The organism is Kitasatospora sp. NPDC005751, from assembly GCF_040630835.1.
Taxonomy (GTDB): Bacteria; Actinomycetota; Actinomycetes; order Streptomycetales; family Streptomycetaceae; genus Kitasatospora.
Window position 1 is genome coordinate 457,666 of sequence record NZ_JBEXYC010000001.1, and the last position, 55,213, is coordinate 512,878.

The window sequence follows — 55,213 nt, forward strand, 5'->3', positions numbered from 1 at the left end:
GCTGCTGGCCGGACGGTACGCCGTCACCGGGGCGATCCGGCACAGCGCCAAGGGCGGCGTCTTCCTGGGCCGGGACACCGACGGCGGCGCCGAGGTGGTGGTCAAGCAGGCCCGCGCGCACATCGAGGTGGACCGGGCCGGCACCGACGCCCGGGCGGCGCTGCGGCACGAGGCCGCGCTGCTGACGCGGCTGGAGGGGCAGGGCCTGGCGCCGCGACCGGTCGAGCTGATCGAGCAGGACGACTCGCTGTTCCTGGTGCAGGAACGCATCACCGGGCAGCCGCTCGGCAGCTGGGTGGCGGCCCGGCTGCGCCGGGACGGCAGCCCCGACGTGGACTGGGCCGAGGCCGGACCGCTGGCGCACGCCCTGCTCGACCTGGTCGAGCGGGTGCACGGGCTGGGGCTGGTCCTGCGCGACCTCTCCCCCGGCAACGTGCTGGTACGGCCGGACGGGTCGCTGCGGCTGGTCGGCCTGGAGCTCGCCGCCGAGGCGGGCCGGGCGGCGGGCTCGGCCGGCACCCCCGGCTACCGGGCCCCCGAACAGGGGCCGGGGCGCCTCGCCCTGGTCCCGGACTCCTTCGACCCGGCGGGCGCGGGCCGGTCGCGGCGGGACTCGCTCGGCAGGGATTCGCTCGGCAGGGACGCCCTGGGCGCCGGCCGCACCGTCCGGGAGGGCACCTGCGTGGCCGAGCCGGCGGTCGACCTGTACGCGCTCGGCGGGCTGTTCTTCCTGCTCGCCACCGGTCACGACCCGCTGCTGCCCGAGGACCTGCCGCGGGCCCGGCCGGTCGCCGACCGTCTCGGCCGCTGGCTGGCCCTCGCCGCCCGCTCGGGCGCCACCGCGCGGCGGCTCGCGCCGGTGGTGCTCGGGCTGCGGGCGCAGGAGCCGGAGCGGCGCTGGAGCCTCTCCCGGGTGCGGTACGCCCTGACGGGCGCCCCGGACGACCCGGGCGCGGGGAGCACGGCCGCTGCGGGACCGGCGGGCGCGGGCGACGTGACGGGTGCGGGCGACGTGACGGGCGCGGCCGACGTGACGGGCGCGGCCGACGTGACGGGCGCGGCCGACGTGACGGGCGCGGCCGACGTGACGGCGGACCGGGGCGCCGCAGCCTCGGCGGACGACGCGGCGGACGGCCCGGCGGACGGCCGCACCGGCCCCACCGCCCTGGTCGACCGGGTGCTGCACGACGGGCTGCGCCACCTCGCCCTCACCGCCACCCCGCTGCGGCGGGACCGGCTCTGGCCCGCCGTACCCGCCGGGCAGTGGTCCGACCCGTGCAACGTGCAGCACGGCGCCGCCGGCGTCCTCGCCCTGCTCGCCCGGGCCGCCGTGGCGGACGGCCTGCCCGCGGAGGTCCGCGAGGAGTCCCGCCGGACGGCGCGGACGGCCGTCGAGTGGATCGAGCGCCGGTGCGCCGCCGAGCCGGTCGTGCTGCCGGGTCTGCACTTCGGGCGCTCGGGCGCCGCCTGGGCCCTGCTGGACGCCGCCGAGGCGCTGGCCGACGACGCCCTCGCCGGACGCGCCGCCGGGCTCGCCCGCCGGATAGCCGTCGAGTGGCCGAACCCGGACGTGTGCCACGGCGCGGCCGGTGCGGGCTTCCTCCAGCTGCGCTTCGCCGCCGACCCCCGGACGGCCGCACCCGGGGTGGCCGGGGAGTTCCTCGCCCGGGCCGCCCGCTGCGGGCACGGCCTGCTGGCCGCCGCCCGGCCCACGCCGGAGGGGGTGGTCTGGCCGGTGCCGAAGGAGTTCGACTCGGCGCTCGCCGGGATCACCCACCTCGGGTTCGCCCACGGGGTCGCGGGCGTCGGCGCCTTCCTGCTGGCCGCCGCCGGGGCCACCGGCGACCGGGCCCTGCTCGACGGCGCGGCCGAGGCCGGGCGCACGCTCGCCGCCACTGTCCGCCGGGAGCACGGCGGACAGTACGGCGGACAGCACCGCGGGCCGTTCGACGGACCGAACGACGGGTGGTACGGCGAGGCGGCGGTGGCCGGGAACGGTGACCGGGCCGACCTCCGCCCGACGGCCTGGTGGCCACAGGGCGCGGGCGACCCGGAGCACGTCCGGCTGGCGCACTGGTGCAGCGGATCCTCCGGCGCGGGGACGTTCCTGCTCCGGCTCTGGCAGGCCACCGGTGACGAGACCGCGCACGAACTCGCGCTCGCCGCCGGCCGGGCCGTGCTGGCCGGGCGCTGGCACTGCGGCGTCAGCGCCTGCCACGGCCTGGCCGGCAACGGCGAGTACCTGCTGGACCTGGCCGCCGCCACCGACGAGCCGGAATTCCGCACCGGAGCCGAGGAGTTGGCCCAGCTGATCGCCGCCAGATCGGCGCTCCGCGACGGGCTGCTGGTGCTGCCCGACGAGACCGGCACCGGCTGCGCGGCCGCGTACGGCACCGGGACGGCGGGCGCGCTGGCCTTCCTGCTGCGCCTGCGGCACGGCGGCCCCCGGCTCTGGGTGGACCCGGTGCCGCCCACCCGGGCCGGCGGACCGCCCCCCGGATCCGACGGGGTGAGCACCTCGTGAACGTGGCCGTCCGCTCCGCGACGCAGGCCCTGCGCCGCCTCAGCTTCACCTTCGCCACCGACGGCAGCCACGCCGCCTGCCTGGCCGCCGCGGCCGACGGCGGCTGGTACGTCGAGAGCTGGTCCCTGCCGGCCTCCGGTCCGGCCGCACCGACCGCCCTGACCCTGCCCGGCAACCGCGCCGAGAGCCTGCGCTGCCAGCTGGTCGCCCTGCCGGACGGTTCGGTGCTGGTCTGCCGGCACGACGGCGAGCGGCACGACCTGGTGACGCTCTCCGCCGCCGCGCCGGGCAGCGAACCGGTCACCGTGGAAAGGCCGTTGGCCACCCTCAGGCGGCCCGGGATGCGGCTGCTGCCGCTCCCCGCGGCCACACCGCCCGACGGCACCCGCACCCCGGTCGCGCTGGCGCTCGGCACCGACACCCGGCCCGGCACCACCGTCTGGCTGGTGTACGCCGACGGCGGCGAGCCCCGGCAGGTCGCCGAGATCCCCGGCCTGCACGGCGGCGGCGTCTGGCTGGACCGCACCGGAACCCTGCTGGCGCTCGACCGGGTCGACGCGGGCGTCGTGCGCACCGTCGTACTGGACCTGCGCACCGGCACGGTCACCCCGCTGCTGGAGATCGGCGAGCGCAGCAACGACCGGCTGGTCCTGTACGACCCGGAGACCCGCTTCGCGATGGTGCGCAGCGACGCCCCCGGCACCGACCGGCTGGGCTGGGGCCTGCTCGGCGGCGGCGAGCCGCTGCGGTTCCCCGAATGCCTGTACGTGGCGGGCATGTTCCTGCGGCCGGTGGCACTGCGCACCACCCCGGACGGGGCCCGGGTGGTCGTCCAGATCGACCACGGCGCCGGCTCCGCGCTGGCCGTGTGGCGGCCGGCCGCCGGGCGGCTGGACCCGCTGCCGGTGCCGCCCGGGCGGCTCGGCGCGGTCGGGCACTGGTCGGACGCGGGGCTGCGCATGCCGTACTCCTCGCCCGAACACCCGGCCGCCCTGGCCACCCTGGACGTGGACACGCTGCTGGCGCACGGTCCGATCGCGGCGGCGCCCGGACCGGTGCCGCTGCCCCTGCAGTTGGCGCCACTCGGCTCCGGTCCGCCCGGCCCCTGGCGGGACGCCGCCCTGCCGTGGCAACCCGGCGGATCGCGGGCCTCCCGCGGCTCACCCGCCGGCTGGCAGCTGGACGGCAGCACCCCGCCGGGCGACGGCGGGCGCTGGCACTCCGCGCAGAGCATCGAACTGGCCGGACCGGCCGGTCCGCTGGAGGCCGTGGTGTACGGCGGGGACGCCTGGCTGAGCAGCCCGCACCTGGTCCTCGCCCTGCACGGCGGCCCGGCCGACGCCTGGCGGCTGGAGTTCGACCCCGCCCTGCAGCGGATGGCGGCCGGCGGCCTGGCGGTGATCGCGCCGAACCAGCGCGGCTCCACCGGCTACGGGGTGGCGCACGCGCTGGCCATCCGCGGCGCCTGGGGCGGGCCGGACCTCGACGACGTCCTGTACCTGCTGGACGGCATCGCGGGCCAGCGCGCCGCCCTCGGCCTGGAACCACCGGCCCTGTTCGGCGTCAGCTACGGCGCGTTCCTCGCCCTGCTGGCGGCCGCGCACGCGCCCGCCGAGCAGGTCTCGCGCTGCGCGGTGGTCGCACCGTTCCTGTCCGGCGCCCGACTGCTGGCCGAAGCGGCCGCCCCGGTCAGGGCGTTGACCACCCGGCTGGGCGGCGGCGAGTCGATCGCCGACGCCCGCGGCCCGCGCGACGTCCTCCAGCTCGCGCACCGGCTCCGCGCACCCCTGCTGATGGTGCACGGCGACCGGGACGAGGTCGTCCCGGTCAGCCAGTCCCGCGCGCTGCGCCACGAGTTGCTGCGGATCGGACGTACCGAGGGCGCCGACTTCCGGTACGTCGAGGCGGCCGGGGCCGGACACGAGGTGCTGGCCGAGGAGGGCGCGGCCGTGCTGCACGAGCTGCTGGCCGGCTTCCTGCGCACCGGTCGGCCGGGCTAGCCGCCCGATCTCACAGACTCCCGGGCCGATGGCCCGGGGCGGTGCCCGGGACGGCGGATGGGAGGCCGTTCCGGGAACACACCGAGCGCCCGCGCCGCTCCCCGGGTGCCCCTCGTGATCTCGATAGGATCCCGCCCGTTCCGGCCGTTAGGGTGGCCGGGGCGCGGGCCGTGATCACCGGCCCTGGCGCGGTCCAGGCGCCCGGTCACGCGCCCGACCGCGTCCGCGGTGCCAGCCGGCGCCGAACCACCCGCCCCTCGCACGGAAGACGATTCTGATGTCCGACACCCTCACCGACACCACCGGACCCGCGATCACCGGGACCGACGCCGACGGGACCACGGCCGAGGACAGCGCGTCGCACGGTCGCCACCGGGGCCCCTCCGCCCCCGACGACAGGCCCGAGGCCGATCCGCACGGCCGCCACCGCCTCGGCCTGGGCGCCGCGCGGGGCTGACGCAGTCCCGCAGTCCTTCGTGACAGGGCCCGCCGCGTGCGCCGGCGGGCCCTGCCGCGTCACGGCGGCCTCCCGGGCGCCCCGGCTCCACCGCCGACGCCGCGCCGCTCAGTCCAGCGTGACGACCGTGCGCAGCGCCTCGCCGCCCCGCATCTGCGCGACGGCCTCGTTGACGTCCGCCAGCGGGACCCGGTGCGTGACCATGCCCGCGAGGTCGATCCGCCCGGCCCGCCACAGCTCCACCACCAGCGCCATGGTGCGCGGCACGGAGGCACCGCCGTACAGCGAGGGCAGCAGCCGCTTCTCGTTGAAGAAGAGCTCGCCCATGGTGAACTGCGCGCGGTCGTCCTGCGCGCCGGCGCCGATCACCACGACCGCGCCCCCGCGCCGCGCCGCGTCGTACCCGGCCCGGACGGTGGCCGAGCGGCCGACCGCCTCGAAGACGTAGTCGAACCCGCCGCCCGGCAGGGCCTTCGCGGCGGCCTTCAGCTCGTCGGGTGCCAGCGCCTCCGTGGCGCCGAAGGCCAGTGCCCGCTCCCGGCGCGAGGCGACCGGGTCCACCACGGCGATCCGGCCGGCGCCGCAGACCCGGGCGCCCTGCACGGTGGCGATCCCGACGCCGCCCGCGCCGATCACCGCGACGCAGGCCCCCGGCTCGACCCGGGCGGTGTGCACGGCGGCGCCGATGCCGGTGGTCACCCCGCAGCCGATCAGCGCGGCCAGCTCGTAGGGCAGGTCGGCGGGAACGGTGATGACGGCGTCGCGGTCGACCACCACCTCCTCGGCGAACGCGCCGGTGCCGTAGAAGCCGGAGGCCTCCACCGGCGCCCCCGAGACGTCGTCGCCGCCGAACCGGAAGCCCGGCGCGCCGAGCCGGCGCAGGCTCGCGACGCAGAGGTGGCCCCGCCCGCGCTCGCAGTGGGCGCAGCGGCCGCAGGGCGCCATCCAGCAGAGCACGACGCGGTCGCCGACCCGGACGTCGGCCACGCCCTCGCCGACCTCCACCACGTCGCCGGCGCCCTCGTGGCCGGGAACGAACGGCGCGGGCTGCGGCAGGACGCCGCTCATCGCCGACAGGTCCGAGTGGCAGAGGCTGGCGGCCCGCAGGCGGACCCTCACCTTGCCGGGGCCGAAGCCGGTCGCGACCACGTCGTCGCGGACGTCGAGCGTGTCCTGGCCGGTCTTGTGCAGGATGGCTGCGCGCATGGAGCTTGCTCCCGGTTCGCCTCGGTCGGTGGTCGGGGCCGATTCTGGCACGACGCGCCCGGGCGGAGTAGAACACGTTCCATTCGCCCCTGGGCTACCGGCCCGTGACACGGTTGGCCTCCGGCGCCGCGCCCCTGGCATGATCACCCGCCGTGTCCACACCCGTCAGACCCACGCCCACCGGGGCCGCGCCCACCGCCACCGCCCCGGACGCACCCGCCGCCACCGGCGCCGCACCGCAGGACTGCCCGCGCTGCGGCGCCCCCGTCGACGCCGACCCCCGGTTCGCCGTCTGGTGCCCGCAGTGCGAATGGAACCTGTCCCCCGAGCCGGCGGACGCGCCCGCCGCCACCCGCCGGGCCGTCGCGGCCGCCCGGCACGCGGCGGCCGCGACGGCCCGGACCGACCGGCTCTACGAGGACATCGCGGCCGGTCGGCCGGCCACCGTCGGGCAGCGGGCCTGGCTGGCCGCCTCGGTCATCGCCGGCGTGGTCCACCTGACCACCGCGGCCCTGTGCGGCTGGGGCCTGTGGCTGCTCGTCACCGGCAACACCCCGCTCCGCTGTCTGGGCGCGGCCGTGCTCGGCCTGGTGGTCCTGCTCCGGCCCCGGCTCGGCCGGACCCCGCGCGGCGAGGGCGTGCTGGACCGCGCCGAGGCGCCCGCCCTCTACGGCCTGGCGGACCGCGTCGCCGCCGAGGTGGGCGCCGGGCCGGTCGGCGTGATCCGGGTCGACGGCGCGTTCAACGCGAGCATGGGGGCGGTCGGGCTGCGCCGACGGTCGGTGCTCACCCTGGGTCTGCCGCTCTGGGAGGTACTCGGCGAGCAGGAGCGGATCGCCCTGCTGGGGCACGAGTTCGGCCACCGGGTCAACGGCGACCACCGGCAGGGCCTCTGGCTCGGTTCGGCGATCCACGCGCTCGCCCACTGGTACGACCTCACCCGTCCGCGCGGCCACTACCGGGACGCGGTGGGGCTGCAGTTGCTGTTCCAGCTCACCGACCTGCTCCTCGTCGTCCTGCTCGGCGGCGTCGCCCGGCTGCTGCTGGCGTTGCTCCGGCTACTCGACCGGCTGACCTCGCGCGCCGGGCAGCAGGCCGAGTACCACGCGGACACGCTGGCCGCCCGCACCGCGTCCACCGGGGCGGCCCGGCGCCTGCTGCGGACCCTGCTGCTCGGCCAGGCGGTGGAGACGGCGGCGGCCCGGGCACGCGCGGAGCTGCAGAGCCGGCCCCGTGCGTCGCGCCGCGGTCCGCAGCACGCCCCGGCGGCGCCGTCCACGCGGACGGCGGCCACCCCCGAGGCGTTCTGGGAGCGGCTGCGCGACCAGGCCGCCGACGTCCCTGCGCTGGAGCACGAGCGCCTGCTGCGCCGCTCCGCCCTGGAGCGGGGCGCGGTGGACCCCACCCACCCGCCGACCCACCTGCGGCTCGCCCTCCTCGACCGGGGCCCCGAGCTGTCGGCCGCCGTCACGACGACGCCCGCCGAGACCGCCGCCATCGCCGCCGAGCTGGCGCCGCACCGCGTCCGCATCGCGCGCACCCTGCTGGCCGGCTGAGGATCCGCCCGGGACGGGCGCCGCGGCCTACCGTCCAGTAGGGTCCGACGGCGAGCACGAGCACCGAATCACCCGGCAAGGGAGCTGCACCATGTCCGACCTCCTGGAGAACCCGCGCCCCGCACCCGAGGTGCTGGCGGCCTTCGAGGGCGCGACCGGGTTCATGCCGGTGGACGAGGGCCTCGCCCTGTACGCGGCGGCGCTGACGGCGGCCCGGCAGACCGGGCTGCCGGTGCTGGAGATCGGCACCTACTGCGGGCGGTCGGCGATCCTGCTGGCCGCCGCCGCCCGGGAGGCGGGCACGGTGGCGCTGACCGTCGACCACCACCGGGGCTCCGAGGAGCAGCAGCCGGGCTGGGAGTACCACGACCCGACGCTGGTGGACCAGGAGGTGGGCCGGATGGACACGCTCCCCCGGTTCCGCCGCACCCTGCACGCGGCCGGGCTGGAGGACCACGTGGTCGCCCTGGTCGGCCGGTCGCCGCAGATCGCGGCGCTCTGGGGCGGTCGGCTCGGCCTGGTCTTCATCGACGGCGGCCACACCGACGAGCACGCCACCGGCGACTACGAGGGCTGGGCCCGCCACCTGGCCCCCGAGGGCCTGCTGGTGGTGCACGACGTCTTCCCCGACCCGACGGACGGCGGCCAGGCGCCGTACCGGGTCTACCTGCGGGCGCTCGCCGAGGGCTTCGAGGAGGTCTCGGTGACCGGCTCGCTGCGGGTCCTGCGCCGCTCCCGCGGCTGAGCGACCGGGCCGCGGAGCCCGCCCGGCCCGGCCCTTCGAGCGCCGCCGTCGAACGCCGCGCTCGAACACCGGGGCGGCCCGACGAGATCGCCGGACCGGCCCCCAGCCGATCACGGATGCTCTAACGTCGTGCCGGGGCTGTCGGGCGGGGGTTCGAACGGTACGGTGTCCGCGCGGCGCACGCGCGCCGACGACAGCGGCACAGCACCAGGCAGAGCGACCCGGCGGACGGTGGGGGCCAGCAATGACGGACCAGCAGAACACCGCTCCGGCGGTCTGGGATCCGACCGCGCGCGGCGGCGCCGGCGGCTGGGTGCGCGGACCGCAGCAGCCCGCCCCCGGCGCGGCCCAGCCCCCGGCCGCTCCGCCCGCCGCCGCCCGGCCGGTTCCTCCCGCGCCCGGCCGCCCCGGCGAGGCGCCGCAGCCGCCCGGCCCGTCGCCCTTCCCGCCGCAGCCGCCCACGGCGGGCGGCGTCGGCGACCAGGGCCCGCCGCTGGCCGCCCGCCCGTACCTGGCCGGTGGCCAGGGCCACCCCGCCCCGCCCACCGGACCGCAGCCGCCCGCGTCCGGCTTCCCGGGCCACGCGGCCCCCCAGGGTCCCGCCGGCGGCGGCTACGGCTACCCGCCGCCGCCCCCGTCCCAGCCGCAGGCCCAGCCCCCGTACGACGCCGGCCCGTACCCCCAGCAGTACCCCGGGTACCCGGCCCAGCAGTACCCGCCGTACCAGCAGCCGGACTACGCCACGGACTACGAGGACCTCGACGCCGAGGACCGCCCGGCCAACCGGCGCGCCCCGCTGCTGATCGCCTTCGCGCTGCTGTTCGTCCTGGCCCTCGGCGGCGGCATCCTGTGGGCCGCGAAGGGCAAGGACGACCCGGCCGACCGGAGCGCCGCCCCGGCTCCCTCCGCGAGCGCCGGCCAGAGCACGGCCGGGAACCCGCCGCCCGCGCCGGGCCCCGACGGATCGTCCGGCCCTCCGAGCCCCGCCGCCAGCGACACCGCGTCCGCCTCCGCGAGCCCGACCGCCGGCACGGCCGGGCCGGGCGCGCCGGAGCAGGCCAAGGCCCTGGACGAGCTGCTGACCCAGGGCGAGAGCGCGAAGGCGCCGATCGGCAGCGCGGTCGCCAAGGTGAGCAGCTGCCCCGCCAAGGCCGACATCGACAGCGCCGCGCAGGTCTTCGACAGCGGCGCCAAGCAGCGCGACCAGCTGCTCGCCAAGCTCGCCACGCTGACCGTCACCGACCTGCCCGGCGGCGCGGACGCGGTGCAGTCGTTGAAGTCCGCCTGGCAGCTGTCCGCCGACATCGACCGGGCGTACGCCAGCTGGGCCCGCGCCGTCTCCGCCCAGGGCTGCTCGGGCTCGGCCCCGAACACCGCCGACAAGAAGCACGCGGACGAGCTCAACCCGCAGGCCACCCAGGCGAAGCGGGACTTCGTGACGAAGTGGAAGGCGATCGCCGACCCGTACGGCCTGACCGCGCGCACCCAGGACAGGATCTGAACCACCCGTGACCCGCACCACCGCCGCTCCGCACGACGAACCGCCGCGCCGCTCCCGGCTGCTGCGCACCACCACCGTGGCCGCCGTCCTGGTGCCGCTCTGCCTGGCCGGCTGGCTGGGCTGGCAGGCCGTCGCCGACCGCGGCCGGGACGACACCGGGGCCGCCCACGCCGCCGGGGCCGCCGCCGCCCCGCCGTCGGGGCCGTTCTCCGCGGCGCCGTTCTCCGCACCGGCGGGCACCGCCCCGCCGGGGGCCCCCGGCGGGGCGGCCGACCCGCCGGCGGCCGCCCAGGCCGCTCCGACAGCCGACCCGACGGCCGCTCCGACGGCCTCGGAGAGCGCCGGGTCCGCCACCGCGCTGGCCGGGCGGACCGTCCTGATCGATCCCGGTCACAACCCCGGCAACGCCGCGCACACCACCGAGATCAACCGTCAGGTCGACATCGGCAACGCCCGCAAGGAGTGCGACACCACCGGCACCTCCACCAACGCCGGGTACAGCGAGGCCGAGTACACCCTGGACGTCTCCCGCCGGGCCCGCGCGATCCTCACCGCCCGGGGGGCGACGGTCGTCCTGGTGCAGGACGGCGACCAGTCCTGGGGCCCGTGCATCGACGCGCGCGCGAAGGCGGGCGCCACCGCGCACGCCGACGCGGCGGTCTCGGTGCACGGGGACGGCGGCCCGCCCGGCGGCAGCGGGTTCCACGTGATCATGCCCGCCAAGGTGGTCGCGGGCACGGCGGACAACTCCGCGATCGTCGCGCCCTCGCACCGGCTCGGCCTGCTGCTGCGCGACAGCTTCCACGCGGCGACGGGCGAGCCGTACGCCGACTACATCGCGAGCCAGGGACTGGACACCCGCTCCGACCTCGGCGGGCTGAACCTCTCGACCGTGCCCAAGGTGTTCATCGAGTGCGGTAACATGCGCAATTCGACCGACGCCAAAAGGATGACGGACCCTCAGTGGCGCCAGCAGGCCGCCCAGGGGATCGCCGACGCACTGACGGCCTTTCTGACCACGCGGTAGCCGGCCCGGGCGGCCCGGCCCGCGCCGCCGGAAGGTGGACAGCAAGGGACCGGGCGCGCGCAGTTTGCAACGACTTCGCCCCATTCCCGAGCCCGCTGTGCACCCGCGAGGCGGTTGGCCCTAGGCTTCTGGTCCGTTCAGAGTTTTCCGGACCGGTCAGCCGACCGCGAGATAACCGCCGTCCACGACACACCAACGAGGGGAACGTTAGTGAATCTGCGCGCTCTCACCAGGGGAGACGCCGCCGTCGCAGGTGCGGCCGTCCTGCTCTTCATCGCCTCCTTCCTGCCGTACTGGACCGTGGACTGCAGTGGCAGGTACTGCGGCGACACGTCGCAGAACGCCTGGGACAGCGTCCTGTTCCCCGTGCTGCCCTCGGTCTTCCTGCTCGGCATCCTCTCCGCCGTGCTGATCCTGGTGCAGCGCTTCCAGGGCGCCGCCGCCGCCACCCGCCAGGTGCTCGGCCTGCGGCTGGACCAGTGGGGCATCGCGTTCGCCGTCGCCGCGCTCTGGACCTCGATCTGGGCCCTGGGCGGTGGCCCGAAGGGTCTGGACCACGGTTTCGGCGCCTGGCTGGCCGTCATCTCGCTCCTGGTCCTCGCCGGTGCCGCCGCGGCCGGTCCGCTGGTGCCCGCGCTGAAGGCCCCGCTGGTCACCGACAAGCCGGCCGTCCCGCAGGGCTACCCCGGCGGCTACCCGGCCCCGCAGCCGGGCCAGCCCGGCCAGTACGGCTACCCGGCCCCGGGCCAGGACCCGCAGCAGGTGCAGTCGCCCGCGTTCGGCGGCCAGCCCGGCGGCTACGGCTACCCGGCCCCGCAGGCCGGCCAGCCGCAGGACGCCGCCCAGCAGCAGGCCGCGCAGCACGCCGCCCAGCAGGCCGCGCACCAGGCCCCGGCGCCCACCCAGGCGCAGCCGGCCCAGGCCCAGCAGGCTCCGGCGCCCGACTTCGCACCGTTCTGGTTCGCCGTCCCGGCGCCGCGCCAGCTGTCCCCGAAGGACAACCCGGCCGGCGCCCCGGTCGGTGAACTCGTTCCGGGCACCTGGTACCTGGCGGTCGAGCAGCGCGGCGCCGCGCTGGTCGCCCAGCTCCAGGACGGCTCCCAGGGCTTGCTGGCCGACACCACCGGCATCCAGCGCGGCTGACACACCGCCACGCACGACGAAGGGGCGGGACCGGATCAACTCCGGTCCCGCCCCTTCGTCGTGCGTGTTCGTCGTGCGTGTTCGTCGTGCGTCGCCGCGGCGTGCGGGCGGGTCAGCGGCGGTCGTTCAGCAGCAGTCCTGGACCACCAGCCCGGTGGGCAGCTGGTCACCGCCGAAGACCGTCACCGTGGCCGGGTCGCCGCCGAGCGCCGCGACGGCCAGCAGCAGCGCCCCCGCCGTCCAGGTGGTGCGCTCCTCGGGCCAGATGGCGTCGTCCTCGAAGACGTAGCCGGTCCAGTACGAGCCGTCGCTGTGCCGCAGGTGCTTCTGGATCCAGCGCAGGATCTCGACCGCGCGGTCGGACTCGCCGACCGCCCAGAGCGCCATGGCCAGTTCCGCGCTCTCCCCGCCGGTCACCCAGGGGCGGTCGCTGACGCAGCGCACGCCGAGGCCGGGGACGACGAAGCGGTCCCAGTCCCGTTCGATCCGCTCCAGCGCGGCCCGGCCGCGCAGCGCGGTGCCGAGCACGGGGTAGTACCAGTCCATCGAGAAGCGGTCCTTGTCCAGGAACCGCTCGGGGTGGTGCGCGATGGCGTGCCGCAGCCGGCCGGCCGCCAGCTCCCAGTCGGGCTGCGGCTCCTCCAGGTAGTCGGCGACGGCCAGACCGCAGCGCAGGGCGTGCAGGATGCTGGAGGAGCCGGTCAGCAGCGCCTCGTCGGGCGCCTCGCCGTGCTCGTCCACCCGCCAGGAGATCGGACCGCCCGGCAGCCGCAGGCCGACGATGAAGTCGAGGGCGCGCCGCACGACCGGCCAGATCCAGTCCAGGAACGCGTCGTCCCCGGTGCTCAGGTGGTGGTGCCAGACGCCGACCGCCACGTAGGCGCAGAAGTTCGTCTCCTTGGCCGGGTCCGAGACCGTGCCGTCCGGGACGTCCTGCCCGTACGCGTAGGCGGCGTACCAGGAGCCGTCGGGGTTCTGGTGGGCCGCCAGCCAGCGGTAGGCGGCCTCGGCGGCGGCGTGCTCGCCGGCGGTGTCCAGGGCCATCGCGGCCTCGGTGTGGTCCCACGGGTCCAGGTGGTGGCCGGTGAACCACGGTATCGCGCCGTCGTCCTGCTGCTCGGCGAGGATGCTGCGGACGGTCCGGGCGGCCTGCTCGGCATCGAGCACCCCGTCCAGCAGCAGCGCCTCGGGGACGGCGGCGGTCACTCGCCCGCCCGCCCGGCGTCGGCGCGGTCCGCCGCCTCGTCGGCGCGGCCGGTGGCGGGCCCGACGAGGTCCGCCACGGGCTCGGCGCGGTTCGGCTTGGAGGCGTAGGCGACGAAGCTCTTGCCGATCACCGGGTTGAGGGCCTTCTCGGCGGCCTTGGTGAGCTTGCTGATCACCGGGGTGCCGACGATGTCCCAGACCAGCAGCTGGTGGTAGGCCTTGACCGGCAGCGCCTTGTCGTTGTCCACCCCCACCGCGCACTTGATCCACCAGTAGGGCGAGTGCAGCGCGTGCGCGTGGTGGGTGCCGTACGGCTCCAGACCGGCGTCCTTGAGCTTGTCGAGCAGCTCGTCGCCCCGGTAGATCCGGATGTGGCCGCCCTCCACCTCGTGGTACTCGTCGGAGAGCGCCCAGCAGATCTTCTCGGGCAGCCAGCGCGGCACGGTGACGGCCAGCAGCCCACCGGGCTTGAGCACCCGGAACATCTCGTTGAGCACGCCCTTGTCGTCGGGGATGTGCTCCATCACCTCAGAGATGATGATCTTGTCGAAGTACTCGTCCTCGAACGGCAGGGCCAGCGCGTTGCCCTCCATCGCGACCGCCGACGCGCCCTCCGGAGCCTCGCCGGCCTCCGCCATGGCGGCGAACCACTTCTTGACCTCGGCGATCTCCTCGGCGCTCTGGTCGAGGGCGGTCACCCGGGCCCCGCGCCGGTAGCACTCGAACGCGTGCCGCCCCCCGCCGCAGCCCAGGTCGAGCACCCGGTCGCCGGGGGCGAGCGGGAAGCGCGAGAAATCAACGGTCAGCACTGCGGGCTCCCATTCCTCTGGTACCAAACGTTTGTGACGCCGGGCCGGTCCCGGCCGGGCCGGCCGAGTCCGGCGGAGCGCAGGATCCGCCCGGGGCGGGTCCGACGCGGACGGGTCCGGCGACCCGTCAGGCCACGTACCGCCAGCCCGGACCGGACCGGGCCCGCCGCCCGGCACCGGTGGCGATCGCCGCCCGGTAGCTGTCGGCGGTCAGCGCGGCGGCCCGCTCCCAGGTGAACCGGGCGAGCACCCGCTCGCGCCCGGCCTCACCGAGCGTGCGACGCAGCGCCGGATCGTCCAGCAGCCGGCCGAGCGCCGCCGCCAGCGCGCCCGCGTCGCCCGGCGGCACCGCGAGACAGGTCTCGCCGTCCGGCCCGGCCACCTCGGGGATCGCCCCGCCGGTGGTGGCGACCAGCGGCGTACCGGTGGCCATCGCCTCGGCGGCGGGCAGCGAGAAACCCTCGTACAGCGACGGCACGCAGGCCACCTCGGCCGAGCGGTACAGGTCGACCAGCTCCCCGTCGGTCAGGCCGTGCCGGAACTCGATGAACCGCTCCAGCCCGAAGCGGCGCACCGCCTCGGCGACCGGCCCCCGCTCCTTCTGCGGCTTGCCGACCACGACCAGGTGCGCGTCCCGCTCGGTGCGGACCTTGGCCAGCGCCTCGACCAGGTGGACCAGGCCCTTGAGCGGGACGTCGGCGCTGGAGGTGGTGACGATCCGGCCGGGCACCCGGGCGACCCGCTCGGACGGCGACCAGAGCCGGGTGTCGGCGCCGATCGGCACCACCGAGACGGCGCCCGGCGAGGCGCCCAGGTGCTCGGCGATCTCGCGCTTCGAGGTGCCGGAGACGGTGATGATGCTGTCCAGCCGGGCGGCCACCCGGCGCTGCATCCGGGTGAACGCGTACCAGCGGCGCAGCGACAGCCGGCGGGCCAGGCTCGGCGCCGCGTCCAGCTCCAGCTGCCGGTCCACGGTGATCGGGTGATGGATCGTGGTCACCAGAGGGAAGCCGTGCCGCGCGAGGCCGAGCAGCCCGTACCCGAGGGTCTGGTTGTCGTGCACCACGTCGTAGCGGCCCTTGTGCAGCGCGAGGTACTGACGGGCGCGCAGCGAGAAGGTCAGCGGCTCGGGGAAGCCGCCGGTGCGCATGGTGGCGAACTCCAGCAGGTCCACCGGGCCCCGGTACTCGGCGAGCCCCGGGGTGCGGAACGGGTCGTCGGCGCGGTAGAGGTCCAGGCTGGGCAGCTCGACCAGGCGGACCGAGCCGGGGCCCTCGACCTCGTCCAGGACGGGGTAGGGCTGGGAGCCGATCACGTCCACGTGGTGGCCGAGGCGCGCCAGCTCGCGGGAGAGGTGCCGTACGTAGACGCCCTGGCCGCCGCAGAACGGGTCGCCGCGGTACGACAGCAGGGCAATCCGCAGCGGCTGCGCGGTCATCGTCGGCTCCCGTCCTTGCTGAAGTCTGTGCTGCCGGTCGCTAAAGTAGATCAGGTTTCAGTGCGGTGTGGAGTTCGCCCGTGACCATGTGAACAATGAGAGACCTCGAAGATACCGGCCCGTAGCTTCTCCTCAGATGCCAGGGCTGGTGATTCACGCCACGCCGGAGCACTGCCGGAGCGTCCGCCGGACCGGCCGGAGCACCCCCCGTCACTCTCGCGCCCCGGGAGCACCCTTGCCACCGCCCGTCACCTCCGTGCCCGCCGCCGCCCCCGGCCCCGCCGGGCCCGCCGGGCAGTCCGCCGACCCGCCGCTGACCGCCCGCCAGGCCGAACGGCGGCGGCGGATCCTGCGGGCCGCGACCGGGCTGGCCGCCCGCGGCGGGTACGAGGCGGTGCAGATGCGGGAGGTCGCGGAGGGCGCGCAGGTGGCGCTCGGCACCCTGTACCGGTACTTCCCGTCCAAGGTCCATCTGCTGGTCGCGGTCATGCTGGAGCAGTTGCAGGGCCTCCAGGAGCAGGTCCGACGGCACCCGCCGGCCGAGCAGGACGCGGCCTCGCGGGTCGCCGAGACGCTCACCCGGGCGTTCCACGCGCTCCAGCGCGAACCGCTGCTGGCCGAGGCGATGGTGCGAGCGCTGTCGTTCGCCGACCGCTCGGTGAGCGCCGAGGTGGACCAGGTGAGCTCGGCCACCGGGCAGCTGATCCTGGACGCGATCGGCCAGTCCGGGCCGCCGACCGGGAGCCAGCGTGCGGCCGTCCGGGTGATCGAGCACACCTGGCACTCGGCCCTGGTCTCCTGGCTCTCCGGGCGGGCCTCGATCGCCGAGGTCCGCGCCGATCTGCACACCGCCGCGCGGCTGCTCACACTGCCCTGAGCGCGCGCCCGCGGGCGGGGCGGGGAAGGGGCAGGGAAGTGGAACCTGTTCTCGGGGCGCGGGCGGGATCGGTCGGGGTGGGTCGGGGTGGGTGGTTCCGGGGCTCGGGTGGGTTCGGGGCTGGGGTGGCTCCGGAGTCCGGGCGCGGTCGGCGCCCCGACTCCTCCGCGCGGCGACCGGAGGCACGGCGGTCACGGTCGCGGCGGCTAAAGTCGACGGGCAGGACAACTCCATCCCGCTTCTCCTCCGGGGAAAGCCGGTGCGAATCCGGCACTGACCCGCAACCGTGAGCCCGGCGCTGGACGGCCGGGGCAGTCGGAGTGCCCGGAGAGAGGCGAGCGGCCATGCCGGGCACCCCGTGCCCGGCACCGTCGAGGTCTACGGAACGGCCCACCCGGGCCACCCCCACCGCTCATCGAAAGGCTCAACCCCACCATGCTCACCGCCGCCCGCCTGGGCGCCGCAGCCCTGTCCGCCGCCCTGCTGGCCGGCGCCGCCGCCGCACCGGCCCTCGCCGACAGCCCCTCGGCCGGCGCCACCGCGCCCGTCCCCGAGGGCCTCTACGGCAAGGGCGACCCGACGTACGACGGCGTGTGGCGCCAGTCCCTCGCCCTCACCGCGCTGGCGGGCGCCAAGGTGACCCCGGCCGACTCCGCCGTCTCCTGGCTCACCGGCCAGCAGTGCGCGGACGGCGGCTGGCCGTCCTACCGCGCGGACGCCTCCGCCGCGTGCGACCCCAAGACCGAGGACAGCAACGCCACCGCCGTCGCCGTCCAGGCCCTGGTCGCGCTCGGCGGCCACCAGGACTCCGTCGACAAGGGCGTCCAGTGGTTCAAGGCCAACCAGAACGCGGACGGCAGCTGGCCCTACAACCCCGGCAGCCCCGGTGACGCCAACTCCACCGGCCTGGCCGTGAACGCCCTGCTCGCCGCCAAGCTGGACCCGGCGGCCGTCGCCAAGGCGGGCCGGAGCGCCTACGACGGGCTGGCGCTCTTCCAGCTCGGCTGCGCCGCCCCCGCCGACCAGCGCGGGGCCTTCGCCTACCAGCCCGACCCGGCCGGCGCGCTCGCCCCGAACGCCCTGGCCAGTGCCCAGGCCACGCTCGCCGCGGCGGGCGGGAAGCTTCCGGTCACCAACACCAACCGGACGGACGCCGCGCCCAAGGCCCTGCCCTGCGCGAACGGCTCCACAGAACCGCTCGTGGCGCGCGCGGACTCCGCCGAGGCGGCCGGCGCCTACCTCACCGCCCAGCTCGCGGCCGGTGACCAGCACCTGGCGCTGACCCTTCCCGGGGCCGCCCCGACCCCCGACTACACCGCCACCGCCTGGGCCGCGCTCGGCCTGATCCAGAGCGGGCACCCGCAGCAGGCGACCGGCGCGGTGGACTGGCTGGCCAAGGAGGGCGGCACCTGGACCAAGGGCGGCACCGACGCCTCGGCCACCGCCACCCTGCTGCTGGTCGCCCAGGCCGCCCAGCGGGACCCCGCCGCGTTCGGCGGCGACCTGGTCGGGCAGCTGACGGCGCTGGGCCCGGCGCCCGAGGCGACCGGCGCGGCCTCCGCCCCCGCCTCCTCGGCACCGGCCGAGAAGAAGAAGGACGGCGGCTTCGGCCAGTGGTGGGTGATCGGCGTCGGCCTGCTGATCGGCATCGGCGGCGGGCTGCTGCTGAGCCTGCAGCGCAAGCGGGGCCAGAAGCTGTGACCACCCCCGGCACCCCCCGGGCCACCGCCCACGCCGCCGATGCCGACGATGCCGGTGTCGGTCGCGCCGGTGGCGGTCGCGCCGGTGCGGGTCCCGCCGGTGCTGTTCATGCCGGTGCGGGTCGTGCCGGTGCGGGTCGTGCCGGGCGGGCCTGTGCTGACCCCCAGCGGCGTCGGCGGGTGGTGGCCGCGGTCGTCCGGTTCCTCGCCGGACTGATCGCCGGGGTGCTGATCCTGCTGGTCATCGGCGCGGCGCCCGCGCAGGCCGCCGGGTACCGGTACTGGTCGTTCTGGAAGTGGTCCGACGGCGCCTGGGGCTACCAGCAGCAGGGCCCGGCCGTGTACGTGCCGCAGGACGGGGGCGTGGACGGGTGGCGCTTCGCCGTCAGCCCCGACGGCGGCCGGGAGGCCGCCCGGCCCGGTGCCGTCGGGGACTTCGCCACCACCTGCGGCGGTACCGCCGAACAGCCGGGCCGCAAACGCGTCGCCGTGGTCCTGGACTTCGGCACCGCCGCCGACTCCCCCGGCGAGACCCCGCCCGGACTCCGCACGGCCTGTGCGGTCGTGCCCACCGGTGCCAACTCGGCCGAGGTCCTGGCGGCCGTCGCCCCACCACTGCGGTACGACACCAACGGCCTGCTCTGTGCCATCGCCGGCTATCCGAAGGCCGGCTGCGGCGACCAGCTCGGCGCGGCGAACAAACCGGCCGCGAACGGTGCCGGTGACGGTTCCGGGGGCGGCTCGGCCGACGGTGACCACGGCAGCGGCCCCGACATCGGCCTGATCGCCGGGGGCGTCCTGGTCGCCGCCCTGGCCGCCGGTGCGGTCTGGCAGGCCCGTCGTCGCCGCTGAGTCGGGTCGAATATGTAGACCGGTCCACCTATGTAGACCGGTCTGCATAGAAGGGATGCCGGGCCGGGCGCGCACCACGCGCCCGGCCCGTCAGCCCCACCCGGCCCCCGGGCCGGGTCCGGGCCTAGCGGGCCCCCAGCCCCACCCCGGGCCGGATCGGGACCTTTATACCGACCGGTCTACATAGAAGCAGCCCATCTCTGTAGACCGGTCTACATATAGCGACCGGTCTACAGAAACCCCGGGCCGCAAGCGAAAGCAGGACCCCGCCCGCAGAAACGTGGACAAGGCCGCGGGAAGCGCCCGGAGTAGGAAGTCGGCCCAGCCGACTTCCTACTCCGCCCCCACCCCCACACCTGCACCCACACCTGCACCCGCCCTCCGCCCTGTCCCCACCCGCCCCGACCTGGACCCCACCCCGTGACCACACCCCGCGCCCCCGGCCAGCCCCACCCCCCGCACCGCGCCCGCCTCCCCCGGCCTCCCCGCCGCACCCCGCGCGCCGCCCGCACCCCGCTCGGCCCGCGCCAACTGCACCCCGGCGCCTGGTGGCTGTGGGCACTCGGCCTCGGCGCGGCCGCCACCCGCACCACCAACCCGCTGCTGCTCCTCCTGCTCGCCGCCGTCGCCGGCTACGTCGTGGCCGCCCGCCGCGGGGACGCGCCGTGGTCCCGTTCCTACGGCGCGTTCCTCCGCCTCGGCCTGGTGGTCCTCGGCATCCGCCTGGTCTTCGCGGTCCTGCTCGGCTCCCCGATCCCCGGCACCCACGTCCTCCTCACCCTCCCCGAAGTACCGCTGCCCGCCTGGGCTCAGGGCGTCCGGATCGGCGGCCGGGTCACCGTCGAGGGCCTGCTCGCCGCGCTCTACGACGGGCTGCGGCTGGCCACCCTGCTGGTCTGCGTCGGCGCCGCGAACGCCCTCGCCAGTCCGACCCGCCTGCTGCGCACGCTGCCCGGCGCGCTCTACGAGGCGGGCGTGGCCGTCGTGGTCGCGATGACCTTCGCGCCCAACCTGGTCGCCGACGTGCAGCGGTTGCGCGCCGCCCGCCGTCTGCGCGGGCGCACCGACCGGGGCGTGGCCGCCGTGCTGAGCGTCGGACTGCCCGTCCTGGAGGGCGCGTTGGAGCGTTCGGTCGCACTGGCCGCCGCGATGGACACCCGCGGCTTCGGCCGCACCACCGACGTCCCGCCCCGCCTCGCCCGCACCACCGCCGCGCTCACCCTGTCCGGCCTGCTCGGGATCTGCCTCGCCGCCTACGGACTGCTGACCGCCGACGGCGCCGGCTGGGCGGCGCCCGTCCTGCTGCTCGGCCTGGCCGCGGCCTTCGCCGGTCTGCTGCTCGGCGGCCGCCGCTCCCCCCGGACGCGCTACCGCCCCGACCCGTGGTCCCTCCCCGAGTGGCTGACCGCCGGATCGGGCGCCGCCGTGGCCGCGTTGACGATCTGGCTCTCCGCCCTCGACCCCGCCGCCTTCGCCCCGACCGTCGTCCCGCCGACCGCTCCCGCCCTGCCCCTGACCGCCGTCCTCGCCGTACTGATCGGCCTGGTACCGGCGTTCGTCACCCCGCACCCGCCCCGGAGGGCCTCGTGATCACCTTCGAGCAGGTCTCCGTCCAGTACACCGACGCCGAGGCCCCGGCGCTCAGCGGCGTCGACCTGACCGTCCCCGAAGGGGAGCTCTGCCTGCTGGTGGGCCCCTCCGGCTCCGGCAAGTCCACCCTGCTGGGCACCGTCAGCGGCCTCGTCCCGCACTTCACCGGCGGCGTGCTGCACGGCCGGGTGACCGTCGCCGGGCGCGACACCCGGGAGCACCGGCCGCGCGAACTCGCCGACCTGGTCGGCACGGTGGGCCAGGACCCGCTCGCCCACTTCGTCACCGACACGGTCGAGGACGAACTCGCCTACGGCATGGAGTCGCTGGGCCTGGCGCCGGACGTGATGCGGCGCCGGGTCGAGGAGACGCTCGACCTGCTCGGCCTCGCCGATCTGCGCGACCGCGCGCTCGGCTCGCTCTCCGGTGGCCAGCAACAGCGCGTCGCCATCGGCTCGGTGCTCACCGTCCACCCGCGCGTCCTGGTCCTGGACGAGCCCACCTCGGCCCTCGACCCGGGCGCTGCCGAGGAGGTGCTGGCGGTCCTGCAACGCCTGGTCCACGACCTGGGCACCACCGTCCTGATGGCGGAGCACCGGCTGGAGCGGGTCGTCCAGTACGCCGATCAGGTCCTGCTGCTGACCCCCGGCGCCCTGCCCGTCCTCGGCGAACCGGCCGAGGTGATGGCGCACTCCCCCGTCCACCCGCCCGTGGTCGGCCTCGGCCGGCTCGCCGGATGGACCCCGCTGCCGCTGACGGTCCGCGACGCCCGCCGCAAGGCCGCCGCCCTCCGTACCCGACTGGACGGCCTGCGCCCCGCCGCCGCACCCACCGACCCGGCCACCGCCCCGCTCGCCACCGCCGACCGCCTCGCCGTCAAGCGCGGCCCCGTCCCGGCTCTGCGCGGAGTGGACCTCGCCCTCCACCCCGGGGAGATCACGGCACTCATGGGCCGCAACGGCGCCGGCAAGTCCACCCTGCTCGGCGCTCTGGTCGGCCTGCACGCCCCCGCCGCCGGCAGCGTCCGGGTCGGCGGCCGGACCCCGCACCGCACCCGGCCCGCCGAGCTGATCCGCCAGGTCGGCCTCGTCCCGCAGGACCCTCGCGACCTGCTGTACGGGGAGAGCGTCGCCGCTGAGTGCGCCGCGGCGGACGGCGACGCGGGCGCCGACCCGGGCACCTGCCGCGCCCTGGTGGAGCGGCTACTGCCCGGCATCGCCGACGCCACCCACCCGCGCGACCTCTCCGAGGGCCAACGGCTCACCCTGGCGCTGGCCGTGGTGCTCACCGCCCGGCCGCCGCTGATCCTGCTCGACGAGCCCACCCGGGGTCTCGACTACGCCGCCAAGGCCCGCCTGGTGGAGATCCTGCGGACGCTCGCCGTCGAGGGCCACGCCGTCCTGCTCGCCACCCACGACGTCGAGCTCGCCGCCGAACTCGCCCACCGCACGGTGATCCTGGCCGACGGAGAGATCGTCGCGGACGGCCCGACCCCGGAGGTGGTGGTCTCCTCCCCCACCTTCGCCCCGCAGGTCTCCAAGATCCTCGCGCCCGGGCCCTGGCTCACCGTCCACCAGGTCGAACAGGCCCTCGCCGGGAGCGCCGAATGAACCGAAGCCGAATGCCCCGAAGCCGAACGAACCCAAGCCGGACGAACCCAAGCCGGACGAACCGCACCCCGCGCGCGGGGAACCGCCCCGTCCCCCTCGGCCGCCGCTCGATCGCCACCCTGCTGCTCACCTCCTCGGTCGGCGTGGCCGCCTTCGGCTGGCCGCTGCTCGCCGCCACCGACTCCGCCCTGGTCGGCCACTCCACCGACGCCCCCTGGCTGTTCGCCCTGCTCCTGCCGCTCCTCCTCGCGGTGGTGATCGCCCAGATCTCCGAGGGCCGCACGGCCGGCGGCGGCGCGCCGGGCCTGGACGCCAAGTCGGTCGCCCTGCTCGGTGTCCTGGCCGCGGCGGGCGCCGCGCTGCGCCCGCTCGGCGCGGGCACCGCCGGCCTGGAGCCGATGTTCTTCCTGATGGTGCTCGCCGGGCGGGTCCTCGGCCCCGGCTTCGGCTTCGTCCTCGGCTCGCTCTCGATGTTCGCCTCCGCGCTGCTGACCGGCGGGGTCGGCCCCTGGCTGCCGTTCCAGATGCTCGCCATGGGCTGGGTCTGCCTGGGTGCCGGCCTGCTCCCGGGCGCCGCTACCCTGCGCGGCCGCCGCGAACTCGCCCTGCTCGCCGGCTACGGCGCCGTCGCCTCACTGCTCTACGGCACGGTGATGAACCTCCAGGGCTGGCCTTATATCGCCGGCCTGTCCGGCTCGATCTCCTTCGTCCCGGGGGACGACGTGAGCGCCAACCTGGTCCGCTTCGCCGCCTACTGCCTCACCACCTCCCTCGGCTGGGACCTCCCCCGCGCCGTCCTCACCGTCGTCCTCTGCCTCACCCTCGGCACCACCGTCCTCCGCGCCCTCCGCCGAGCCACCCGCCGCGCCGCCTTCGCCGCCCCGGTCGAGTTCCGCCCACCGCCCACCCCCTGAACGGTGGTGCGCCCCGGCCGAATCCGGGGCGCACCACCTCGATGGGCAGGACGGCCGAGACCCGCGAGAAGCACCCGGGCGACTCGGCCGAGCTGTGGCCAGGCGCTTGGCGGCCTGGAACGTGCCCCCCACGGCCCCGACGGCAGCCGGCCGTCCGCTGTCAGAGGGTGGCGACGCGCAGCACGACCAGGGCCACGGAGGCGATGGTGAGGACCGCCGCCGGAGACGCGCCCTTGCGGTCGCCGACGCGCAGGTGGAAGGCGACCGCCCCGGCGAAGTAGAGCGAAAGGCCTATCGCGGCGGCGATCCCGACGGGTCCCCACCGGAGTCCGGCGATCGCACCGGCCGCGCCGGCGATCTGAGCGCCGATCAGGAAGGCCATCAGGCTCTGCGACAGTCCGAGTGTGGACATCTGCTCGGTGATGTGCCGCGTCCGCAGAGCCTTGGCCCCGGCCGATGCCAGGAGAAGCGCCGACATGACCACGGTGACGACGGCGAGTGAGACGAACATGGCTGAACCTCAATCATGCGATGCGGGTAGGAGGCGTGCGCACCTCCACGACGATAGGCGGCCATCAGGTACCTCCAGGTAACCTTCGGGGCATGAGCCTGCGACCGGGAATCGCCTTCCTCGCCGACTGTCCCGCTCTCCTGGCCATGGAGATCATCGCCAGCAAGTGGTCCATGGTCACGCTCTTCGCGCTGACCGACGGCCCGTTGCGTCACGGCGAGTTGGTCGAGCTGAGCGGCGGCGTCTCGCGCAAGGTGCTGACCCAGACGTTGCGCCGGCTCCAGGCCAACGGGCTGGTCGAGCGGCACGCGTACGCCGAGGCACCGCCGCGCGTGGAGTACGGCCTGACCGATCTCGGGCGAACCCTGGAAGAGCCCATCAGGATGCTCACCGCATGGGCGCGGGAGAACGGCGAGGCGGTTGTCACCTTCCGGGAAGCAGCCGAGGCTGCCGGGGCCATCGAGGCGGATCGGGCAACCCCGACGCAGACCCCTCCCGTTGATGAGGAGCCGAACCGCTTCTGATCAAGAGAAGAGGCCGGACCTGGAGACCCTGGCGTCGCCTCGGACAGCCTTCTCTCGGAACGGCGGCGAAGGGCAAGGCGCTCCTCGACAGCCCGTCCCGGTCAGCCACCGCCCACCTCGCCGTCATCGCGGGCGGCTGAGAACGCGGTTCGGGCCCTCCCCCGCGAAACCCGTGCGAGGAGAGGGCCCGAGGGAAGCGGTCAGCCCTTCGGGCCGGCCGACTGGACGACCTCGAAGGACCAGAGGGTCGAGCCGGAGGCCGCCGGGCGCTGCGGCGCCTCGCCCTCGGCGGGCGGCGGGCCCTGGCGGTGAGCAGCCTGCATGGGGCCCTCCATCCAGGCCTTGAAGGACTCCTCGTCGGCCCACCGGGTGTAGACGAGGTAGTTGTCGGTGCCCTCGACCGGGCGGAGCAGTTCGAACCACTCGAAGCCGTCGGAGTTCTCCACGGAGCCCGCGCGGGAGGCGAAGCGCTTCTCCAGCACCTCGCGCTGCTCGGTGGGGACGGTCAGTACGTTGATCTTGACTACGCTCATGGCTCCATCCTGCCCCACAAGCGGGTGGCGGCAGGCGCGGAACGTCTCCCCGAACGAGCGGTGGCGCGTCCCGAAGTCGCGGCAGCCTGACCCCGAACCCGCGCAACGACGAGGCCTCCTGGGCATGGTCGACCAGCTGAACCGCGGCGGCCACCTCCGCCCGGCCCGACCCCCAGCGGCCGCCGAACCTCCACCGGCCCCCGCACCGCTCCGGAAGGGGCGGTGCGGGGGCCGATGCCCGTGGATCAGGCGATCCAGCCGGGGACGAAGGGCTCCTCCTCCGGCCGGCCGGCGACGGACACCCGGGCCCCGCCCGGCGCGGCGACCAGCGCGGTGACGGCTTCCCCGGCGGAGATCCGGCGCGCCACACCGGCGGGCAGCACGGCCGTGTCGCCGACCGCCAGCGCGAAGGCGTCCTCGCCCAGTTCGACGGACAGGGCGCCGGTCAGGACGGTCCAGACCTGCTCGACGTCGAAGACGTGCAGCGGGCCCTGGCCGCCGGCGGCCATCTCCACGCGCCACATCGCGAGCGCGCTGCCGCCCTGGGTGGGCGAGGCGAGGGTGGTCATGGCGGCGTTGGGCGTCTCGGTACGACGGGCTTCGGTACGGCGGATGACGGACATGGGCGCGGCCCCCTAGAATGGTCAATGACGTTGTCTATATGGTCAATGAGGTTGTCTATCGTGTCAAGCGACTCCGCTCCCCCCGGCTTCGAGCTGCCGCTGCGGCTGCTGCTCGCCTTCCGCTTGATCATCGATGAGCTGCACGAGCGGATCGCCCGCGAGGGCCACCCCGACCTGCGGCCGATGCACGGCTTCGTGTTCCAGGCGATCGGGCCGGACGGCACCACCGCCGTCGAACTCGGCCGCCGCCTCGGCATCTCCAAGCAGGCCGCCGGCAAGACCGTCGAACAGCTCGAACAGCTCGGCTACGTCGAGCGCGGCAGCGACCCCGCCGACGCCCGCCGCAAGGTGGTCCGGCTCACCGCCCGGGGCGTGGACTGCCTGGTCCGGTCCGCCCGGATCTTCGACGAACTGCGCGCCCAGTGGTCCGACACCCTCGGTGAGGAGCGACTGCGCGCCCTGGAGACGGACCTGCGCACCCTCGCCCCCGGCGACCCGTTCCGGCTCGACACGCCCCGGTGGTTCGGGACCCCCTGACGCACCACCCGGCACCGACGCCCCCGGCACGCCCGACGCACCACCAAGGCACCCACCCCCTACCCCGACCGCCGCTCCGCGGGCTCCGCCCCGGCCCGGTCCGGCCGGTCGCGCTCGTCCGCGCAGAGCGCGGCGGAAAGCTTGGTCAGCAGCGCCGCCAGGTCCGCGTACTGCTTCTCGTCCCAGTCCCCGAGCAGTTCGGAGAGCTGCTCACGGCGGGCCGCCACCAGCCGGACCGCCGCCGCCTCCCCCGGCTCGGTGAGCCGCAGCGGCAGGCCGCCGGTGCGCGCGGCCAGCCCCCGGTCCTCGACCTCCCGGGCGGCCTCCTCGACGACCGCGAGCGGCACGATCCGGCGCTCCGCCAGTTCGGCGGGCTCGGCCGACCCGTGGTGGTGCATCTGCAGCAGCAGCCAGCTGGAGGCCGGCTTGAGGTCGAGCCCGGCGCCCTCCGTGATCCGCCGGAACAGGTCGCGCCGGGCCTCCCGGGTGCTCAGCACCGACAGGGAGCGGGCGATCTCGTCCAGCGAGGAGCGCTCCACCGGATTGAGGCCGATCGACTCGCTCAGGTCGGGCGCGGTCACCGTCGAGCGCAGCTTCTGCTCGCGCAGGAAGAGCGACAGCACGAAGGCGACCAACGCCACCGGTACCGCGTACAGGAAGACCCGGGTGATCGACTCGGAGTACGCGTGGTAGATCGCGTCCTGCGTGGCGGCCGGCAGGGCGGCGATCACCCGGGGGTCGGAGGTGATCGCGCCGGGGTCGAAGCCGGCCGGCACCGGGACCCCGGAGGCGAGCGCGTCGGAGAGCCGGCTGTTGAGCCCGGAGGCGAACACGGTGCCGAAGATGGAGACGCCGAACGACGCCCCGATGGACCGGAAGAAGGTGGCGCCGGCGGTGGCCACGCCCAGGTCCTGGTAGCCGACGGAGTTCTGCACGATCAGCACCAGCACCTGCATCACCAGGCCCAGGCCCAGGCCGAAGACCAGGAAGTAGCAGCTCATCTCGAAGGTGCTGCTGTGCTCGTCCAGGCCGGAGAGCAGTAGCAGGCCCACCGTGGTGACGGCCGTTCCGGCGATCGGGAAGGCCCGGTAGTGGCCGGTCCGGGCGACGATCTGGCCGGAGCCGATCGAGGTGAACAGCATCCCCAGCACCATCGGCAGCATGTGGATGCCGGACATGGTCGGCGAGACCTGCATGACCACCTGGAGGAACGTCGGCAGGTAGGTGAGCGCGCCGAACATCGCGAAACCGACCACGAAGGAGATCACCGCGACCAGGCTGAACGTCCGGGAGCGGAACAGCCGCAGCGGCAGCACCGGCTCGGCCGCGGTCCGCTCGACCAGGACGAAGGCGACCAGCAGGACGACGCCCAGCACGCCGAGCCCGACGATCTGCCAGGAGCTCCAGGCCCAGGTCGTCCCGCCGAGCGAGGTCATCAGCACCAGGCAGGTGGCCACCGAGGCGATCAGGACCGTGCCCAGGTAGTCGATCCGGTGCCGGCGCTTCACCTCCGTCCCGTGCAGGACGGCGGCGATCACCACCAGGGCGACCACCCCGACCGGCAGGTTGATGTAGAAGACCCAGCGCCAGCTGAGGTTGTCCACGAACAGTCCGCCGAGCAGCGGTCCGAGCACGCTGGTGACGCCGAAGACCGCGCCGAACAGGCCCTGGTACTTGCCACGGTCCCGGGGTGAGACCAGGTCACCGACGATCGCCTGGGAGAGCACCATCAACCCGCCCCCGCCGAGGCCCTGGAGGGCCCGGAAGGCGATCAGCTCGCCCATGTTCTGGGCGATGCCGCAGAGCACCGAGCCCACCAGGAAGATCACGATCGAGGCCTGGAAGAAGCGCTTCCGGCCGTACATGTCGCCGAGCTTGCCCCAGAGCGGGGTGGCCGCCGTGGAGGCCAGCATGTAGGCGGTGACCACCCAGGAGAGGTGTTCCAGGCCGCCGAGGTCGCTGACGATGGTCGGCAGTGCGGTGGAGACGATGGTCTGGTCGAGCGCGGCCAGCAGCATCGCCAGCAGCAGCGCGCCGATCGGCACCCAGAGGTTGGGGGCGGTGACCTCCGGCGGCCCGGGCTCGCCGGCCGGGCCGCGGTCGGACGCGGCGATCGGATCCGTCATGGAGACTCCAGGGGTCGCGGATCCCGGTCGGCGGGGTCCGTGCGGATGATCACTCCCAGCCACCATGCTGTCAGAAATGCCCCGGTCTGCGCCGTTCAGTTGAGCCGAACGTAAGAACGGCGGCCATTCGGGGGACGTCGCCGACCGGCCGACCGTTCATCGGGTCACAACCACCACCAACCGTCACAACACCCCCGCGGTGGCCCGGACGCCCCTGTCCACCCCTGGGACCGTCCTGCATAATCAGGCGCGTTCGCCCCCGGGGACACCCCTCCCGGGGCGGGCGGAAGACGATTCGAGACCGAGGAGGACCGGCGATGCCGGACCAGCACTGCCCGACGTGCGGCACCGCACGCTCCGCCGGGTGCCGGTGCCTCCCGGATCCGGGCCTGACCGAGACCGCCGTCCTCCCGCACCTCGAAGGCCCGCCGCTGGTCCGCCCGTACGTGCCGCAGGCCCTCGGCCCGATCGTGGACGCCCCGCCGGCCGGCGCCCCCGCGGACCCGTTCGCCACCACCGTGCTGCCGCCCGCCCAGGCCGCTGACGGCCCGCCGGCGCGCCCGGCCGGGCCGGACGCGGACGCCTACGCGACGACCGTGCTCCCGCCGGTGATGTCGGTGCCGCCGCCGAGCCCCGGGCCGACGGTGGGACAGCCCCCGGCCGACGGCGCCGAGATCGGCTACTTCCCGTTCCACCCGGCGGCGCCCGACGCCCCGGGGCCGACCGGCGGCCGCGCCGCCCGGCGCACGGCGGAGCAGGCCCAGGAGGGCGTGCCCGCCCGGCGCAAGGGCCTGCTGGCCGCGGCCGGCGCCGGGCTGCTGGTGCTCACCGTCGGCCTGGCGTACGCGGTGACGCCCTCCGCCGAGCCGGGCGACCGGGCGCAGCCCGCCCCCTCCACGACGCTGGCGCCCGTCCCGGTCGACCCGACCACCCCGGCGCCGAACCCGAGCGCACCGCCGTCCACCAGCGAGGCCCCGAGCCCGTCCCCGAGCAGGACGGCCAGACCGACCACGAGCCGGCCGGCGGCGCCGAGCGCCACGGCCGTGACGAGCACTCCGGTCCCGGCGGCTCCCCCGGCGCCGGCCCCCACCTCCACCGCGCCGACCCCGACGGCCACCGCCACGCCAACTCCGACGGCGACCACTCCGGCCCCGACACCGACGGTGCGGGTGCTGGAGCGCGGGATGACCGGGGCGGACGTCAAGGACATGCAGCTGCGGCTCGCGGCCACCTCGTGCGGATTCGTCGACAAGTCGATCGCCACCAGCACCTTCGACTGGTGGACGGCGACGGTGCTCGGCGACTACCAGCGCAGCTTCAAGATCAAGGGCGAGACGGGTCCGAGCGGCGCCTTCTACGGGCCGAAGACCCGGGCCGCCCTGGAGAGCGACCCGGGTACCTGCTGACCCCCGGTCAGCCGGTGATCGCCTGGAAGATGCTGAACCCGGCCATCAGCACCATGATCCCGGCCGCCACCCGGATGATCATCTTCATCGGGACGTGCTTCAGCAGCTTCTGGCCGCCGAGGATGGCGATCCCGGCGACGGCGCAGAGCGCCAGCCAGGCGCCGAGGCCGACGGCGAGCGGGTCGGCGTACTTGGCCGCGAGGTTGGCGGTCATGATCTGGGTGAGGTCGCCGAACTCGGCGATCGCCACGACCACGAAGCTGGCCCCGGCGACCTTCCAGAAGCTGTTGGCGGACGGCTCCTTGGCGGCGTGGCCGTCCTCGTCGTCACCGCCGCCGTGGAAGAGCAGCATCGCGGCCCCGGCCAGGAACAGCAGGCCGGTGACGCCCTCCACCCAGCGGTGCGGGAGCAGCGCGAGCAGGTGCCCGGCGACCAGGGCGATGCCGACCTGGAGGGCGAAGGCGGCGGCGATGCCCACGAAGACATAGCTCGCCCGGTACTTGGCGCCGAGCATCAGGCTGGCCAGGGCGGTCTTGTCCGGCAGTTCGGACAGGAAGACGATGCCGAAGGTGATCGCGGCTACGGTCAGGCTCATCGGGGGTTCGGTATCCCTCAGGGGTCGGGCTGCCCGGCCTCGGCAGCTCCGTGAGGGGTCGCTCCGGCCCGACAGCGCTGGTCAGAACATCACAGCACTGCGGCCGAAGGTCTCGCCGGCATCCAGCTGACAGATGCCCCGGGCGCCGGGCCCCGAGGGGCCAGTATGTCGACGGTCCGGTGGAGGGCTACTCCCCTTCAACGCGCCAAGCCTACCCGACGGCGCCGGGCGGCGAGGCGCCCAGCAGCCCGCGGGCGACCAGCTCCAGCACCACGACGACCGCCACCGACTCCACCGCCAGCAGAGCGACCAGCACGAACAGCTGCACCGCGCCGGCCTGTACCGGGGAGGCGCCGCCGAGCAGCATGCCGACGAACGCCCCGGGCAGCGTGACCAGGCCCACCGTCCTGGTCTGGTCGAGGGCCGGGACGAGCGAGGTCGCGGCGGCCGTCCGGCAGATCTCCAGCCGGGCGTCGCGCTCCTCGAAGCCCAGCGCGAACGCCGCCTCCACCTCGCCGTGCCGCTGGCGCAGCTCGTCCAGGGCACGCCGGCCGGCGAGCGAGGTCGCGGTGAGCGCTCCGCCGATCAGGATGCCCGCCACCGGGATGACCGAGAGGCCCTTCGGCGGCAGCAACCCGACCCCCAGCAGCAGCCCGAGCACCGGCAGCACCCCGGCGCCGATCGGCACGGCCGCCCGGACCCACTGCGGGCCGGCGGTCAGCCGCCGCCCGGCGGTGCGCACCGCGACCGCGAACATCAGCAGCACGAACAGCGCCGACCACCAGAGCGAGCCGACCACCCAGGTGATCACCAGCGCGACGGCGGCCAGCTGCGCCGCCGCGCGCAGCCCGGCCCGCAGCACCGCGTGGCCGTGCCCGAGCAGGCCCCACCCGGCCACCGCCACGGCGGCGGCCAGCAGCACGGCGGCGACCACCCCCAGCAGGGGGGTGACCGGCAGCAGCTGGTTCCCCGCGGCCGCCGCGAGCGCCATGCCTCAGATCCAGCTGGTGAACCACATCCGGTCCTGCCAGGACGTCATGGGGATCACCTCCGCCGTGTAGAGCGGATAGAAGAAGGCGAAGCAGGCCACGATCGCCAGCACGATCAGCCCGGCCCCGGCCGCACCCACCCGGCGCCGCTCGGGCGAGCACCCGGCCGGGCCGAGCATCGCCCCGAGCATCTGCGCCACGGCCAGGCAGAGGAAGGGCACCAGCACCACCATGTAGAACGAGAAGACCGTCCGCTCCTGGTACTGGAACCACGGCAGGTAGACGCCGGCGACGCCGCAGAGCACCGCGCCCGAGCGCCAGTCCCGGCGGAAGAACCAGCGCCAGAGCAGGTAGACCAGGGCGAAGCAGGCCGTCCACCAGAGCAGCGGGGTACCGAGGCCGAGGATCTGCGCGGCGCAGCCGCCGGAGGCCGTGCAGCCCTGCTGCCCGTTCGGCACCTGCTCCCAGTACATGGAGACCGGGCGGCCCTGGACCAGCCAGCTGAACGGGTTCGACTGGTAGGTGTGCGGGGTGCTCAGGCCGGTGTTGAAGTCGTACATCTGGGCGTGGTAGTGCCAGAGGCTGCGCAGCGGCGCCGGCACCCAGCTCATCGGGACCTGCGGCAGCGGGACGCCGAGGAAGCTGTCGGCGGAGAGGCCGGCCCGGTCGTCGGCCCAGTGCCGGTCGTACCCGCCGCCGGTGCGGCCGCCGGCGGCGAGCCAGCCGGCCCAGGAGCCGACGTACACCACGAGGGCCGAGCCGACCATGGCGAGCAGGGCGGGCAGCGCGTCCCGGCGCAGCATCGAGCGCCAGGGGCGGCGCGCGCCGGCCCAGCGGCGGCCGGACTGGTCCCAGAGCACGGTGAGCAGGCCGAACGCGGCGAGCACCATGACGCCGTTCCACTTGACCGCGCAGGCGGCGCCGAGCGCGACCCCGGCGGCGATCCGCCAGGGGCGCGGGCCGAGGCGGATCCGGTCGCCGTCCGGCTGCGCGCCGTCGCGGGCGGACGCCAGCCGGGCCCGGGTGCGGTCGCGGTCGACCAGCAGGGAGCCGAAGGCGGCGAGCACGAAGAACATCTGGACGCCGTCCAGCAGGCCGACCCGGCTCATCACGAGCTGGAGCCCGTCGACGGCCATCAGCAGGGCGGCGGTGCAGCCGATCAGGGTGGAGCCGAACAGCCGGCGGCCGATCCGGGCCAGCATCAGCACGGTCACGGTGCCGAGCAGCGCGGTCATGAAACGCCAGCCGAAGGGGTGCAGGCCGAAGCCCCATTCGCCGAGCGAGATGACCCATTTGCCGAGCGGCGGGTGGGCGATGAACTCCGGCGCGGAGGTGAGCGGGATGCGCTGCGGCACCCCCCGGATGTCGGCGTTGGCGCTGTCCGGCCAGGTGCCCTCGTAGCCCTGTCGCAGCAGCGACCAGGCGTCCTTGGGGTAGTACGTCTCGTCGAAGACGAAGGCGTTGGGGTAGCCGAGGTTCCAGAACCGCAGCAGTCCGGCGAAGAGCGCCACGCCGATCGGCCCGAGCCAGCCGGCCCGTTCGGCCGCCCAGCGCGGCAGCCCCCGACGGGCCGGTACGGGGGCTGCGGGGGCCGCTGGTGCGGGTGGGTGCGTGAGCGCCGCTTGCGTCATAGCCTCGCCGATTCGCCTGTCTCGCCTGTGCCGGTCGGAGCCGGACGGTCAACAGCCACTGACACTATGTGCCGGTGGTCACGAATCCAAGCGCGACGAGCGCCGTCCAGGTGACCCGGACGGCGCAGTCGTGGCATGTCAGACCGGGCGTCACGCCGCGGTCTGGAGCTCCCGGACCGGGAGGGTCGTCCGGACGACGGCCGGGGCCGCGTTGTCCTGGACGGCGGTGAGGTACGGGCGCAGCCGCAGCGCCAGGACCACGATCAGCACGGTGGAGCCGGCCATCGCCGCCAGGTAGAGCGGCCAGGTGCCGGAGCCGACCAGCAGCACGCCGACGGCCGGGCCGACCGCGATCGCGACCTGCTTCACCAGGGCGTACCCGGAGTTGTAGGTGCCGAGCAGCCGGGCCGGGGCGAGATCGGCGACGATCGGGCCCAGGGTGGGGGCGAGCAGCGACTCGCCCACCCCGAACAGGGCGTAGATCGAGACGATCGCGACCGTGGCGGCCATGGTCTCGGTCCGGATCAGGCCGGCCACCAGGGCCATCGCCCAGGCACCCAGCCAGACCACGCCGGCCGCGGCCATCGCGGTGGTGCGCCGGCGGCGGGCGGTGATCCGCACCACGAACATCTGCAGCACGACGATGGTCAGCGCGTTGGCGCCGATGGCGATGCCCAGGGTGGAGGGCGCGGTGCCGACGGTGTCGGTGGCGAAGGCCGCGACACCGGACTCGAACTGGCCGTAGCAGGTGAAGAAGATCAGCCCGGCGAGCACGCAGAGCCGCAGCATCGCCTTGTCGGCGACCAGCGCGCGCAGGCCCTGGGGGCCCTTGGCCGCGCCCGGGACCAGGACCGGGGCCGCGTTCGGGATCCGGGCGCTGCCGGTGACCAGGGCCAGGCCCAGGAAGGTGACGGCCTCGATGGTGAACAGCCGGGTCAGGCTGGCCGGGTCGGCGACGTCCACGATCTGGCCGCCGACCAGCGCGCCGATGCCCATGCCCAGGTTGATCAGGGTGAACTGCAGCGCGAAGGCGTGCGACCTGGTCGCGGCGGTCGAGCAGCGGACGATCATGGTGGCGAGCGCCGGCTGGCAGGTGGTGACACCCGCGCCGAACAGGAAGGACGAGACCAGCAGGGCCGGGGTGCCGGTGGCGTGGCCGAAGGCGAACGCGCCGGTGGCGGCGAGCGCGGCGCCGGCGAGCAGCACCGGGCGCGGGCCGTACCGGTCGATGCCGCGGCCGGTGAACGGGAGCACCGCGAGCGCGGCCAGCGCGAAGACGGTGAACACCATCCCGGCGGCCAGCGAGCCCAGCCCCCGCACCTGGTCCACGTACACGAACATGTACGGCATCGTGAATCCGCTGCCGAACGCACTGAGCGCGTTGCCGATCTGGACGCGGCGCAGCGGGCCGCCCGCCCCATGACGCCGCTGCCTCTGCTGCTTCACCGTGCCGGTCACCGTGCACACCCCTTCGCTGGTTTCAATGAATACTCTTAAGGGCAGAAGATTTAAGAGCTAAAGTCTGCCGAGATAAAGTCTTAGCACCGGAAGACTGCGGAGTCAAAGGCTTAAGGTCTGCACCCCCACGTGCGACACTGGTCCGCATGACAGCAGACAAGCCCGCGCCGGCCGCCCCCGACGAGCTGGGCATCGCCGAGCAGGTGGCCGTCTACCAGCGGGAATTCCCCACCGTGGACCCGCAGGTGGAGACCATCGTGCAGACCCTCTCCCGGGTCGCCCGGCGGATGGGCGTCTCCTACAGCCGGCAGCTGACTGTGCTGGGAATCACCTCCGCCGAGTGGGAGGTGCTCAAGGCCCTGGTGGTCGCCGGGAACCCGTACCGGCTGGGACCGGGCGAGCTGGCCAAGCGGCTCGGGCTCACCCCGGCCGCGATGACCCACCGGATCGACCGGATGGTCGCCGAGGACCTCGTCACCCGGGAGCGGGACGAGACCAACCGGGTCCGGGTGATCATCGAGCTGACCGAGAACGGCCGCGACAAGTGGCTGGAGTCGATGCGGATGGCGGCCGTCTTCGAGGAGGAGCTGCTCCAGGACGTCGTCGGCGAGGACCGCACCGTGCTGTCCGCGATGCTGGCCCGGATGCTGCGCCGGATCGAGGAGAGCCAGCCCGACGCCCTCGGGCGCACCGACGACCTGGCCTGAGCCCGGCGGGCCGGTGGCCCGGTGGCCTGGTGGCCTGGTGGCCCGGCCCGAGCCCGGTGGGCCGGGCGGCCGGGCGGCCCGCCCCGGGCCCGGGAACGTGGAAAGTCCGGCCCGCCGGGGTGTCGTCCCCCGGCGGGCCGGACTCGTGGTGCGAGGGTCCGTCAGGGCCCTCAGATCTTCAGGTGCTGCTCAGGTGCGCGGGCCCGCGGACGGCCGGGCACCTGAACGGTGGAGCGGTACGGCCTCAGCAGGGGCCGTTGTCGGTCCAGACGCCCCACTGACCGGTGGTGGCGGGGTCCTCGCCCTTGGTCCACCACTTGTTGGTGTAGTAGTGGCCCTTCCAGGAGACCTTGGTCGAGGTGGCGTAGGTGGCCGCCGCGTCCCAGCTCGGGGCGGCGGAGCAGCCGGCCGGAGAGGTCGGGGTGGTGGTCGGCGTCGGGGTCGCGGTGGGGGTGGCCGTCGCGGTCGGGGTCGGCGTGGGGGTCACCGTCTTGGTCGGGGTCGGGGTGGGGCTCGGCGCGGCCGGGCAGGCGGCGGCGGACCCGTTGGTGGCCTCGACCATCTTGTCGAACAGCGCGGTCTTGGTCCCCAGGTCGTACAGCGAGAAGGCGAAGGAGCCGCCGAGGCCGTTGCAGTGGGCGTAGTCGACCTTGGCCTGGATCGACCGGGTGTCCTCACCGCTCCAGAACGTGGAGCCGTCGTAGAAGTACGTGGTCTTCGCCGTGTCGTCCCAGAAGGTCCGGGCCGGGTTGTCGACGAAGCCCGCGAGCTCCTTGTACATCTGGATGCCGGGGACGTTGCCGGACATCGCCGCGCCGGTGGCCGGGCCGGTGGCGGGCTGGAAGAGACCGTTCTTGCCGTTGTTCTGGACGCCGGTCCAGCCGCGGTAGTAGAACGGCACACCCACGTTGATCTTCTTGGCGGGGAAGCCGCCCGGGATGCCGTAGTCGGTGTCACCGGCGGTGTACGCCTTGATCGCGGCATCGACCGAGTACTTGCCGTTGCCCGGCGCGGCCGGGGTCATCGGGTCGTCCGGGCCGGAGTAGATCGGGGCCTGGTGGTTGGTCGGGCCCTTGGCGTCCCAGGCACCGTGCATGTCGTAGGTCATGATGTCCAGGAACGTGAGGTACTGACCGATCTTGTCGGTCTCCACGTTCCGGATCTTGTCCTGGCCGGCGCCGACCGCCGCCGCCGTGGCGTAGGTCTTGCCGTCGGTCTTGCCCTGGGCGTCCAGCTGCTCGCGCAGCTCCTTCAGCAGCAGGGTGAAGTTCTGCTTGTCGCTCGGGCTGGAGATGTTGCCGGTGTGGCCGCCGCCGCCCGGGTACTCCCAGTCGATGTCGATGCCGTCGAAGATGCCGGCCGCCGAGCCCGGGCCGCCGTAGCCGGCGTCCGTCGGCAGGTTGCCCTTGATGAACATGTCGATGCAGGACGAGACCAGCTTCTTGCGGGAGGCGTCCGTGGCGGCCGCCGCCGAGAAGTACTTGGAGTACGTCCAACCGCCCAGCGAGATCAGGACCTTGAGGTTGGGGTTCTTCGCCTTCAGCTTCTTCAGCTGGTTGAAGTTGCCCGCGATCGGCTGGCCCCAGGCGTCGCCGACGCCGTCGACCGAGATGTCCGGGCCGAAGCTCTTCTGGTAGTCGGCGAACGCGTCGCCCGCACCGTCACCCGCGTTGGGGTTGTTGTCGTCCTGGCTCGCGGCCTTGGTGGCCTCGAAACAGTTCAGGTTGGTGGGGTGGATGTTCGCGAACGAGTAGATCAGGTAGTCCAGCTTCCCGGCGACGCCGGTGTCCTGGATCGTCTTCGGGTAGTACGCGTTCGCGTAGATCGACCACTGGTCGAAGTAGGCGACCTTGATGCCACCGCTGGTGGCGGGCGCGCCGGTGGAGTTGGTGACGGCCGCGCTGGCCGAGGCACCACCGGTGAGGGCGAGGCCCGCGCCGAGCAGCAGGGAGGCGGTCGTGCCGACCGCGAGGGCGGCCAGGCTCTTCGGGCGCCGCCGGCGGCCGCCCTCCTGAGCCGGGGTCCCGGCCCTTTCGATACGTGAACGGAGCATGGGTGCGTGACTCCTGGTTGTGGGGGATCCGCCGCGCCTGGCGGGCTCGTACGGGGTGGGGCCGTACGACCAGGGCATGACAGAACGGGGGAAAGGGAATCGAGCGGGTACACGCCTGACGGACACCGGGATATGCCGAACCGGCGCCCGCGGCCACAGACCGCTGACGCCGGTTCAGGGGCTCCCTGCACCTGTGGATTAAAATGGACTAGACCAACTCGCCCGTCAAGGGGTGATGTTGAGGCTTGAGTCGCGCTTAAGGTTGGCCCCCGCCGGGCCGGCCCCGCTGACCTGCGGATCAGTACCGGACGGCGTTGGCCACCACGACCTTCACCGAGCCGGAGAGGTCGCGGTTGCTCCGGGCGGTGGCCTGGGCGGTCTGCCCGGCGGCCACGTCCGGAACGGTCACCGCCGTCGCGTCCAGGACATTGCCGGAGTCGTCGGTGAAGTTGACCTGAATCACGTACCGGTTGGACTGCTGCTCGTGGTTGGCGACGGAGAGCGTCGCCTCGGCCTTGCCGTCCGAGCCGATCGTCACCCCGCTCACCGTGACGTCCCCCTTGGCGTCCAGCCCGCCCTTGACGTTCGAGACCGCCGAGGAGGCTGCCGCCTGCGCCGAGGCGGCCACCGACGCCACCGCGGAGGAGGCCGCCGAGGAGAGCCCGCTCGCGGCCGACTCCACCGCCGAGGCGGCGGCGGAGGCGGCGGCCGAGAGGCCCGACTGGACCGCGCCGGCGGCCGAGGAGACGGCCTTGCTCGGCTCGCTGTCCGAGGAACAGCCGGCCAGCGCCGCCGTGCCCAGGGCGGCCGCGGCCAGGACACCGGCCACCGCCCGGCGGGGACGGCGCACCACCGCGGCGGTGACGTCCTGGGCGGTGGTGCGGGTCGGGTGGGTCGGGCCGGTCGGGCGGTTCGCCCGGGTCGGCGACTGGCGGTCCATGGGTCCTCGATTCTGCGCGTCGTCGTCCGCGCTGCTTCGTCTCCGCGCTGCGGCGGCTCTGCTCCGGCTCGGCGCCGGGCTGCCCGGCACGCCTCACGCCCACCCTCCGAGGGCGCGACCGCGCCCGCCAACAGGGGTGGGCATCCGGGTGAGGGTCGCGGCGGGCCGCGACCGCGGGGTTCCGCGCACCGCCCCGGCGCGCGGAACTCCGGTGGGGCGGTTTCAGGACAGCCCCGAGCCCTCCTGCGTCTGCGCCTCCACGGCGGCCCGCTCCTCGCGCAGCCGCACCACGTGCCGGCGGCGGGCCACCACGCCGTACGCCGAGGCGGCGCTCGCGGCGAACGCCACCAGGCCCACCCAGGGCCGGTCGAAGGCGTGGCCGGTCAGGTGGTCGAGCGAGTACCGCCCCGGGCCCGCCAGGCCCAGCGCGAGCCCGGTCGCCCCCAGGAACGCCGGGTACTCGTAGCCGCCCGACATCACGAAGAAGCCGGACGGGGCGTGCACCGCGACCGCGCCCGCCATGGTGCCGGCCACCACCGCGCCGGCCGCCGGGGTGGCCAGCCCGGCCACCAGCAGCGCGCCGCCGCCGGCCTCGCCGAGGCCGGCCGCCAGGGCGCTCTGCCGGGCCGGGTGGAAGCCCATGTGCTCCATCGCCTGGGTGGTGCCCTCCAGGCCGCTGCCACCGAACCAGCCGAACAGCTTCTGGGTGCCGTGCGCGATCAGCACCCCGCCGACGGCGCCGCGCAGGGCCAGCAGGCCGAGATCCTTACGGTTCAGACACATGTCGAGTCCTCGTTCCAGCGGAGGTGATCCCCTCGTTCCAGCGGAGGTGATCCGGCTTCCATAGGAGCCGAAAGGGCGGGCCGGCTCGACCCGGGGCCGCCATCCGGGCGAACATCGGAGCACCGAGGAATGGAGGAACGATGGCCACCGACCCGCCCGCGCCGCCGCCCGCGTACCAGCTGGACGGCCACGCGATCACCGACCGCGTCGCGTTCTACACCGCCCTGGGCGCCGCTCTGAACGGCCCCGGCGGCTACTACGGCAGCAACCTCGACGCACTGGCCGACTGCCTGCACGGCGGCTTCGGGCCCGCTCCCCCGTTCACCCTGGTCTGGCGGGACGCCGGCACCGCCCGGCGGCACCTCACGGGCACCGTCGTCATCGGCGGGCGGCGGCTGAGCTACTTCGACGCGATCCTCGACACCCTGCGCACCGAGGGCGTGGCGGTCGAACTGCGCTGAGCGTCCCGATCATGCTTGGCCCATGTTCGTCTTCAACCTGAGCAGCGCGTTCATCGCCTTCTTCGCCGTCGTGGGCCCGCCGAAGGTCCTGCTGTCCTTCGCCCGGCTGGCCGCCACCCGCAGCACCCACGAACTGCGGCGGCTGGCGGCCTGGAGTTCCCTGATCACCGCCCTGATCGGCCTGGTGCTCGCCTACAGCGCGGACTTCGTGACCTCGCTGTTCCACATCAGCGACCAGTCGCTGCAACTGGCCGGCGGGACGATCTTCTTCGTCTACGCCGTCGCCCTGGTCCTCGGCATCCACCTCGGCGCCGGCACCGGCGAGGACGACGACCACCTGCCGAACCCGATGGTGGACGGCATCCGCGAACTGATGCTCCCGTACGTGGCCAGCCCGCTGGCGGTCACCGCGGTGCTGGTGGGCTCGCTCAGCAAGGACGACTGGGGCTGGCGGACCACCGTCGTCGGTGCCTACCTCGCCGTGGTGGCGATCAACTACATCTGCGTGGCGGCGCTCGCCCCGCTGATGCGGCGCACCCACCGGACGTCGCTGGAGGTGCTCTCCCGGCTGCTCGGCCTGCTGCTGGCGGCGGTCGGCGTGGAGCTGTTCCTGAACGGCCTGGCGGGGCTGGGCCTGCACCTGCCCGAGGCGCACTGAGGGCGGCGCGGCGCCGGCGCGGGCGTCAGGGCGCGACCACCGGCCGCCAGGGCACCGGGCTGGAGAGGATCATCGAGCTGGCCGGCTGCCCATAGCCGCCGAGGCGGTCGATCAGTGCCTCGAAGGCGGCCATCGCGGGGACCGCCACCAGCAGCACGCAGCAGGCCCCGCCGGTCACCCGGTGCAGTTGGAGGACCTCCGGCCACCGCGGCACCTCCGGGTCGCGAAGCACGCAGCGCGGGCCGTAGCACTGGAGCTGGACCAGCGCGGTGATCGGCAGCCCGGCCCGGGCGGGGTCGACGTGGGCGTGGTACCCGCTGATCACCCCCTCGGCCTCCAACCGGCGCACCCGTTCGGCGACGGCGGGTGCGGAGAGGCTCACCCGGCGGGAGAGTTCGTTGTACGAGAGCCGGGCATCGGCCTGCAGCTCGGCCAGCAGGCGGCGGTCGACGGCGTCCATGGCGGCTCCCGGAGAGGTTGATCGACTGGCTGGATCCCGCTCTTTTGCGATCGTAAAGGGAATCGGCGGGAAGACCTCTCGATCGGCAGGTCCGGCTGCGGTTGCCGTGCCCGGTGCCCATTCAAGTGGGGGCAGTGACCGCCGCACAATGGGGCCCGGCCACTACGGACCAGCAGGCGGCCGCGTCACCGGTAGGGCGGCATCCGCCGGCCGGGTCATCAGGAGGGATCGGGATGGGGCACGACACGGTGGAGACACCCAACCTGTCGTTCGGTCGGGGCGGTGAGCCGGGTCGGGGCACCCCCTACGCCCGGTACGCGCGCCTGGAGGAGCTGCACAGCCTGCAGCAGCCGCGCAGCAAGGTCCCGGCCGAGCTGTCGTTCATCGTCACCACCCAGGTGATGGAGCTGCTCTTCGGCCTGCTCCGGCACGAGTGGACGCTGGCCCAGCAGGCCATGCGCGAGGACGACCTGCCGGCCGCGCTGGCCGCGCTGCGGCGCGGCACCCATGTGCAGGACGTCCTGGTGGAGTCCTGGGACCTGCTGGCGACCATGACCCCGCAGGAGTTCAACGCCTTCCGCTCGGTGTTCGGCGAGGCCTCCGGGTTCCAGTCATCGGCCTTCCTGCACCTGGAGTTCCTGCTGGGCAACAAGAACGCCGGCCTGCTGCGGATGTACGACGAGATACCCGAGACGCGGGCCGAGCTGAGCGAGGCGCTGCGCGCCCCCGGTCTGTACGACGACGCCCTGGCGCTGCTCGCCCGGCGCGGACTGGCGGTGCCGCACGAGCCCTCCGAGCAGCGGCACCGGGCCGATCCGGCCGTGGAGGCCGCCTGGCGGCAGGTCTACGCCGACCCCGCGCACGCGGCGCTGCAGCCGCTCGCCGAAGCGCTGCTGGACGTCGCCGAGCGGGTCACCCGCTGGCGCCAGCGGCACCTGGCCGCGGTGAAGCGCGCGATGGGCGCCAAGCCCGGCTCGGGCGGCTCCAGCGGCCTCACCTGGCTGCGCAAGGCCGCCGAGCAGGACGTGTTCCCCGAGCTGTGGACCGTACGGGACGAGCTGTGAGCGAGAGAGTGGGCAGGACGTTGGGCATCATGACGCGCGAGGAGTGCGCGGCGCTGGACGCCGTCGACCCGCTGGCGGCGTTCCGCAAGGAGTTCGCCCTGCCCGAGGGCGTCGTCTACCTGGACGGGAACTCGCTCGGAGCGCTGCCGGCCCGCACCCCGGAGCGGGTGCGGCAGGTCGTCGAGGAGGAGTGGGGCCGCGAGCTGATCCGCAGCTGGAACGAGGCCGGTTGGTTCGAGCAGCCCTACCGGCTCGGCCGACGGATCGCGCCGCTGATCGGGGCCGGCCCCGAGGAGGTCGTGGTCTGCGACACCACCTCGGTCAACCTGTTCAAGGTGCTGACGGCCGCGCTGCGGCTGCGCCCCGGCCGGCACACGGTGCTCGGCGACGGCGCGGCCTTCCCCACCGACCTCTACATCGCCGAGGGCGTGACCGGGCTGTTCGAGGGCGCGCGCAGCGTGCTGACCACCCCCGGGGAGCTCGACCGGCACCTGGACGCGGACGTCGCCGTCGTCGTCCTCTCGCATGTGGACTACCGCACCGGCGAGCTGCTGGACATGCCCGGGATCACCGCCCGGGTGCAGGCCGCGGGCGCCCTGATGATCTGGGACGTCTGCCACTCGGTGGGCGCCCTGCCGATCGAACTCGACGCGAGCAACGCTGACTTCGCGGTCGGCTGCACCTACAAGTACCTGAACGCCGGCCCCGGCGCGCCGGCCTTCCTGTACGTGGCCCGGCGCCACCTCGCGGCCGGCCCGCGGCAGCCGCTGAGCGGCTGGTTCGGCCACGCCCGCCCGTTCGCCTTCGAGCCCGGGTACGACCCGAGGGAGGGCATCGGGCGCTTCCTGACCAGCTCGCCCTCGCTGCTCGGCCAGGCCGCGCTGGGCACCAGCCTGGACATCTGGGAGCGCGCCGACCTGGACGCGGTACGGACGAAGAGCCTGGCCCTGACCGACCTCTTCATCGCGCTGGTGGAGGGGCTGGAGGGGATCGAGATGGCCACCCCGCGCGAGCACGCCCGGCGCGGCAGCCAGGTCGCCCTGCGGCACGCCGACGGCTACCCGGTGGTGCAGGCGCTGATCGAGCGCGGGGTGATCGGGGACTTCCGCGCACCGGACCTCATGCGCTTCGGCTTCACCCCGCTGTACCTGTCGTACGTGGACGTCTGGGACGCCGCGCGGCAACTGGCCGAGGTACTGGAGACCGGCGAGTGGCGGGCGGAGCGGTTCGGCCGGCGCGGCGAGGTGACCTGACCGGACCGGAGCGGGGCCGGCTCCGGTGCGGGGCCGGCTCCGGTGCAGGGCCGGCTCAGGAGCCGGGTCCGCGGTTCGGCCTCGGCTCGGCTGCGGTTCGGCGCCAACCAGGGCGGGCAGCACCTTCTATGACGGGACGTCAGGTCGTAGGAGGAGCAGATGAACTTCGAGCTCGGTCCACTGAAGCCCGAACCCGGCCAACTGATCGTCGGCCTGATCTGCTTCCTCCTGGTGGTCCGGGTGCTGGGCCGCCGGGTGCTCCCGCGGATCGAGCGGCTCCAGGCCGATCGCCGGGACGCCACCGAGGGCGGCGTGGAGCGGGCCGAGGCGCTCCACGCCGAGGCGGATCGCGTCTACGAGGCCTACCGGAACGAACTGGCCCACGCGCGGCACGAGGCGGCGCGGATCCGGCAGGAGGCCGCCGAACGGGGCGCGGCCGCCATCGCGGCGGCCCGCGAGGACGGGGTCCGGGAGCGCGACCGGCTGGTCGCCGAGGCCCACGCCCGGATCACCGTCGACCAGGCACTCGCGGCCGTCACCCTCCGGCAGGACGTCGGCGAACTGGCGGTCGACCTGGCCGGCCGGATCGTCGGCGAGTCGCTGGCGGCCGTCGCCGCCGAGCGCGACACGGTGGAGCGCTTCTTCGACGAGCACTGAGCAGGTGCGGCGCACGCCCGTTCGTGCCGGCCGAACGGGCCCACACCCGCCAGGGCGGGCCTGCCCGGGGCCGGTCGATCCGGTGGCCAGCTCAGATCACCGCAGGTCACCGCAGGGCAGCCCCCGCACCGGGGCCCCGACCGAGGGGGCCGGTCGCCGGGGCCGGTCGCCGGTCGGGCCGCCCGGTCGGGTGACCGGGCGGCCCGACGGAACTCCGGCGCCTCTGCGGTCAGGCGCCTCGGTCCGGTGGGGCCCGCGGGTCCGGTGGGACCTGCGGGTCTGGTGGGGCCTGCAGGCCCTGCGGGCTAGCTGTGGCGTCCGCGTCGGCGGGCGACCAGGACGGCGAGGCCGCCGAGGCCGAGCAGGGCGACACCGGCCAGGCCGAGCACGACCGGGCCGTCACCCGCGCCGGTCGACGGCAGCTGGCCGCCCCCGCCGGTCGACGAGCCGGGAGCCGGCAGATGGCTGGTCGGCCGGTGGCTACTGGGCCGGTGGCTGGTCGGGTGCTCGCTCGGACCGGTCGGAGCGGGGCCGGACGACGTGGGGGCCGGGGTGCTGGACGTGGCGGTCGGCGACGTCGGGGAGGGTGAGGCCGAGGTCGGGGACGGCGAGGTGGAGGTCGGCGTGGGGCTGGGGGAGGTCGGCGACGGGCTCGGCGAGGTCGGCGAGGGGCTGGGCGTCACGGCGCAGTCCGGCAGGTCCCCGTCGAACGGGTAACCGTGGATCTCGTAGCCGCCGTTGCCGGTCTGGATCAGATTGCCCGCCAGGTAGACCCGGCCGTTCATGCCGGGCTGGGCGAGGGTCGTGGTGCCCCCCGCGTTGCCCGCCATGACCGAGCCCTGGAACTGGGCGCCGCCGAGGATCCGCGCGTCGGTGGCCGTGGGGAAGTTCCACATCAGCCTGGAACGCATCTCGGTGGTCTGGTCCCCCGGGAGGCCGGTACCGGTGTAGGTGTTGATGACCGGGTCGGCCGCCAGCATGTTGACGACCACGGTGGCGCCGGCCGGGACGCCGGTGAAGACCAGGCCGATCTGCCGGGTGGTCGAGCCCAGGTTCCCGGTGACGTTGAAGACCTGCTTCATGCTGGTCCCGTCCCCCGCGAAGGTGGCCTCGCTGCCGGTCACCGTGACCGTGCCGGTGGCGGTCGCCCTGGCGACGCAGGCGGAGACCTCCTCGATCTGGTTCAGCACCGAACGGTAGGGCGCGGCGGCGTCCGGATCCGCGATCGACCGGCCGGTGGGGTCGATGTCGACAGTGCCGGTGACCGTGCCCGCGTGACGGAGGTTGCCGAAGGCCGCGCCCTTGGAGTCGCTGCCGCCGATGAGGATCCGGTTGCCGGCCTTGACGTCCACGGCGCCGCCGACGGTCACGAAGTCGCTGCCGTTGGGTGGCACCACCCGCGAACCGACCCCGACCACCCCCATGTTGAAGGCGCCGCCGCCCTGGCTCTTGTCGACGGTGAGGTCCCCCAGGGTGACGATCTTGCCCTCGACCTCGGCCGCCCGGCCGTTCACGGTGTAGTCGCCGCCGGTGAAGACGTTGATCGTGGCGTCCCGCCCGGCGAAGTCCCCGTTGTGCGGCGGCGTCGGCCAGACCGCCGGGCAGTCGGGCCCGGAGCACGCCCCCAGCGGCGGGGCCAGTGGTGCGGCCGAGCCCACCGTCAGCACCGCGGCCATCGGGAGCGCGGCGACGGCGGTCGCCACCGCCAGTCGGACCGCCCGGCGTCCGCGGACGGCCGACGGCCTCCGGTCGGCGGCCGTCCCGCGCTCCGGCGAACCCATGCCCTGATCCATCGACACATTCCTCCGCACAGAGAGAGTGGCGGGTCGCGCAACCCGCCACGTTTCAGTAGATCCCATCCAATACACGACAGATCCGGTACATCAAACACCAAATCGGACGAACCACACCCTACAGACCGTCAGGATCGATCCCAAGCAGTCCGGGCGGGCGCCGATCACGCCCGCGGGCGGCCCCGACCACGGGCGGCCCCGCTAGGTTGGGACCATGACTTCCGAGGACCAGGACCCGCAGGCTCCGCTCGCCGCCGTCTCGGCCAGTGCGGACGTCCTGCGGCACCCCGAAGCCGGCGACCACCTGCTCACCGCCCTCGAACACGAACGCGCCGCGCGCTTCCGGCACGAGTCGGGGCGGGTCGACTTCACCGCCGCGCACATCCTGGTCCGGCTCTGCGCCGCCCGGCTGCTCGGCGTACCGGCGACCGGGCTGACGCTGGCCCAGAACTGCCCCGACTGCGGCAAGGGCGACCACGGCCGGCCCTACCTGCCGGACCACCCGGACGTCCAGGTGAGCCTCTCGCACACCCGCGGCGTCGTCGCGGCCGCCGCCGGGTACCAGCCGGTCGGCGTCGACGTCGAGCTGACGGCACGGAGCGGCTCGCTCCTCGACGTCGCCGCACGGGTGCTCAGCCCGGCCGAGCTGCGGCAGGTCGAGGCGCACCCGGAGCCCGGGCGGGCGTTCCTGCGCCTGTGGGTGCGCAAGGAGTCGCTGATCAAGCTCGGCCGGGCCAGCCTGGACACCCTGGCCGGCGTCGACCTCTCCGCACTGCCGCTCGACGTGCCGGCGGGCGAGCCGCTGCACAGCCGCTACCAGGACCTCCACCTGCTCGACTGGGCGGACGTCCGACAGGGAGCGGCCGTCTCGGTCGCCAGCACCGCCGCCCCCCGGGTCGTGGTGCTGACGCCGCCGGCCGGCTGACCCACGGGCCCGCCCGCCCCTGGAACCGTGGTCCCACCCGCGCGGCCGGGGCCCGGATAAGCGGTGTTAGCGTGCCTGCTCGGGGCTCGGAAACCGGACGCCCCGGCTGCCCGCGCCGCGTCCCCGGCGCGCAGCCCCCGTTGGATCAAAGGGTGTTCCCGCCATGGCCAAGTTCCTGCTGAGCCTGCACGTCCTCGCCTCGGTGCTGTTCATCGGCCCGGTGGCGGTGGCCGTCAGCATGTTCCCGCGCCGGGCCGCTGCCGCACTGGCCGGCGGACCGGAGCGGGCCGCCGAGGCCGGCACCCTGCGACTGCTGCACCGGATCACCCAGGTCTACGCGCTGCTGGGGATAGCCGTCCCGATCCTGGGCATCGGCGTCGCCCAGGTGATGGACGTGCTCGGGCAGTCCTGGCTGATCGTCTCCATGGTGCTCACCGCGCTGTCGGCGCTCGCGCTGCTGCTGTTCGTACTGCCCGCGCAGCAGGCCGCGGTGGACGCGCTCGACCTCGACACCGGGGCACCGGAGCACGGCAAGGCCGTCCAGGGCCTGCGGCTGCTGCCGATGACGGCCGGGGTGTTCAACCTGCTCTGGGCCGTGGTCGTCGTCCTGATGGTCATCCGGCCCGGTTCGACCACCGGCGCCTGACCTGCGGCCGCCCCGCCGGGGGGGATACCGGCGCGGGGGATACCGGCGCGGGGGCGCTGCCGCGCGCCCGGTGCCGCGCGCCGGTTCAGGGCCGTGGCCGCGGACGCCGCACCGGGACGCCCGCCCGCTTCACCGCGCGGGCGACGATCGCCGTCTCGGCCCGGTCGACGCCGAGCGGGCCGAGTGTTCCGGTGAGGAAGCGGTAGAGACCGCCGTGGTCCGCGCAGAACAGGGTGGCCACCAGGTTCGCCGGGCCGCTGGTCGCGAACACCCCGTGCACCCGGGGGTGGCGGGCCAGCGCCGTCCCGACCTCGGCGAGCCGGCCCGGCGGGACGTCCAGCCAGAGGTTGGCGTCCACGGCCATGCCCAGCAGCCGTGGATCGACGGTGGCGTGGGTGCGCAGCAGCCCGGCGCCGGCGAGCCGGTGCAACCGGCGGCGGACGGTCGACTCGGGAGCGCCGACGGCCGCCGCAAGGGCGGCGTGGGACTGCCGGGCGTCCACGCCGAGGCGGGCGAGCAGCGCGTGGTCCAGCGTGTCGAGCGGAGGCTTCTCCGGGGCGGTCGCGACGGGCGGCGGGGTCAGGGCGGCCACCTCGGCCTCGTCCAGGTAGCCGGCCCGCCACTGCCCCGCGTCGGAGAAGGCGTGCAGCACCGCGTGCGCGGTGGTCTCGGCGACCGCCGCGGTGGCGGGCAACCGCCCGTACAGCAGCTGGTCCCGCCCACCGGCGTCGCCCAGCATCACCGCACCGATTTCCTGGCCGCCGAGCATGACGTCGACGAAGGGAACGTCCGGGCGGTCGGCCAGGGCCTGGGCGATGGTGTCGGCCTTGCCGCGCAGCACCCGGACGCGCAGCAGCAGCGCACCGACGGCGGCGTCCTCGACGTCGGGCATCCGGACCACCCGCAGCAGCCCGGTCTGCTGCAGCCGGGCCAGCCGGCGGGTGACCGTCCGCGCGGAGACGCCGAGCACCTCGGCGATCCGGCCGGTCTCGGCCCGGCCGTCGACCTGCAGCGCGCAGACCAGGCGGCGGTCCAGCGCGTCCAGCACGCTGTCCGGATCAGCAGTCGAGAGGTCCATGAAGTCCGATCTCCGCCGGAACCACCCGGCCGTCCGTCCTGTTCGGCAGCACCGACGGTACCCCTGGTACCCGACGGCCGGGAGTTCCCCTCCCGGCGCGCGACGGATCGGAGGACGGCCATGGACGAGGTACGGGCGCTCAGGGAGCTGCTGCCCGGGGTCGAGGCGGCGGTGCGCGAGGTCGGCGCGGAGCTGGCGGCGGCGCGGCCGGCCGGGCCCACCCCCGGGCGGACGCTCGGGGAACTGACCGCGTGCTTCGTCGAGTTGGACGACCCGGTCGCCGCCCGCCTGCGGGCCCGGCTGGGCGCGCTGCGTCCGCAGGCCGGCTGGGTGAGCGACGAACCGGCGGGCACGCTACCGGCCGAGGGTGAGTGGTGGCTCTGCGACACGACCGACGGCGCCGTGCAGTACCTGCTCGGCCAGCAGCCGTGGGCGGTCACCGCCACGCTGGTCCGGGACGGCGTCGCGGTGCTGGCCGTGGTGCACACCCCCGAGCTCGGCGGGCGGACGTACCGCGCGGTCCGCGGCGGCGGCGCCGAACTCGACGGGCGGCCCGTCGCACCGCTGGAGCGCGACCCGGCGGTGGCCGTCGCCGGGACGGCGCAACCGCCGCTGGTGGCCGCGGACCCGGTGGCGCTGCGCCGCGCGGGCGAGTCGCTCACGGCGGTGCTGGGCTCGGTCCTGGCGGTCCGCTGCCTCGGCCCGACCTCCTTGCAGGTCGCCCAGGTCGGCTCCGGACATCTGACGCTGTTCTGGGAGTACGGGGCGGACGCGGGCAACCTGCTGCCGGGCGCCCTGATCGCGGCCGAGGCGGGCGCGACGGTGACGGACGCCGCCGGGGCGGCCTGGACACCCGGCTCGGACAGCTTCCTCGCCGCCGCGCCCGGGCTGCACCCGGCCCTGGTGGAGGTGCTGCGGACCGTGCGGTGACCGGGGCGTGGTGGGTGCCCGGCCGGGCGGCCGGGCACCGGGCGGGGTGGGCCAGGGCCGGCCTGCCGCCAGTCGGCCCGCCGGGGTCAGCCCTTCGGGGTGAGCCCGAAGAGTGCGGCCGCGTTGTCGTGGCAGACCGCCCGCAGCCACTCCTCCCCCAGTCCCAGCCCGGCCAGCGCCTCCAGCTGGTGGACGTACCGGTACGGGATGTTGGGGAAGTCGCTGCCGAGCAGGACGCGGTCCTGGAGCGCGCGCAGGCGGGGCAGTTCGCTGCGCGGGAACGGGTCGTCGGCCTCGACGAAGTCGGTGAACGCCATGGTGGTGTCCAGCCGGACGGACGGGTGGCGCTCGGCGAGGTCGAGGAAGTCCCGGTACTCGGACATGCCGAGGTGGGCGACCACCAGGACCAGCCCCGGGTGCCGGTCCAGGACCTCGCCGATCGGGCCGGGGCCGGTGAACTTGCCCGCCACCGGCCCGGATCCGCAGTGGGTGACCACCGGCGTACCGGTCTCGGCCAGCAGCCCCCAGACCGCGTCCAGCCGGCGGTCCGTCGGGTCGTAGCCGCCGACCTGGAGGTGCGCCTTGAACACCCGGGCGCCGTCCTCGACCGCCCGCGCCACGTAGCCGGGCGCCTCGGGTTCGGCGAAGAAGGTCGCGGTGTGCAGGCAGTCCGGGGTGCGGGCGGCGAAGTCGGCGGCCCAGGCGTTCAGCCAGGCCGCCATCCCGGGCTTGTGCGGGTACAGCATGGAGGTGAACGCCCGGACGCCGAACTCCCGCAGCTGCTCGACCCGTTCGGCCTCGGCGACGCGGTAGGTGATCGGCCAGGGCCGGTTGACGAGCGGACCGGCCAGGTCGAAGTACGCCCACACCTTGTCGAGGACGTTCTTCGGCATGAAGTGGGTGTGCACGTCGATCAGGCCGGGGAGGCCGAGCGCCTGCCAGAAGCCGCGGACCGCAGCGGCCTCGTCCGCTTCGGTTGCCTTGTCTACCTCGTTCGCCTCGATTACCTCGTTCGCCTTGATTGCCTGGCTGGCCTCGCTCGCCGTGTCCGCCTCGGCCACCTCGGCGGTCTCGGCGGTCACGGCGGTCTCAGCCGCGTCGTCCGCGCTCATGCGGGCACCGGGCGGGCACGGTCGATGATCGCCCCGGCGTCGAGGCCGGCGGGCAGGGTGCCGAAGGCCGCGCCGTGGTCGCCGCCGAGGCGGGAGGCGCAGAAAGCGTCGGCCACCGCCGGGTCGCCGTGGCGGACCAGCAGCGATCCCTGGAAGGCCAGCGCCATCGCCTCGACCAGTCGGCGCGTCCGGTACTCCAGATCGCTCGGATCGGTGAGCTGCTTGCGGAGTTCGGCGACGGCGGCGTCCAGCCGGCGGTCCGCGCCAGCGGCGGCGTCCAGCTCGCCGAGGAAGGCCTCGACGGTCTCCGGGTGCTTGGCCATGGCGCGCAGCGCGTCCAGGGCGGCGACGTTGCCGGAGCCCTCCCAGATCGAGACCAGCGGCGCCTCGCGGTAGAGCCGGGGCATCCCGGACTCCTCGACGTAGCCGTTGCCGCCCAGGCACTCCAGTGCCTCGGCGGCGTGCGCCGGACCGCGCTTGCAGACCCAGTACTTGGCGACGGCCAGCCCCAGCCGGCGCACCAGCGTCTCGGTCCCGTCCCCCGCCAGCGCCCGGTCGGTGGCCTCGGCGAGGCGCATCGCCACGACGGTGGCCGCCTCGGACTCCACCACCAGGTCGGCGAGCACGTTGCGCATCAGCGGCTGGTCGACCAGCGCCTTGCCGAACGCCCGCCGGTGCAGGGCGTGCTGGACCGCCCGGGTGGCCCCCAGGCGCATGCCGGAGGCGGCGCCCACGGTGCAGTCGAGACGGGTCATGTTGACCATCTCGATGATGGTCCGGACCCCCCGGCCCTCCTCCCCCACCAGCCAGCCGACCGCGCCGTCGTACTCGAGCTCGGCGGAGGCGTTGGACTTGTTGCCCAGCTTGTCCTTGAGCCGCTGGAGGTGGAGGCGGTTGCGGGTGCCGTCCGGCAGGACACGGGGCAGCATGAAGCAGCTCAGCCCGCCCGGAGCCTGGGCGAGCGTCAGGAAGAGGTCCGACATCGGCGCCGAGGTGAACCACTTGTGGCCGGTCAGCCGGTAGGTGCCGTCCGCCTGCGGAGCGGCGGTGGTGGTGTTGGTGCGGACGTCCGAGCCGCCCTGCTTCTCGGTCATCGACATGCCGGCGATCAGTCCCCGTTTGCCGTGCGGCTCGCGCAGCCCGAAGTCGTACTCGGTCGCGGCCAGCAGCGGCTCCAACTCGGCAGCCAGCGCCGGGTTCGCGCGCAGGGCGGGGACGGCGGCGTAGGTCATCGAGATCGGGCACGTGTGACCGGCCTCGACCTGGCCCCAGACGAAGAACTTGGCGGCGCGGGCGGAGTGCGCGCCCGGCCGGCCGTCCCGCCAGGGCGTGGCGTGCAGACCGTGGCCGACGGCGGTGCGCATCAGCTCGTGCCAGTACGGGTGGAACTCGACCTCGTCGATCCGGTGACCGAACCGGTCGTGGGTGCGCAGCACGGGCGGGTGCTCATTGGCCAACCGCCCCCATTCGGCGGCCTGTTCGGAGCCGGCCAGCCGGCCGAGCTCGTGCAGCTCGGCCTCGGCCCAGCCCGCGCCGGCCCGGTGCAGGCCCGCGAGCAGGGTCGGGTCGGCGGCGGTGTCGTGCCCGTACGGCAGCGGCACCTGGTTGGTGACCTCGTGCGTCCGGGAGGGCGCGTACACCGGAACGGGGGCCACCGGAGTGGGTGCGGTCGTGTCGGGCGTGGTCGTGTCGGGCGTGGTCGTGTCAGGCGTCGCTGTCATCGCGTCCTCCCAGGGCACGCAGGGTGAAGGAGACCAGGGCGGGGACCACCTCGGGCGGGGTGTCCCCGGAAACGGGTGCGTGGGCCGCGGCGAGCGGACCGGCCAGCGCCTCGCCCACCGCGCCGACCAGGGCGGCCGCGGTCAGCTCCGGTTCCTGCCGGGGCAGTTGGCCGGCCGCCACGGCGGCGGCGATCTCGGTGGCGATCACATCGCGGAACGCCCGCCGGAACACCAGCCGTTCGGCGTCCACGACGGCGTCGGCCGGCTCGACCAGCAGTACGTGAGCGAGCCTGGGCGCCCGCAGGGCGCGGGCGGCGAAGGTCTCGACCACGGCGGCGATCCGCCGCTGCGGGGTCTCGTGGCGGGCGACGGCCGACGTCACCGCGGCGATCTCGCGGTTGACCACCCGGCGGAACAGCTCGACCGACAGCTCGGCCTTGTTGGCGAAGTGCTGGTAGAGGCTGCCGGTGGCGATCCCGGCGCGGTCCGCGACGGCGGCCATCGAGCAGCCGCCGTAGCCGCGCTCGGCGAGCAACCCGACCGCAGCCTGCAGGACCGCCTCGCGCTGGGCGTCCAGTCGGGCTTGTACGGCGGGGGTGCGTCGATAGGCCATGAAAGTATTGAAGCACCGATTCATTGCTTCGGGGAGGGGGCACGCGGCGTCCTCCGCGTCCAGCGGGGGCTTGCGTCCGGGGACGATTCCACGTGCGGCGGAGGTTCCGCGTCGGACGGGGACGCCGAAGGGCCACCCGTCGCGATGGCGACGGGTGGCCCCGGTGGGTCGGTCGGCTCACGCGTGACACTCGGTGATGCGTGACGGCCGGCGACGCGTGACAGCCGTGGCGCGTTACAGCCGGTGGTGCTCCAGCTTGAGGCCTTCCTCGTCCAGCGGCCCGAACGGCGGGATCTGGTGGGACTGCGCGAGGGACTTGGCGGCGGCCGGGTCGGCCAGGCCGGCCCACTCCAGCACCTTGGCGGTGGCCTGGACCGACTCGTCGGCCTTCAGCTTGCCGATGTTGGACCCGTGGTTGCCGCCGGCCACGGTGTAGACGTAGCTGTCCTCACTGCCCCGGCCCAGCCGGAACGGCTCGGCGCCCCACGGGTCGTTCTGGCCGTAGACGAAGATCATCCGCTCGGCGGAGTGCTTCACCCAGCGGTCGATGTCGCGCATCGCGGACGCGTCGAAGCGCATCGGGATGTTCTTCGGCACGTACGTGCGCGGCGAGTACAGCTCCTGGTAGTCGTAGTGCTGCAGGCCCTTCAGGTGCGAGACGTCGAAGGACGGCGAACCCAGTTGGGTGCCCGCCTGGTAGTAGTACGCGGTGTACTGGGCGAGCGACTGGTCGCTGTTGCCGGTGATGCCGGACTGGGTGTCGAACCACGCGTACAGCTCGTCGTCGGTGGCGGTGGCCGCCACCGGGACGGCGGCGCAGTCCGCCTCGGTGCTGTACTGCCAGAACGCCCAGACGACGTCGAGCACGCCCGCCTCGTAGGCCCGGTCGGCGCTGCCCGTGGTGGCGAAGGTGGAGCCGGCCGCCGCGTTGTCGGCCACGTAGCGGGCCTCCAGGCGGTCGCGGCGGACGAGCAGCTCGCGCTGCGCGGCGGCGAGCGTGGCCCGGCACTCCGGAGTGCCCACGGTCCGGAAGAACTCGGTGTAGGCGGAGTCCTCGCGGTTGTCGACGTCGTTCGGCGCGACGTACGCGATGGTGCCGTCCACGTCGTCCGGGAAGAAGCGGCGGTGGTAGGTCGAGGACATACCACCCTTGCTGGCCCCGGTCGACAGCCACGCGCGGTGGTAGACGCGCTTCAGCGCGGTGATGATCCGGTGCGAGTCGGTGGCGGCCTGCTCGATGCCGGCCTTGGTCCAGTCGGCCGGCTCCGGGCGGGACGGCGAGAAGTAGCGGTACTCGATCGAGACCTGGTTGCCGTCGGTCAGTCGGGTCGGCTCGGTGCGCGAGGGGTTGGTGCCGAGCGTGTAGCCGTTGGTGTAGAAGACGGTCGGGCGGTCGTACCCCCGGTGCAGCACGCTCAGCCGCTGCTGGAAGGTGCCCAGCCAGGGGCGGAGGTGGTCGATCGGCTGGGTGTAGGTGAGCAGGAAGTAGCGGTGACCGGTGGTGGTCGGCTTCTCCTCGGTGACGGTCATCCCCGGGATCGCGGCCAGGCGGTCCTTGATGTCGGCCGCGGGGTTGTCCGCGGCCGAGACCGGGCCGGCCGACGCGTCGGCGCCGGCCGCCAGGGCGGGCGTCGCCAGACCGAGGCCGAGCAGCGGCATCAGCAGAACGGCGACCAGCAGCCTTCTGAGCTTGGTGGACATCAACTCTCCATCGGGTCAATGGAACTGTTCGACACTCTCCGGCAATCGGCGCCCGACTGCCGGACGATCGGCCGTCCGGTAGACGGCCGAGTGGGCCACCCGCGGGATCGCGGATGGCCCACCGGGGAAAGATGTGCTGATCAGGGGCGCGGCAGGGTGCAGCCGGCCCGGGTGAGGTCGAGGCGGTTCCCGGCGGCGAAGCAGGCCGGGATGCCGTAGGTCTCCTGGGCGTAGTTGATGCCCTGGCGGACGGTCACCACACCGTTCTGGTCGACCTCGCACGGGTTGTTGTCCGTGCAGCGCTCGCCGTCCTCGTTACCCGTGTTGTTCACGGCGATGACCTGGCCGGTGCTGGTGTCGATCACCGGGGAGCCGGAGGTACCGCCGATCGTGTTGCAGCTGGAGGTGTAACGGACCGAGTCCTTCCAGGTCCAGGAGCCCTCCTTGAGCCGGTAGACGAAGCCGTCGACCGAGCACGAGTAGGTCTTCTTCCAGTACCCGGAGACGACCTTGATGGAGGTGCCCTGCACCGGGTGGCTCGCGGAGATGGTCAGCGGGGCGATGCCGTAGCTCGACTGGATCGCGGCATAGGTGGTGTTCAGCTGGTAGATCGACACGTCGGTGTCGGTCATCGTGCCGTAGACCACCTTGTTCGCGCGCAGCGTGGCGACCTTGGAGCCGGTGCCGTTGAGCAGCGAGAACGTGCGGCTGGAGGACTGGTTGACGACCACCTGGCCGGGGCCGGGGAACCCGGTCTCCAGGCAGTGGCCGTTGGAGAGGATGAGCGCCGGGTCCGTCGCGGCGGAGGCCGGGAGCCGGACGAGCGAACCGGAACAGTTGCTGAGCGCCACCGTCCCGGCGAAGTTCACGGCAGCCCGGGCCTGCTGGTCCTGGGACGAGGCCTGGAGCTGGGGGTCGGCCAGGGTCTGGGCCGCGACCTGTGCCTCGGTCGCGGCCGCGGGGGCGGTCCGCGCGTCCGCGGGCGACGAGGCGACGGCGGCGGGGGCGCCGGCCAGGGCGGTCGCCCCGGCGAACAGGAGCGCGGCGAACGTGCCTATGAGCGGCTTCTTCATGAGAGACCTCTCGTTGTGGGGGTGCACCAAAACTGGCGCGGACATGACGAGTTGTCAAGGGTCCACCACGAGGGGAGGTCAGACAGAGGGAGGCCTCGGGGGCCGGGGAGCGGGATGAGGACCGGGGCGCGGAGCGGCGGGAGTGGGGCGCGACAGTGGGGCGCGGCAGTGGGGCGCGGGACCGAGCCCGGCGCGCGGGCGGTGCCGGGCGCGCGGGCGGTGCCGGGCGCGCGGGCGGTGCCGGGCGGCGCGCCCCGGGTGGGGCTGGCACCGCCGACCAGGGCTACCGTCAGCCGCCCTGCCAGTGGCGGCGACCGAGGCTGATCAGACGCAGCTGCAGTCGGGCGGTGGCGGCGATGTGCCGTTCGCGCTCCGGGTCGACCTCCTGCGCCTCCAGGAGGGCGGCGGCCGTGGAGACCATGTGGTCGACGTACAGCTCGGCGAGCATCCGCAGATCCTCCTCACTCCATCCCTGCGACACCGGCTGGAGCGCGAGC

50 protein-coding genes and 1 riboswitch (2 of these 51 running past the window's edge) are annotated in these 55,213 nt (G+C 74.6%); of the genes, 26 read left to right on the forward strand and 24 right to left on the reverse strand.

Features of this window, described 5'->3' with window-relative positions; genetic code table 11:
- The 3 genes from ABZ497_RS02070 to ABZ497_RS02080 form a co-directional block, all read left to right on the forward strand.
- Window positions 1–2,524: the 3' portion of a lanthionine synthetase LanC family protein gene (locus tag ABZ497_RS02070; protein WP_359802824.1), read on the forward strand. The gene continues 656 nt to the left of window position 1, outside the view; only the last 2,524 of its 3,180 coding nucleotides appear in the window; the start codon falls outside the window, past its left edge; the stop codon is at window positions 2,522–2,524.
- Window positions 2,521–4,524 carry an alpha/beta fold hydrolase gene (locus tag ABZ497_RS02075; RefSeq protein WP_359802825.1) on the forward strand — a complete coding sequence of 668 codons (2,004 nt, stop codon included), beginning with the start codon at window positions 2,521–2,523 and terminating at the stop codon, window positions 4,522–4,524. Before ABZ497_RS02070 ends, ABZ497_RS02075 begins: the two co-directional genes overlap by 4 nt.
- 277 nt (window positions 4,525–4,801) lie before the next feature.
- Window positions 4,802–4,981, forward strand: coding sequence for a hypothetical protein (locus ABZ497_RS02080; protein ID WP_329487407.1), 180 nt, complete (start codon window positions 4,802–4,804; stop codon window positions 4,979–4,981).
- A 108-nt stretch (window positions 4,982–5,089) separates the two neighbouring features.
- Here ABZ497_RS02080 and ABZ497_RS02085 read toward each other — a convergent pair whose 3' ends face one another.
- Window positions 5,090–6,187, reverse strand: coding sequence for an alcohol dehydrogenase catalytic domain-containing protein (locus ABZ497_RS02085; RefSeq protein ID WP_359802827.1), 1,098 nt, complete (start codon window positions 6,185–6,187; stop codon window positions 5,090–5,092).
- A 152-nt stretch (window positions 6,188–6,339) separates the two neighbouring features.
- Here ABZ497_RS02085 and ABZ497_RS02090 point away from each other — a divergent pair, with 152 nt between their 5' ends.
- The 5 genes from ABZ497_RS02090 (at window position 6,340) to ABZ497_RS02110 (ending at window position 12,159) form a co-directional block, all read left to right on the forward strand.
- Entirely contained in the window at window positions 6,340–7,743 is a 1,404-nt protein-coding gene (locus ABZ497_RS02090) for a M48 family metalloprotease (RefSeq protein WP_359802829.1), read from the forward strand.
- A 91-nt stretch (window positions 7,744–7,834) separates the two neighbouring features.
- The gene (locus ABZ497_RS02095) at window positions 7,835–8,488 is read left to right on the forward strand and encodes a class I SAM-dependent methyltransferase (protein WP_359802830.1); all 654 of its coding nucleotides are present in this window, start codon (window positions 7,835–7,837) and stop codon (window positions 8,486–8,488) included.
- Between the two features lie 244 nt (window positions 8,489–8,732).
- Window positions 8,733–9,989, forward strand: a complete 1,257-nt coding sequence (locus ABZ497_RS02100; protein WP_359802831.1) for a hypothetical protein — start codon at window positions 8,733–8,735, stop codon at window positions 9,987–9,989.
- A 7-nt stretch (window positions 9,990–9,996) separates the two neighbouring features.
- Complete coding sequence (locus tag ABZ497_RS02105; protein ID WP_359802833.1) at window positions 9,997–11,016, forward strand: N-acetylmuramoyl-L-alanine amidase; 1,020 nt, start codon at window positions 9,997–9,999, stop codon at window positions 11,014–11,016.
- Window positions 11,017–11,226: 210 nt separating this feature from the next.
- A complete protein-coding gene (locus tag ABZ497_RS02110) occupies window positions 11,227–12,159 on the forward strand; it encodes a hypothetical protein (RefSeq protein WP_359802835.1) in 933 nt (310 codons plus the stop codon).
- A gap of 126 nt (window positions 12,160–12,285) precedes the next feature.
- On the opposite strand, the gene ABZ497_RS02115 is transcribed toward ABZ497_RS02110, so the two are convergent.
- The 3 genes from ABZ497_RS02115 to ABZ497_RS02125 all read right to left on the reverse strand — a co-directional run bounded on the left by ABZ497_RS02115 (window position 12,286) and on the right by ABZ497_RS02125 (window position 15,612).
- The gene (locus ABZ497_RS02115; RefSeq protein ID WP_359802837.1) at window positions 12,286–13,365 is read right to left on the reverse strand and encodes a prenyltransferase; all 1,080 of its coding nucleotides are present in this window, start codon (window positions 13,363–13,365) and stop codon (window positions 12,286–12,288) included.
- On the reverse strand, window positions 13,362–14,174 hold the full coding sequence (locus ABZ497_RS02120) for a methyltransferase domain-containing protein (protein WP_359802838.1): 813 nt from the start codon (window positions 14,172–14,174) through the stop codon (window positions 13,362–13,364). Before ABZ497_RS02120 ends, ABZ497_RS02115 begins: the two co-directional genes overlap by 4 nt.
- 127 nt (window positions 14,175–14,301) lie before the next feature.
- Window positions 14,302–15,612: a glycosyltransferase family 4 protein gene (locus tag ABZ497_RS02125; RefSeq protein ID WP_352289552.1), complete on the reverse strand. Its 1,311-nt coding sequence runs from the start codon at window positions 15,610–15,612 to the stop codon at window positions 14,302–14,304.
- A 256-nt stretch (window positions 15,613–15,868) separates the two neighbouring features.
- Here ABZ497_RS02125 and ABZ497_RS02130 point away from each other — a divergent pair, with 256 nt between their 5' ends.
- From ABZ497_RS02130 to ABZ497_RS02155, 6 genes are all read left to right on the forward strand, one after another.
- Window positions 15,869–16,489 carry a TetR family transcriptional regulator gene (locus ABZ497_RS02130; protein WP_359803001.1) on the forward strand — a complete coding sequence of 207 codons (621 nt, stop codon included), beginning with the start codon at window positions 15,869–15,871 and terminating at the stop codon, window positions 16,487–16,489.
- 249 nt (window positions 16,490–16,738) lie between these two features.
- A riboswitch (cobalamin riboswitch) is annotated at window positions 16,739–16,815 on the forward strand.
- 109 nt (window positions 16,816–16,924) lie between these two features.
- Window positions 16,925–18,190: a hypothetical protein gene (locus ABZ497_RS02135; RefSeq protein WP_359802840.1), complete on the forward strand. Its 1,266-nt coding sequence runs from the start codon at window positions 16,925–16,927 to the stop codon at window positions 18,188–18,190.
- A 182-nt stretch (window positions 18,191–18,372) separates the two neighbouring features.
- On the forward strand, window positions 18,373–19,041 hold the full coding sequence (locus tag ABZ497_RS02140; RefSeq protein WP_359802841.1) for an SCO2322 family protein: 669 nt from the start codon (window positions 18,373–18,375) through the stop codon (window positions 19,039–19,041).
- 531 nt (window positions 19,042–19,572) lie between these two features.
- A complete protein-coding gene (locus tag ABZ497_RS02145; protein ID WP_359803003.1) occupies window positions 19,573–20,631 on the forward strand; it encodes an energy-coupling factor transporter transmembrane protein EcfT in 1,059 nt (352 codons plus the stop codon).
- Window positions 20,628–22,241 carry an ATP-binding cassette domain-containing protein gene (locus tag ABZ497_RS02150; protein ID WP_359802842.1) on the forward strand — a complete coding sequence of 538 codons (1,614 nt, stop codon included), beginning with the start codon at window positions 20,628–20,630 and terminating at the stop codon, window positions 22,239–22,241. Before ABZ497_RS02145 ends, ABZ497_RS02150 begins: the two co-directional genes overlap by 4 nt.
- An 11-nt stretch (window positions 22,242–22,252) precedes the next feature.
- Window positions 22,253–23,155 carry an ECF transporter S component gene (locus tag ABZ497_RS02155; protein WP_359802843.1) on the forward strand — a complete coding sequence of 301 codons (903 nt, stop codon included), beginning with the start codon at window positions 22,253–22,255 and terminating at the stop codon, window positions 23,153–23,155.
- A gap of 160 nt (window positions 23,156–23,315) precedes the next feature.
- On the opposite strand, the gene ABZ497_RS02160 is transcribed toward ABZ497_RS02155, so the two are convergent.
- Window positions 23,316–23,666: a DoxX family protein gene (locus ABZ497_RS02160; RefSeq protein WP_359802844.1), complete on the reverse strand. Its 351-nt coding sequence runs from the start codon at window positions 23,664–23,666 to the stop codon at window positions 23,316–23,318.
- Window positions 23,667–23,758: 92 nt separating this feature from the next.
- Between ABZ497_RS02160 and ABZ497_RS02165 the strand changes: the two genes are divergently transcribed.
- Window positions 23,759–24,190: a helix-turn-helix domain-containing protein gene (locus tag ABZ497_RS02165; protein WP_359802846.1), complete on the forward strand. Its 432-nt coding sequence runs from the start codon at window positions 23,759–23,761 to the stop codon at window positions 24,188–24,190.
- A 200-nt stretch (window positions 24,191–24,390) separates the two neighbouring features.
- Here ABZ497_RS02165 and ABZ497_RS02170 read toward each other — a convergent pair whose 3' ends face one another.
- Both ABZ497_RS02170 and ABZ497_RS02175 read right to left on the reverse strand, forming a co-directional pair.
- Window positions 24,391–24,723, reverse strand: a complete 333-nt coding sequence (locus ABZ497_RS02170; RefSeq protein WP_329487423.1) for an antibiotic biosynthesis monooxygenase — start codon at window positions 24,721–24,723, stop codon at window positions 24,391–24,393.
- A gap of 245 nt (window positions 24,724–24,968) precedes the next feature.
- Window positions 24,969–25,346 (reverse strand): cupin domain-containing protein, encoded by a 378-nt coding sequence (locus ABZ497_RS02175; protein WP_359802847.1) that lies wholly within the window; start codon window positions 25,344–25,346, stop codon window positions 24,969–24,971.
- 45 nt (window positions 25,347–25,391) lie between these two features.
- Between ABZ497_RS02175 and ABZ497_RS02180 the strand changes: the two genes are divergently transcribed.
- Complete coding sequence (locus ABZ497_RS02180) at window positions 25,392–25,883, forward strand: MarR family winged helix-turn-helix transcriptional regulator (protein ID WP_359802849.1); 492 nt, start codon at window positions 25,392–25,394, stop codon at window positions 25,881–25,883.
- 59 nt (window positions 25,884–25,942) lie between these two features.
- Here the strand turns inward: ABZ497_RS02180 and ABZ497_RS02185 are convergent, their stop codons facing one another.
- Window positions 25,943–28,009 carry an MFS transporter gene (locus ABZ497_RS02185; RefSeq protein ID WP_359802850.1) on the reverse strand — a complete coding sequence of 689 codons (2,067 nt, stop codon included), beginning with the start codon at window positions 28,007–28,009 and terminating at the stop codon, window positions 25,943–25,945.
- 317 nt (window positions 28,010–28,326) lie between these two features.
- Between ABZ497_RS02185 and ABZ497_RS02190 the strand changes: the two genes are divergently transcribed.
- Window positions 28,327–29,415, forward strand: a complete 1,089-nt coding sequence (locus ABZ497_RS02190; protein ID WP_359802851.1) for a hypothetical protein — start codon at window positions 28,327–28,329, stop codon at window positions 29,413–29,415.
- Between the two features lie 7 nt (window positions 29,416–29,422).
- On the opposite strand, the gene ABZ497_RS02195 is transcribed toward ABZ497_RS02190, so the two are convergent.
- The 4 genes from ABZ497_RS02195 to ABZ497_RS02210 form a co-directional block, all read right to left on the reverse strand.
- Entirely contained in the window at window positions 29,423–30,010 is a 588-nt protein-coding gene (locus ABZ497_RS02195) for a TMEM165/GDT1 family protein (protein ID WP_359802853.1), read from the reverse strand.
- A 211-nt stretch (window positions 30,011–30,221) separates the two neighbouring features.
- On the reverse strand, window positions 30,222–31,001 hold the full coding sequence (locus ABZ497_RS02200) for an ABC transporter permease (RefSeq protein WP_359802854.1): 780 nt from the start codon (window positions 30,999–31,001) through the stop codon (window positions 30,222–30,224).
- Window positions 31,002–31,004: 3 nt separating this feature from the next.
- Complete coding sequence (locus tag ABZ497_RS02205) at window positions 31,005–32,630, reverse strand: phospholipid carrier-dependent glycosyltransferase (protein WP_359802856.1); 1,626 nt, start codon at window positions 32,628–32,630, stop codon at window positions 31,005–31,007.
- A gap of 150 nt (window positions 32,631–32,780) precedes the next feature.
- Window positions 32,781–34,076, reverse strand: coding sequence for an MFS transporter (locus tag ABZ497_RS02210; RefSeq protein ID WP_359802858.1), 1,296 nt, complete (start codon window positions 34,074–34,076; stop codon window positions 32,781–32,783).
- 158 nt (window positions 34,077–34,234) lie between these two features.
- Between ABZ497_RS02210 and ABZ497_RS02215 the strand changes: the two genes are divergently transcribed.
- Window positions 34,235–34,795, forward strand: coding sequence for a MarR family transcriptional regulator (locus ABZ497_RS02215; protein WP_329487432.1), 561 nt, complete (start codon window positions 34,235–34,237; stop codon window positions 34,793–34,795).
- Between the two features lie 244 nt (window positions 34,796–35,039).
- On the opposite strand, the gene ABZ497_RS02220 is transcribed toward ABZ497_RS02215, so the two are convergent.
- The 3 genes from ABZ497_RS02220 to ABZ497_RS02230 all read right to left on the reverse strand — a co-directional run bounded on the left by ABZ497_RS02220 (window position 35,040) and on the right by ABZ497_RS02230 (window position 38,571).
- Window positions 35,040–36,848, reverse strand: a complete 1,809-nt coding sequence (locus ABZ497_RS02220) for a glycosyl hydrolase family 18 protein (RefSeq protein ID WP_359802860.1) — start codon at window positions 36,846–36,848, stop codon at window positions 35,040–35,042.
- Window positions 36,849–37,146: 298 nt separating this feature from the next.
- Window positions 37,147–37,788: a hypothetical protein gene (locus ABZ497_RS02225; protein WP_329487435.1), complete on the reverse strand. Its 642-nt coding sequence runs from the start codon at window positions 37,786–37,788 to the stop codon at window positions 37,147–37,149.
- A 222-nt stretch (window positions 37,789–38,010) separates the two neighbouring features.
- Window positions 38,011–38,571 carry a DoxX family protein gene (locus ABZ497_RS02230; RefSeq protein WP_359802862.1) on the reverse strand — a complete coding sequence of 187 codons (561 nt, stop codon included), beginning with the start codon at window positions 38,569–38,571 and terminating at the stop codon, window positions 38,011–38,013.
- 140 nt (window positions 38,572–38,711) lie between these two features.
- On the opposite strand from ABZ497_RS02230, the gene ABZ497_RS02235 reads away from it, so the two are divergent.
- Both ABZ497_RS02235 and ABZ497_RS02240 read left to right on the forward strand, forming a co-directional pair.
- On the forward strand, window positions 38,712–39,032 hold the full coding sequence (locus tag ABZ497_RS02235; protein WP_329487437.1) for a barstar family protein: 321 nt from the start codon (window positions 38,712–38,714) through the stop codon (window positions 39,030–39,032).
- Between the two features lie 22 nt (window positions 39,033–39,054).
- Window positions 39,055–39,690: a MarC family protein gene (locus ABZ497_RS02240; RefSeq protein ID WP_329487438.1), complete on the forward strand. Its 636-nt coding sequence runs from the start codon at window positions 39,055–39,057 to the stop codon at window positions 39,688–39,690.
- Between the two features lie 25 nt (window positions 39,691–39,715).
- Here ABZ497_RS02240 and ABZ497_RS02245 read toward each other — a convergent pair whose 3' ends face one another.
- Window positions 39,716–40,150, reverse strand: a complete 435-nt coding sequence (locus ABZ497_RS02245; protein ID WP_329487439.1) for an Lrp/AsnC family transcriptional regulator — start codon at window positions 40,148–40,150, stop codon at window positions 39,716–39,718.
- Window positions 40,151–40,383: 233 nt separating this feature from the next.
- Between ABZ497_RS02245 and ABZ497_RS02250 the strand changes: the two genes are divergently transcribed.
- From ABZ497_RS02250 to ABZ497_RS02260, 3 genes are all read left to right on the forward strand, one after another.
- The gene (locus tag ABZ497_RS02250; RefSeq protein WP_329487440.1) at window positions 40,384–41,214 is read left to right on the forward strand and encodes a tryptophan 2,3-dioxygenase family protein; all 831 of its coding nucleotides are present in this window, start codon (window positions 40,384–40,386) and stop codon (window positions 41,212–41,214) included.
- A gap of 29 nt (window positions 41,215–41,243) precedes the next feature.
- Entirely contained in the window at window positions 41,244–42,467 is a 1,224-nt protein-coding gene (gene kynU, locus ABZ497_RS02255; protein WP_359802865.1) for a kynureninase, read from the forward strand.
- A gap of 159 nt (window positions 42,468–42,626) precedes the next feature.
- Window positions 42,627–43,124: a F0F1 ATP synthase subunit B gene (locus tag ABZ497_RS02260; RefSeq protein ID WP_359802867.1), complete on the forward strand. Its 498-nt coding sequence runs from the start codon at window positions 42,627–42,629 to the stop codon at window positions 43,122–43,124.
- Window positions 43,125–43,429: 305 nt separating this feature from the next.
- Here ABZ497_RS02260 and ABZ497_RS02265 read toward each other — a convergent pair whose 3' ends face one another.
- Entirely contained in the window at window positions 43,430–44,917 is a 1,488-nt protein-coding gene (locus ABZ497_RS02265) for a choice-of-anchor A family protein (RefSeq protein ID WP_359802869.1), read from the reverse strand.
- Window positions 44,918–45,131: 214 nt separating this feature from the next.
- Here ABZ497_RS02265 and ABZ497_RS02270 point away from each other — a divergent pair, with 214 nt between their 5' ends.
- Both ABZ497_RS02270 and ABZ497_RS02275 read left to right on the forward strand, forming a co-directional pair.
- Window positions 45,132–45,842 carry a 4'-phosphopantetheinyl transferase superfamily protein gene (locus ABZ497_RS02270; RefSeq protein WP_329487444.1) on the forward strand — a complete coding sequence of 237 codons (711 nt, stop codon included), beginning with the start codon at window positions 45,132–45,134 and terminating at the stop codon, window positions 45,840–45,842.
- 163 nt (window positions 45,843–46,005) lie between these two features.
- On the forward strand, window positions 46,006–46,488 hold the full coding sequence (locus ABZ497_RS02275; RefSeq protein ID WP_359802871.1) for a DUF2269 family protein: 483 nt from the start codon (window positions 46,006–46,008) through the stop codon (window positions 46,486–46,488).
- An 85-nt stretch (window positions 46,489–46,573) separates the two neighbouring features.
- Here the strand turns inward: ABZ497_RS02275 and ABZ497_RS02280 are convergent, their stop codons facing one another.
- Window positions 46,574–47,566: an Lrp/AsnC family transcriptional regulator gene (locus ABZ497_RS02280; RefSeq protein WP_359802872.1), complete on the reverse strand. Its 993-nt coding sequence runs from the start codon at window positions 47,564–47,566 to the stop codon at window positions 46,574–46,576.
- A 120-nt stretch (window positions 47,567–47,686) separates the two neighbouring features.
- On the opposite strand from ABZ497_RS02280, the gene ABZ497_RS02285 reads away from it, so the two are divergent.
- Complete coding sequence (locus tag ABZ497_RS02285; RefSeq protein WP_359802874.1) at window positions 47,687–48,496, forward strand: inositol monophosphatase family protein; 810 nt, start codon at window positions 47,687–47,689, stop codon at window positions 48,494–48,496.
- An 86-nt stretch (window positions 48,497–48,582) separates the two neighbouring features.
- On the opposite strand, the gene ABZ497_RS02290 is transcribed toward ABZ497_RS02285, so the two are convergent.
- The 6 genes from ABZ497_RS02290 to ABZ497_RS02315 all read right to left on the reverse strand — a co-directional run.
- Window positions 48,583–49,608, reverse strand: a complete 1,026-nt coding sequence (locus tag ABZ497_RS02290) for an amidohydrolase family protein (RefSeq protein ID WP_359802876.1) — start codon at window positions 49,606–49,608, stop codon at window positions 48,583–48,585.
- Window positions 49,605–51,329, reverse strand: coding sequence for an acyl-CoA dehydrogenase family protein (locus ABZ497_RS02295; RefSeq protein ID WP_359802877.1), 1,725 nt, complete (start codon window positions 51,327–51,329; stop codon window positions 49,605–49,607). The genes ABZ497_RS02290 and ABZ497_RS02295 overlap by 4 nt, the downstream gene beginning before the upstream one ends.
- Window positions 51,313–51,942 (reverse strand): TetR/AcrR family transcriptional regulator, encoded by a 630-nt coding sequence (locus tag ABZ497_RS02300; protein ID WP_359802879.1) that lies wholly within the window; start codon window positions 51,940–51,942, stop codon window positions 51,313–51,315. Before ABZ497_RS02300 ends, ABZ497_RS02295 begins: the two co-directional genes overlap by 17 nt.
- Window positions 51,943–52,176: 234 nt before the next feature.
- A complete protein-coding gene (locus ABZ497_RS02305) occupies window positions 52,177–53,643 on the reverse strand; it encodes a S28 family serine protease (RefSeq protein ID WP_359802881.1) in 1,467 nt (488 codons plus the stop codon).
- A 140-nt stretch (window positions 53,644–53,783) separates the two neighbouring features.
- On the reverse strand, window positions 53,784–54,716 hold the full coding sequence (locus tag ABZ497_RS02310) for a serine protease (RefSeq protein WP_359802883.1): 933 nt from the start codon (window positions 54,714–54,716) through the stop codon (window positions 53,784–53,786).
- 289 nt (window positions 54,717–55,005) lie between these two features.
- Window positions 55,006–55,213 carry the 3' end of a TetR family transcriptional regulator gene (locus ABZ497_RS02315; protein WP_359802885.1) on the reverse strand. Its footprint extends 422 nt past the window's final position, so 208 of the gene's 630 nt are visible here — the last part of the coding sequence; its start codon lies beyond the right edge, outside the window — the gene reads right to left on this strand; it ends in the stop codon at window positions 55,006–55,008.

What these genes read in the sequence shown, in the direction of transcription:
- ABZ497_RS02100 (WP_359802831.1), top strand. Translation starts at nt 8,733, where the DNA reads ATGACGGACCAGCAGAACACCGCTCCGGCGGTCTGGGATCCGACCGCG.
- ABZ497_RS02285 (WP_359802874.1), top strand. Translation starts at nt 47,687, where the DNA reads ATGGACGAGGTACGGGCGCTCAGGGAGCTGCTGCCCGGGGTCGAGGCG.
- ABZ497_RS02245 (WP_329487439.1), bottom strand. Translation starts at nt 40,150, where the DNA reads ATGGACGCCGTCGACCGCCGCCTGCTGGCCGAGCTGCAGGCCGATGCC.
- ABZ497_RS02300 (WP_359802879.1), bottom strand. Translation starts at nt 51,942, where the DNA reads ATGGCCTATCGACGCACCCCCGCCGTACAAGCCCGACTGGACGCCCAG.
- ABZ497_RS02175 (WP_359802847.1), bottom strand. Translation starts at nt 25,346, where the DNA reads ATGTCCGTCATCCGCCGTACCGAAGCCCGTCGTACCGAGACGCCCAAC.
- ABZ497_RS02095 (WP_359802830.1), top strand. Translation starts at nt 7,835, where the DNA reads ATGTCCGACCTCCTGGAGAACCCGCGCCCCGCACCCGAGGTGCTGGCG.
- ABZ497_RS02195 (WP_359802853.1), bottom strand. Translation starts at nt 30,010, where the DNA reads ATGAGCCTGACCGTAGCCGCGATCACCTTCGGCATCGTCTTCCTGTCC.
- ABZ497_RS02170 (WP_329487423.1), bottom strand. Translation starts at nt 24,723, where the DNA reads ATGAGCGTAGTCAAGATCAACGTACTGACCGTCCCCACCGAGCAGCGC.
- ABZ497_RS02225 (WP_329487435.1), bottom strand. Translation starts at nt 37,788, where the DNA reads ATGGACCGCCAGTCGCCGACCCGGGCGAACCGCCCGACCGGCCCGACC.
- ABZ497_RS02125 (WP_352289552.1), bottom strand. Translation starts at nt 15,612, where the DNA reads ATGACCGCGCAGCCGCTGCGGATTGCCCTGCTGTCGTACCGCGGCGAC.
- ABZ497_RS02205 (WP_359802856.1), bottom strand. Translation starts at nt 32,630, where the DNA reads ATGACGCAAGCGGCGCTCACGCACCCACCCGCACCAGCGGCCCCCGCA.
- ABZ497_RS02235 (WP_329487437.1), top strand. Translation starts at nt 38,712, where the DNA reads ATGGCCACCGACCCGCCCGCGCCGCCGCCCGCGTACCAGCTGGACGGC.
- kynU (WP_359802865.1), top strand. Translation starts at nt 41,244, where the DNA reads ATGACGCGCGAGGAGTGCGCGGCGCTGGACGCCGTCGACCCGCTGGCG.
- ABZ497_RS02215 (WP_329487432.1), top strand. Translation starts at nt 34,235, where the DNA reads ATGACAGCAGACAAGCCCGCGCCGGCCGCCCCCGACGAGCTGGGCATC.
- ABZ497_RS02310 (WP_359802883.1), bottom strand. Translation starts at nt 54,716, where the DNA reads ATGAAGAAGCCGCTCATAGGCACGTTCGCCGCGCTCCTGTTCGCCGGG.
- ABZ497_RS02190 (WP_359802851.1), top strand. Translation starts at nt 28,327, where the DNA reads ATGCCGGACCAGCACTGCCCGACGTGCGGCACCGCACGCTCCGCCGGG.
- ABZ497_RS02185 (WP_359802850.1), bottom strand. Translation starts at nt 28,009, where the DNA reads ATGACGGATCCGATCGCCGCGTCCGACCGCGGCCCGGCCGGCGAGCCC.
- ABZ497_RS02305 (WP_359802881.1), bottom strand. Translation starts at nt 53,643, where the DNA reads ATGTCCACCAAGCTCAGAAGGCTGCTGGTCGCCGTTCTGCTGATGCCG.
- ABZ497_RS02220 (WP_359802860.1), bottom strand. Translation starts at nt 36,848, where the DNA reads ATGCTCCGTTCACGTATCGAAAGGGCCGGGACCCCGGCTCAGGAGGGC.
- ABZ497_RS02290 (WP_359802876.1), bottom strand. Translation starts at nt 49,608, where the DNA reads ATGAGCGCGGACGACGCGGCTGAGACCGCCGTGACCGCCGAGACCGCC.
- ABZ497_RS02085 (WP_359802827.1), bottom strand. Translation starts at nt 6,187, where the DNA reads ATGCGCGCAGCCATCCTGCACAAGACCGGCCAGGACACGCTCGACGTC.
- ABZ497_RS02200 (WP_359802854.1), bottom strand. Translation starts at nt 31,001, where the DNA reads ATGGCGCTCGCGGCGGCCGCGGGGAACCAGCTGCTGCCGGTCACCCCC.
- ABZ497_RS02270 (WP_329487444.1), top strand. Translation starts at nt 45,132, where the DNA reads ATGACTTCCGAGGACCAGGACCCGCAGGCTCCGCTCGCCGCCGTCTCG.
- ABZ497_RS02135 (WP_359802840.1), top strand. Translation starts at nt 16,925, where the DNA reads ATGCTCACCGCCGCCCGCCTGGGCGCCGCAGCCCTGTCCGCCGCCCTG.
- ABZ497_RS02080 (WP_329487407.1), top strand. Translation starts at nt 4,802, where the DNA reads ATGTCCGACACCCTCACCGACACCACCGGACCCGCGATCACCGGGACC.
- ABZ497_RS02155 (WP_359802843.1), top strand. Translation starts at nt 22,253, where the DNA reads ATGCCCCGAAGCCGAACGAACCCAAGCCGGACGAACCCAAGCCGGACG.
- ABZ497_RS02250 (WP_329487440.1), top strand. Translation starts at nt 40,384, where the DNA reads ATGGGGCACGACACGGTGGAGACACCCAACCTGTCGTTCGGTCGGGGC.
- ABZ497_RS02230 (WP_359802862.1), bottom strand. Translation starts at nt 38,571, where the DNA reads ATGTGTCTGAACCGTAAGGATCTCGGCCTGCTGGCCCTGCGCGGCGCC.
- ABZ497_RS02160 (WP_359802844.1), bottom strand. Translation starts at nt 23,666, where the DNA reads ATGTTCGTCTCACTCGCCGTCGTCACCGTGGTCATGTCGGCGCTTCTC.
- ABZ497_RS02280 (WP_359802872.1), bottom strand. Translation starts at nt 47,566, where the DNA reads ATGGACCTCTCGACTGCTGATCCGGACAGCGTGCTGGACGCGCTGGAC.
- ABZ497_RS02295 (WP_359802877.1), bottom strand. Translation starts at nt 51,329, where the DNA reads ATGACAGCGACGCCTGACACGACCACGCCCGACACGACCACGCCCGAC.
- ABZ497_RS02240 (WP_329487438.1), top strand. Translation starts at nt 39,055, where the DNA reads ATGTTCGTCTTCAACCTGAGCAGCGCGTTCATCGCCTTCTTCGCCGTC.
- ABZ497_RS02165 (WP_359802846.1), top strand. Translation starts at nt 23,759, where the DNA reads ATGAGCCTGCGACCGGGAATCGCCTTCCTCGCCGACTGTCCCGCTCTC.
- ABZ497_RS02180 (WP_359802849.1), top strand. Translation starts at nt 25,392, where the DNA reads ATGAGGTTGTCTATCGTGTCAAGCGACTCCGCTCCCCCCGGCTTCGAG.
- ABZ497_RS02265 (WP_359802869.1), bottom strand. Translation starts at nt 44,917, where the DNA reads ATGGATCAGGGCATGGGTTCGCCGGAGCGCGGGACGGCCGCCGACCGG.
- ABZ497_RS02260 (WP_359802867.1), top strand. Translation starts at nt 42,627, where the DNA reads ATGAACTTCGAGCTCGGTCCACTGAAGCCCGAACCCGGCCAACTGATC.
- ABZ497_RS02275 (WP_359802871.1), top strand. Translation starts at nt 46,006, where the DNA reads ATGGCCAAGTTCCTGCTGAGCCTGCACGTCCTCGCCTCGGTGCTGTTC.